The 57,671-nt window shown below is 70.8% G+C and carries 40 protein-coding genes and 1 pseudogene (1 of these 41 running past the window's edge); 25 read left to right on the forward strand and 16 right to left on the reverse strand.

Annotated elements, in window-relative coordinates; all coding sequences use genetic code 11:
* The 7 genes and pseudogenes from IU450_RS36325 to IU450_RS36355 form a co-directional block, all read left to right on the forward strand.
* Positions 1-688, forward strand: a pseudogene (locus IU450_RS36325) (lytic transglycosylase); the annotation flags it as partial.
* Between the two features lie 731 nt (positions 689-1,419).
* A complete protein-coding gene (locus IU450_RS36330; RefSeq protein ID WP_195154248.1) occupies positions 1,420-2,694 on the forward strand; it encodes a hypothetical protein in 1,275 nt (424 codons plus the stop codon).
* 212 nt (positions 2,695-2,906) lie between these two features.
* Positions 2,907-4,376 carry a serine/threonine-protein kinase gene (locus IU450_RS36335; RefSeq protein WP_324197956.1) on the forward strand — a complete coding sequence of 490 codons (1,470 nt, stop codon included), beginning with the start codon at positions 2,907-2,909 and terminating at the stop codon, positions 4,374-4,376.
* Positions 4,377-4,394: 18 nt separating this feature from the next.
* Positions 4,395-5,906: a serine/threonine-protein kinase gene (locus tag IU450_RS36340; protein ID WP_195154249.1), complete on the forward strand. Its 1,512-nt coding sequence runs from the start codon at positions 4,395-4,397 to the stop codon at positions 5,904-5,906.
* A gap of 41 nt (positions 5,907-5,947) precedes the next feature.
* The gene (locus IU450_RS36345) at positions 5,948-7,171 is read left to right on the forward strand and encodes a serine hydrolase (RefSeq protein WP_195154250.1); all 1,224 of its coding nucleotides are present in this window, start codon (positions 5,948-5,950) and stop codon (positions 7,169-7,171) included.
* 167 nt (positions 7,172-7,338) lie between these two features.
* Positions 7,339-8,580, forward strand: a complete 1,242-nt coding sequence (trpB, locus tag IU450_RS36350; protein ID WP_195154251.1) for a tryptophan synthase subunit beta — start codon at positions 7,339-7,341, stop codon at positions 8,578-8,580.
* A gap of 76 nt (positions 8,581-8,656) precedes the next feature.
* Positions 8,657-9,799: a metallophosphoesterase gene (locus IU450_RS36355; RefSeq protein ID WP_195154252.1), complete on the forward strand. Its 1,143-nt coding sequence runs from the start codon at positions 8,657-8,659 to the stop codon at positions 9,797-9,799.
* 36 nt (positions 9,800-9,835) lie between these two features.
* On the opposite strand, the gene IU450_RS36360 is transcribed toward IU450_RS36355, so the two are convergent.
* The gene (locus IU450_RS36360; RefSeq protein ID WP_195154253.1) at positions 9,836-11,491 is read right to left on the reverse strand and encodes an alkaline phosphatase D family protein; all 1,656 of its coding nucleotides are present in this window, start codon (positions 11,489-11,491) and stop codon (positions 9,836-9,838) included.
* Positions 11,492-11,547: 56 nt separating this feature from the next.
* On the reverse strand, positions 11,548-14,166 hold the full coding sequence (locus IU450_RS41140) for a LuxR C-terminal-related transcriptional regulator (RefSeq protein WP_195154254.1): 2,619 nt from the start codon (positions 14,164-14,166) through the stop codon (positions 11,548-11,550).
* Between the two features lie 221 nt (positions 14,167-14,387).
* Between IU450_RS41140 and IU450_RS36370 the strand changes: the two genes are divergently transcribed.
* The 3 genes from IU450_RS36370 to IU450_RS36380 all read left to right on the forward strand — a co-directional run bounded on the left by IU450_RS36370 (position 14,388) and on the right by IU450_RS36380 (position 16,187).
* Complete coding sequence (locus IU450_RS36370) at positions 14,388-14,801, forward strand: DUF7144 family membrane protein (protein WP_195154255.1); 414 nt, start codon at positions 14,388-14,390, stop codon at positions 14,799-14,801.
* A gap of 105 nt (positions 14,802-14,906) precedes the next feature.
* Complete coding sequence (locus IU450_RS36375; RefSeq protein ID WP_228835623.1) at positions 14,907-15,353, forward strand: TerD family protein; 447 nt, start codon at positions 14,907-14,909, stop codon at positions 15,351-15,353.
* A gap of 54 nt (positions 15,354-15,407) precedes the next feature.
* Positions 15,408-16,187, forward strand: a complete 780-nt coding sequence (locus IU450_RS36380; protein WP_195154256.1) for an alpha/beta fold hydrolase — start codon at positions 15,408-15,410, stop codon at positions 16,185-16,187.
* A 61-nt stretch (positions 16,188-16,248) separates the two neighbouring features.
* Here IU450_RS36380 and IU450_RS36385 read toward each other — a convergent pair whose 3' ends face one another.
* Complete coding sequence (locus tag IU450_RS36385; protein ID WP_195154257.1) at positions 16,249-18,039, reverse strand: hydroxysqualene dehydroxylase; 1,791 nt, start codon at positions 18,037-18,039, stop codon at positions 16,249-16,251.
* Complete coding sequence (locus tag IU450_RS36390; protein ID WP_195154258.1) at positions 18,032-19,444, reverse strand: NAD(P)/FAD-dependent oxidoreductase; 1,413 nt, start codon at positions 19,442-19,444, stop codon at positions 18,032-18,034. Before IU450_RS36390 ends, IU450_RS36385 begins: the two co-directional genes overlap by 8 nt.
* 169 nt (positions 19,445-19,613) lie before the next feature.
* Between IU450_RS36390 and IU450_RS36395 the strand changes: the two genes are divergently transcribed.
* Together IU450_RS36395 and IU450_RS36400 are read left to right on the forward strand one after the other, a co-directional pair.
* Complete coding sequence (locus IU450_RS36395; protein ID WP_195154259.1) at positions 19,614-20,258, forward strand: TetR/AcrR family transcriptional regulator; 645 nt, start codon at positions 19,614-19,616, stop codon at positions 20,256-20,258.
* 46 nt (positions 20,259-20,304) lie between these two features.
* Complete coding sequence (locus IU450_RS36400) at positions 20,305-21,303, forward strand: Gfo/Idh/MocA family protein (RefSeq protein WP_195154260.1); 999 nt, start codon at positions 20,305-20,307, stop codon at positions 21,301-21,303.
* Here IU450_RS36400 and IU450_RS36405 read toward each other — a convergent pair.
* From IU450_RS36405 to IU450_RS36425, 5 genes are all read right to left on the reverse strand, one after another.
* Positions 21,286-22,533 (reverse strand): glycosyltransferase, encoded by a 1,248-nt coding sequence (locus tag IU450_RS36405; RefSeq protein WP_324197953.1) that lies wholly within the window; start codon positions 22,531-22,533, stop codon positions 21,286-21,288. The two genes, IU450_RS36400 and IU450_RS36405, sit on opposite strands and share 18 nt — an antisense overlap.
* Entirely contained in the window at positions 22,530-23,627 is a 1,098-nt protein-coding gene (locus IU450_RS36410) for an alpha/beta fold hydrolase (RefSeq protein ID WP_195154261.1), read from the reverse strand. Before IU450_RS36410 ends, IU450_RS36405 begins: the two co-directional genes overlap by 4 nt.
* Positions 23,627-25,873 (reverse strand): thioester reductase domain-containing protein, encoded by a 2,247-nt coding sequence (locus IU450_RS36415; RefSeq protein ID WP_324197954.1) that lies wholly within the window; start codon positions 25,871-25,873, stop codon positions 23,627-23,629. Before IU450_RS36415 ends, IU450_RS36410 begins: the two co-directional genes overlap by 1 nt.
* Before the next feature lie 23 nt (positions 25,874-25,896).
* The gene (locus IU450_RS36420; RefSeq protein ID WP_195154262.1) at positions 25,897-35,895 is read right to left on the reverse strand and encodes a hybrid fatty acyl-AMP ligase/type I polyketide synthase; all 9,999 of its coding nucleotides are present in this window, start codon (positions 35,893-35,895) and stop codon (positions 25,897-25,899) included.
* 87 nt (positions 35,896-35,982) lie between these two features.
* Entirely contained in the window at positions 35,983-37,335 is a 1,353-nt protein-coding gene (locus tag IU450_RS36425; protein ID WP_228835625.1) for a glycosyltransferase, read from the reverse strand.
* A 694-nt stretch (positions 37,336-38,029) separates the two neighbouring features.
* Here IU450_RS36425 and IU450_RS36430 point away from each other — a divergent pair.
* The 4 genes from IU450_RS36430 (at position 38,030) to IU450_RS36445 (ending at position 40,361) form a co-directional block, all read left to right on the forward strand.
* Positions 38,030-38,365, forward strand: coding sequence for a histone-like nucleoid-structuring protein Lsr2 (locus IU450_RS36430; RefSeq protein ID WP_195154263.1), 336 nt, complete (start codon positions 38,030-38,032; stop codon positions 38,363-38,365).
* A 107-nt stretch (positions 38,366-38,472) separates the two neighbouring features.
* Entirely contained in the window at positions 38,473-39,489 is a 1,017-nt protein-coding gene (locus IU450_RS36435) for an iron-containing redox enzyme family protein (RefSeq protein WP_416382938.1), read from the forward strand.
* A gap of 31 nt (positions 39,490-39,520) precedes the next feature.
* The gene (locus IU450_RS36440) at positions 39,521-40,174 is read left to right on the forward strand and encodes a HemK2/MTQ2 family protein methyltransferase (RefSeq protein ID WP_195154265.1); all 654 of its coding nucleotides are present in this window, start codon (positions 39,521-39,523) and stop codon (positions 40,172-40,174) included.
* Positions 40,152-40,361 carry a CDGSH iron-sulfur domain-containing protein gene (locus IU450_RS36445; protein ID WP_324197955.1) on the forward strand — a complete coding sequence of 70 codons (210 nt, stop codon included), beginning with the start codon at positions 40,152-40,154 and terminating at the stop codon, positions 40,359-40,361. The genes IU450_RS36440 and IU450_RS36445 overlap by 23 nt, the downstream gene beginning before the upstream one ends.
* A 27-nt stretch (positions 40,362-40,388) precedes the next feature.
* On the opposite strand, the gene IU450_RS36450 is transcribed toward IU450_RS36445, so the two are convergent.
* Positions 40,389-40,877 carry a CinA family protein gene (locus IU450_RS36450; protein ID WP_195154266.1) on the reverse strand — a complete coding sequence of 163 codons (489 nt, stop codon included), beginning with the start codon at positions 40,875-40,877 and terminating at the stop codon, positions 40,389-40,391.
* 136 nt (positions 40,878-41,013) lie between these two features.
* On the opposite strand from IU450_RS36450, the gene IU450_RS36455 reads away from it, so the two are divergent.
* Positions 41,014-41,514: a hemerythrin domain-containing protein gene (locus IU450_RS36455; RefSeq protein WP_195154267.1), complete on the forward strand. Its 501-nt coding sequence runs from the start codon at positions 41,014-41,016 to the stop codon at positions 41,512-41,514.
* Between the two features lie 57 nt (positions 41,515-41,571).
* On the opposite strand, the gene IU450_RS36460 is transcribed toward IU450_RS36455, so the two are convergent.
* Both IU450_RS36460 and IU450_RS36465 read right to left on the reverse strand, forming a co-directional pair.
* A complete protein-coding gene (locus IU450_RS36460) occupies positions 41,572-42,183 on the reverse strand; it encodes a flavodoxin family protein (protein ID WP_195154268.1) in 612 nt (203 codons plus the stop codon).
* 34 nt (positions 42,184-42,217) lie between these two features.
* Complete coding sequence (locus IU450_RS36465) at positions 42,218-43,681, reverse strand: aminotransferase class I/II-fold pyridoxal phosphate-dependent enzyme (RefSeq protein WP_195154269.1); 1,464 nt, start codon at positions 43,679-43,681, stop codon at positions 42,218-42,220.
* A 186-nt stretch (positions 43,682-43,867) separates the two neighbouring features.
* Between IU450_RS36465 and IU450_RS36470 the strand changes: the two genes are divergently transcribed.
* The 5 genes from IU450_RS36470 (at position 43,868) to IU450_RS36490 (ending at position 53,085) form a co-directional block, all read left to right on the forward strand.
* A complete protein-coding gene (locus tag IU450_RS36470) occupies positions 43,868-45,061 on the forward strand; it encodes a zinc-dependent alcohol dehydrogenase (protein ID WP_195154270.1) in 1,194 nt (397 codons plus the stop codon).
* 94 nt (positions 45,062-45,155) lie between these two features.
* Complete coding sequence (locus IU450_RS36475) at positions 45,156-49,757, forward strand: cation-translocating P-type ATPase (RefSeq protein WP_195154271.1); 4,602 nt, start codon at positions 45,156-45,158, stop codon at positions 49,755-49,757.
* Positions 49,758-49,845: 88 nt separating this feature from the next.
* Positions 49,846-51,627 carry a thiamine pyrophosphate-requiring protein gene (locus IU450_RS36480; RefSeq protein ID WP_195154272.1) on the forward strand — a complete coding sequence of 594 codons (1,782 nt, stop codon included), beginning with the start codon at positions 49,846-49,848 and terminating at the stop codon, positions 51,625-51,627.
* 19 nt (positions 51,628-51,646) lie between these two features.
* Positions 51,647-52,207: a hemerythrin domain-containing protein gene (locus tag IU450_RS36485; RefSeq protein ID WP_195154273.1), complete on the forward strand. Its 561-nt coding sequence runs from the start codon at positions 51,647-51,649 to the stop codon at positions 52,205-52,207.
* 38 nt (positions 52,208-52,245) lie between these two features.
* Complete coding sequence (locus IU450_RS36490; protein ID WP_195154274.1) at positions 52,246-53,085, forward strand: SDR family oxidoreductase; 840 nt, start codon at positions 52,246-52,248, stop codon at positions 53,083-53,085.
* Positions 53,086-53,151: 66 nt separating this feature from the next.
* Here IU450_RS36490 and IU450_RS36495 read toward each other — a convergent pair whose 3' ends face one another.
* The 3 genes from IU450_RS36495 to IU450_RS36505 all read right to left on the reverse strand — a co-directional run bounded on the left by IU450_RS36495 (position 53,152) and on the right by IU450_RS36505 (position 54,806).
* Entirely contained in the window at positions 53,152-53,382 is a 231-nt protein-coding gene (locus IU450_RS36495; RefSeq protein WP_195154275.1) for a DUF6480 family protein, read from the reverse strand.
* A 186-nt stretch (positions 53,383-53,568) separates the two neighbouring features.
* Positions 53,569-53,949, reverse strand: a complete 381-nt coding sequence (locus tag IU450_RS36500; protein WP_195154276.1) for an inorganic diphosphatase — start codon at positions 53,947-53,949, stop codon at positions 53,569-53,571.
* Positions 53,950-54,008: 59 nt separating this feature from the next.
* Entirely contained in the window at positions 54,009-54,806 is a 798-nt protein-coding gene (locus IU450_RS36505) for an ABC transporter permease (protein WP_195154277.1), read from the reverse strand.
* A gap of 175 nt (positions 54,807-54,981) precedes the next feature.
* On the opposite strand from IU450_RS36505, the gene IU450_RS36510 reads away from it, so the two are divergent.
* The 3 genes from IU450_RS36510 to IU450_RS36520 all read left to right on the forward strand — a co-directional run bounded on the left by IU450_RS36510 (position 54,982) and on the right by IU450_RS36520 (position 57,391).
* Positions 54,982-55,605 (forward strand): hypothetical protein, encoded by a 624-nt coding sequence (locus tag IU450_RS36510; RefSeq protein ID WP_195154278.1) that lies wholly within the window; start codon positions 54,982-54,984, stop codon positions 55,603-55,605.
* Positions 55,606-55,745: 140 nt separating this feature from the next.
* Complete coding sequence (locus IU450_RS36515) at positions 55,746-56,525, forward strand: helix-turn-helix domain-containing protein (RefSeq protein ID WP_195154279.1); 780 nt, start codon at positions 55,746-55,748, stop codon at positions 56,523-56,525.
* Complete coding sequence (locus IU450_RS36520; protein ID WP_195154280.1) at positions 56,522-57,391, forward strand: fructosamine kinase family protein; 870 nt, start codon at positions 56,522-56,524, stop codon at positions 57,389-57,391. Before IU450_RS36515 ends, IU450_RS36520 begins: the two co-directional genes overlap by 4 nt.
* 13 nt (positions 57,392-57,404) lie before the next feature.
* Here the strand turns inward: IU450_RS36520 and IU450_RS36525 are convergent, their stop codons facing one another.
* On the reverse strand, positions 57,405-57,671 hold the end of the coding sequence (locus IU450_RS36525) for a TIGR03619 family F420-dependent LLM class oxidoreductase (RefSeq protein WP_195154281.1). It continues 609 nt past the right edge of the window; the window shows 267 of its 876 coding nt (coding positions 610-876); the start codon falls outside the window, past its right edge; it ends in the stop codon at positions 57,405-57,407.

A 57,671-nucleotide genomic window follows, 5' to 3' on the forward strand; every position in this document is an offset into this window, starting at 1 on the left:
TTCGCCGACGCAGGTGCGGATTTCGCCGGATCTGGTGCCGCCGGGGGTGTTGTCGCCGGGTTCGGATATGTCGGCGGTGCGTACCGGTGTGCCGGGCACTGATCCGGGCGAGCAGGCGCGGGCGGCGGGTCAGGCGCCGCGCCCGCGGCCGCGGCCGCTGCCGACGCAGGTGATGATCACGATTCCGGGTCTGCCGCCGATTCCGTGCGGGATCTTCTGCCCACCGCCACCGGTGCATCCGTGTGCGGCGCAACCGATCCCCGCACCCATGCCACAACCGGGACAGGCCGGCATCGGGCGTACGCCGCTCGCGCCTGGGCAACCCTTCGGCGCGGCCCCCGGGCGACTACCCGACCCTGACCCGAACAACCCCGCAGCGCAGGCGGACGCGGACGCCGCCGGGCAATCCGGCCTGGGCGAGGCCGGAGCGGCCGATTGCTCGCAACCAGGATCGGACGCCGCCACCGGCCCCGATCCAGGTGCGCCCGAGCCGCACGCCGCACCTGGTGCCCCTGAGCAGGACACCACGCCCGCTGACCCCGAACCGGCCACCGCCACACCGCCCGCACCGGAACCCGAACCGGCGCCCGCTCCCGAACCGGTTCCCACGCCGCCGCCCGGGATCACCCTTCCCTTCGGCATCGTGATTCCCCTGCCCGCACCGCCGCCGCCTCCACCGGCGGGCTGACCCGAGAGCTTCCACCGCGGGGCCGCCTCGTGGACGCCGTGATCGTCATGCACGGCCCGAGGGAGGGGGTGAACGAGTCCGCGCAGAAGTGTGCCGGACTTCCGGCTGGCATTCGTTGTGGTGCGTCGTGCTGGTCGTGGCGGTGCAGGCGGTCCGCTGCGGGGCGCTCCGGTCGTGGATGGCCGGTACCACCCGTCCACCTCCGGAGCTACAAGTCATCGAGCTGATTCGCGCGCACGCGGCCCGCCCCAGCCGACACCTCGGGGCGTCCGACGTTTTGCGATACGACCTTCCCGCAGCCTGCCCGGCGATCGGACCCCCAGGCGTCGGTGAGGCATATCGAAGCTTTCTCCGGACCGGACGAACTCATCTGGGCAACGGCCCATTGGCGCTTCGGTCACGGTGTCGAGCAAACATTCAGCGCTCAGCTCGTCGGTACCTGGACGCCGACGCAAGCGCCTCGAGCGCGGATGATCGCGGCAGAGGGTGGTCGTGCCGCGTCAACTCGTGTTCTTTGATGAAATGCCCTGGTAACGGGTGTAGTGTGCGATGTGTCGCAGACGCCGGACGGGACGTTGTACTGGCTGCGAGACAGATGCCTTCGTAGTTTTCGCGGCCCGTCATCAGGGGCGCTACGCGACCACGCATGGTTGGAAAAAGAACCTCGGCCAATCGTTGGCGACCGCGGTGACGAACCTCTTTCAAGACCGGTCTCGAGCAGAGGTGATCTCATGAGGGCCACAGTCGGTATTTCAGCGGAACAAACCGTGGTGCGTGGCGTGATGCTGTCGTCCACGGCGCCACAAGGTACCCGGCCCACGGTGCTGCGGGAGGTCGAACAGCCGGTCGAGCACTCGATCGCCGCGTCGGTCGCCGCCGCCATCGACGCGTTGACCGCCGACGCCGGATCCGACACCGACACCGACACCGAGATCGATGACGTGGCGGTGGCGTACCGGACGGTGGCCGAGCGGCGGTCGATCGTGTCGCAGCTGTCGTCGGCGGCGTGGCGATCGGCGTCGCTCGTGTCGATCAAGACGGCGCTGCTGGCGCTGCTCGAGGACCTTCCGGGTCTGGAGAAGTACGGCCCCCTGCTGGTCCTGGAGATCGTCGGCTACCACACGTCCTACCTGGTTGTGGGGCCGAATCGGGACCATATTCTCGCCTCGGACTCGTGGATGTCCGGTGTCGTCGACGCGAATGCCGCGGGGCTGGCGGTCGACCGGATCCAACCGAGCTTGGCGGCGGCCGGGTTGCGGCCCGACGCCGTGGTCCTGTGCGGCTGCTCGGCGGGAAATCCGGAGGTCGTCTCGGCGCTGCGACTCGGGCTCGGCCTACCCGTCATCGCCGCGCCCGACTACGCCAACGCTGCCGCGTACGGCGCCGCGCTGGTTGCCGCCGCTCCGTTCCGGAGCGCACCGGCGACGCCGGTCGCGTCCGATCGCCGGCGCACCGGCCGCGCGATCTTGATCGGGGCGGCCGCCGCCGCACTGCTGGGCGGCGGCGCGGTCGCGGTCGTGCAGGAGCGTGCGGAAAGCCCGGCGAACTCTGAGATCGGCCCCGCGCAGGCGCCTGTCTCCGCCGCGCAGCTCATCGATCCGAATCCCGCCGCCGTGCCACCGGCCCCCGCCGGCGAGCAGGTCCCGGTAGCCACGCCACCAGCCGCGGAGTACACCCCGCAGCCGTACCCCGAGCAGGCGGTGCCGCCGCCACCGGCGCCGCAGCCTGCGGAGGCCCAGGAGCAGTTTCCGGTCGTACCACCCGTTCCGCCTGCTCCCGGCCCACCGCCTGCGGACCAGCAACCACCTTCGGGCCATCATCGGCCGACCACGACGGAATCTCCCGTACCACCCGTGCAGCCGCCGTCCACCGCCGCGGCGCCGGACGACACCTTCCTCTTTCCTGGCGAGTCCCCGCCTCCGCCTTGGAACGCCGACCCCGCGGTCGTGCAGGCGTGGTGGGACAACCACTGGAAACTGAAGGAGAGCTGGCTGCACGGCCGCTGATCCCGACCTGGGGCCAGCCATATAACGCCGCAGCCCGTGCCCGGTGGCACGAGGTGTCGCCACGTCCAGCCGGATGAGCCGCTCGCGGCGCCATCAGATCATCTCTCGCTCCGTGGACAGTCGCGCCGGTGTGAGGTCTTCGCGGGCTCGGCCGGGCAGGCGACGTGACGGCCGGTATTCTGCTCGGTCAGGGAGGAGGGCGCGTCTTGTCTGTGCAGCCTGGCGATGTCTTCGCTGGTTATCGCATCATTCGCCGGATCGGGGCGGGCGGGATGGGTGCGGTGTATCTGGCCGAGCATCCGCGGCTGCCGCGCCTGGACGCGGTGAAGATTCTCGATCCGAATCTGGGGGCGGACGCGGAATATCGGGCTCGGTTCGAGCGCGAGGCCGAATTGGCGGCCCGGCTGGAGCATCCGAATGTCGTCTCCATCTACGACCGGGGCGCCGAAGGCGATCTCCTGTGGATCGGCATGCGGTACGTCGACGGCGTGGACGCCGCGGAGCTGGTGCGCCGCGGTCCGGCTGTGCTGCCCGCCCGGCGTGCGGTGCGGATCGTCGCCGCGGCAGCGCGCGGGCTGGACGCGGCGCATCGCAGCGGATTGCTGCACCGCGACGTGAAACCGGCGAACATTCTGGTGTCCACGGCCGACGACGGGTCGGACGCGATACGCATCACCGACTTCGGGATCGCCCGGCCGCTGGAGGCCACCGCGTCGCTGACCACGACGGGATCGGTACTGGCCAGCTTCGCCTACGCCGCGCCGGAACAGTTGACCGGCGGACCGCTCGACCATCGCGCCGACATCTACTCCCTCGGCTGCACCCTGTACGAAATGCTGACCGGCGCAGTGCCTTTCGGCACCCGCACGCCGGCGGCCAGTCTGCAGGCCCATCTGTACGAGCCGCCGCCGCGCCCGTCGATGGCGAACCCGGCGCTGCCCCCGGCCATGGACGAGGTGATCGTGCGGGCGATGGCGAAGAACCCGGCGGCCAGATATGCCAGCTGCGGGGAGTTGGCGGCCGCCGCGATCCATGCGCTCGAGCCCGCGCCGCTCCCGCCCGCACCCGCGGTCCCGCCGCCGGCTCCGCGTGCGGGTGCCGGACGGCCCGCGCTGATCGCCGGGGCGGTCGTGCTGGTCGTGATCGCGACGCTGGCCGTGGTTCTGTTGCGCACCGGCGAACGATCCGGTGGAACTGCGGTCGCCGCCCCGTCCTCGATCGTTTCGTCGGCCACGACCACTACCGCGGCCACCAGTACCCCGGCCACGTCCGCCTGGGGCCCGGCCGCTTACATCGTCGAGGCGTTCCCGAACCTGCTCCCCGCGGACCCCGAAGGGGTGGGTTACCAGGGCATGCGTTGCGCCCTCAACGACGATCGCGGCGCCTGGCTGCACTGCCCGGCGGCCACCGACGACGGGATCAACGTCAACATCCGCTGCGACCCGTCCCGCCGCCCGGTGACCTATACCTCCGATACCCTCGGCCGCGCCGACCTGCGCGAACAGCCGTGGACACGTCCGTCCGGCGCGGGCACGGTCCGCTGGGCCACCGACAGCCTCGCCGGCTTCGGCTTGCTGGACGTGGCGTTCACCGATCACCGCAGCTTCTGCACCGTCGGCGCTTCCGGCGGCAGCGGCGGCCAGGACGTGTACGACAGATGGTGGAGCGGTGCGCCGATCTGAACCGAGGACGGGAAGGACATGACGCTGCGCCCAGGCTCGGTGTTCGCCGGGTATCGCATCGAGCGCACGCTCGGCTCGGGTGGTATGGGGACGGTGTATCTGGCGCGTCATCCACGGCTGCCGCGGTCGGTCGCGCTGAAGGTCCTCGACCCGTCGGCGGGCACGGACCCCGAATTCCGCGCCCGGTTCCAGCGGGAAGCCGAATTGGCCGCGCGACTGGACCATCCGAACATCGTGGAGATCTACGACCGCGGCAGCGACGACGACCAGCTGTGGATGTCGATGCGGTATGTGGCGGGCTCGGACGTGGCACAGCTGATCGGGCAGCGGTCGGGCGCGCTGCCGCCGAGCCGGGTGATCGAGATCCTCGCCCAGGCGGCCGAGGGACTCGACGCCGCGCACCGGCGCGGCCTGCTGCACCGGGACGTCAAACCGGCCAACCTGCTGGTCGCCACCGGCGACGACGGGCGCGACCACGTCTTCGTCACCGATTTCGGCATCGCGCGCAGCCGTGACGACACCACCGGGCTGACCGCCGCGGGAGCGCTGATCGCGACGCTCGGTTACGTCGCTCCCGAGCAGATCCGGGGCGAGGCGCTCGACCATCGCTGCGACGTCTACGCCCTCGGCGCGACGCTCTATCAAATGCTCACCGGCGCCGTGCCGTTCGCGCGCACGACTCCTGCGGCGGTGCTGCGGGCGCATCTGGCCGAACCGCCGCCACGCCCCTCGACGGCCGATCCGATACTGCCCACTGCGCTGGACGCCGTCATCGCCACCGCTATGGCGAAGCGTCCCGAAGACCGCTACGACAGTTGCCGCGCGCTGGCCGTCGCTGCGGCGGCGGCATTCGCACCGCGCACCGCGCCACCCCGGCCGCACCCCGTTCCTTCGCCGAAACCCGCGCGGTCCGCGCGGATTTCGCCTCGCATACTGGTCACCGCGGCCGCCGTGCTGGTTCTGTCGCTCGCGGTCGCCGGTGCGCTGGTCCTGGGCCCGAACACGGTTCCGGGAATGGGGATTCCGGGTAGCGCTGCTCTGCCCACCACGCCCGGTACCACCACGCCGCCGCCGAGCGCGACCACGGCCGCGGTCTCGGCAGCGTGGGGGCGTAACGCCGAACTGGTCGCGCTGTTGCCCGGTCTGCTGCCGGCCACACCGGACGGGTCCGGCTATCAGGGCGCACGATGCGCCGACATCGACGTGGTCAACAACGGTGGCGCCCCCGCGGTCGAATGCCGTCAGGACAACGGCATCCATTGGTACGTGTGGTCTTTCCGCCGCGGTGACCCCCGGCGTGACTCGACGTTCGACACCAACATCGACAACGACACCACCCGACGGGACACCTGGCGCAGGCCGTCCGGTACCGGACGGGTGCGCTGGAGCCACTACCCGGGCGGCAATACCGGACTGCTCACCGTCGGCTTCGACGACCCGGCCCTGGCATGGGTCGTCATCGACGTGTCCTGGGATCACCACACCGGTCAGGACCTGTTCGACCAGTGGTGGCGGTCGGCGCCGCTGTGAGCAGCACGGCGGCACCGGCCGACGGTGGATAAGCTGGCCGGGTGAGCACAGCAACGGCTGGATCGGTGACGATCGTCGACGACTTGGACGCGGTGACGACCCGGGGTCCCGAGGACGATCCCGCGGCGGCCGGGCTCAGCCGCTCCGGCGTGGAATCCCTGTGGGAGTCGGTGCAGGCGTGGTATCGCCTGGGCAGCACCCCGGCGATTCAGGTCTGCCTACGCCGCGACGGCAGAATCGTGCTGAACCGGACCATCGGCCACGGCTGGGGCAACGCGCCGGGCGACGGGCCGGACGCGGTGAAGATCTTGGCCACCCCGGAGACGCCGTTCTGTGGTTTCTCGACCGCGAAGGGCGTGGCCGGTGCACTGATGTTCATGCTCGTCGAGCAGGGCGCGTTCGCTCTGGACGAGCCGGTATCCCGCTACATCCCGGAGTTCGCGGCGAACGGGAAGGCCGACATCACAATCGGTGACGTGCTCTCGCACTCCGCCGGGATTCCGTTCGTCACGCCGCCGTATCAGGGCGTCGATCTGGTCCTCGACGAGGAACTGGCGGTGCGCGCGCTGGCCGACCTCGTCCCGAGCTGGAAGCCGGGACGGTTCCGGGTGTACCACGCGCTGACCCTCGGATTGGTCCTGCGTCTGCTGGTGCAGCGCGCGACCGGCAAGCGTCTGCGCGAGCATCTGGCCGAGCGGGTGCTCGAGCCGTTCGACTTCCGCTGGACCAACTTCGGCGTGCGGCCCGAGGATCTCGACAAGGTCGTGCCCAGCGTGAAAACCGGTCCGGCTCCGTCACGAACCGCGAACTATCTGGCGCGCAAAGCGATCGGCGGACGAATGGACCGCGCCTCACGCGCGGCCACCGACGCCTTCCTCACCGCCGAGCTGCCCTCGGGCAATCTGATCACCACGGCGGCCGAATTGTCCCGGTTCTACGAGATACTCACGCGCGGCGCACCGGACGGCCGCCGGATCATCCGGCCGGAGACGTTGGCCGAGGCGGTGCGACCGGCTCGCTGGATACCCGGTGTGGCAGGACGGGTCAGCCGAGCCGGCTTCGAACTCGGCGGGCGCAGGTCGAAGTTCGGGCGCGACACCGGGTCGCATTTCGGCCGAAGTGGATTGACCACGCAGTACGGCTGGGCGGACCCGGCGCGTCGGCTGTCCGGTGCGATCCTCACCAGTGGCAAGGCCACGACCGACACCGAGCGGCCGTGGCGGCTGGTCGCGCAGATCTCCGCCACCGTGCCTGCCGGCCGATAGCCACGCGCGCCGCGCCCGGCCGCGCCGATGCCTCCACCAGTGAGAAGACCTTAGCCATCCGAACGATTTAGTCTGTTAACTCGCTTGTTGCCAACCTGTGGGGTTGTGCTAGCGCTAGCGGAACAGACTGACCCGTCGGCTCTTTGGCGGTGAAAGCGTTGGTGTTGATGAGGATTGACCACGACGTGGCGGTGAGCGGCTACCGGCACGAGATGTTCCCCGACGAACGCGGGCGGTTCGGCGTGTTCGGCGGCAGGTTCGTACCCGAGGGCCTGATGGCGGCGCTGTTGGCTCTGGAGGACGCCTACCGCCTCGCGCGCGCCGACTCCGTGTTCATGGCCGAGTACCGGGAGCTGTTGCGCGATCGGGTGGGCAGGCCCACGTTGCTGCATCAGGTACGGCGGTTCGGTGAGTTGCTGGGTGTGCCGGGCGCCCGGGTGTATCTCAAGCGCGAGGACATGGCCCACACGGGCGCTCACAAGATCAACAATGCGCTCGGGCAGGCGTTGCTGGCCAGGCGGATGGGCAAGAAGCGGATCGTCGCGGAGACCGGAGCGGGACAGCACGGCGTCGCGGTCGCGACGGTGTCGGCGATGCTCGGACTGACCTGCGTGGTCTACATGGGGACCGAGGACATGCGGCGGCAGGCGTCGAACGTGGTGCGGATGAAGCTGCTCGGCGCCGACGTGCGGCCGGTGGACATCGGTTCGCGGCGGCTGAAGGAGGCGATCACGGAGTCGGTCCGCGACTGGGTGGCCAACGTGGACACCACCCACTACCTGTTCGGCACCGCTGCGGGGCCCGCGCCGTATCCGCGGATCGTGCGGGATTTCCAGACGGTGATCGGCGCGGAGACCAGGAACCAGATCGTGCGCGCCGAAGGCAAGCTGCCCGATTACGTCCTGGCCTGCGTGGGCGGCGGCAGCAACGCCATCGGGGTCTTCCATCCGTTCGCGGGCGACCAGCGGGTGCGGCTGATCGGCGTCGAAGCCGCCGGGCTCGGGGTCGAGACCGGCGAGCACGCGGCGACCCTCTGCATGGGCAGCCCCGGGGAGATCGACGGGTCCTACAGCTATCTGCTGCAGGACGAGGACGGCCAGATCTCGCGCACCCACAGCATCGCGGCGGGGCTGGACTATCCGGGCGTCGGTCCGGAACTCAGCCACCTGAAGGACAGTGGCCGCGTGACCTATCGCGCCGCCACCGACGCCGTCGCCCTGCGCGGTATGCAGGCACTCAGTCATACCGAAGGCATCCTCGCCGCACTCGAATCCGCCCATGCCGTCGGCTACCTGATGGAGATGGCAGGCCGCGGCGAGGTTCCGGAGGACTCGGTGATCGTGCTGTGCCTGTCCGGCCGCGGTGACAAGGATCTCGCCGTCGCCGCCGACCGGCTCGGGGTGGCGTAGCCGCTGCTATGGTCGAGAGCGCCCATGGCGCCGGAGAGGGACCGCGCGCTACACCCGCGCACGAGGACGAGCCCTCTTGAAGTTTGTGCCCCGCCTGCTGTTGTTCCTGGCGATTCCCGCCGTGCTGTTCCTGCTGCCCTGGTGGACTCTGGTGGCGGCGCCGACCCAGGAATCCGGCCCGCTGTTCTGGTCGGGTTCCGCGCTGTTCCTGCTCGGGTTCGCCTGTTTGCCGGCGTCGATGTTCCTCGGTCACGGTCCCGCGCAGTCGGATGCCGCCGCGATCGTCGGCGACACCTTGCTCGGCGTGATGTGGGTGTTCTTCAGCTGGTCGGTGCTCGGGAATCTCGCGCGCGCCGGATTGACCGTCGCGGGCGTCGGTGATCCGGCTCGCTCCAGGATCGTCGCGGTGGGCGTGCTCGCGGCCGCGACGGCGCTGGTGGCGTGGGGTGTGTTCGAGGCGCGCCGGGTGCCGCGGGTGCGCACGGTGCAGGTGACCATTCCCGGTCTCGGACCGGCACTGGACGGTCTGCGCATGGTCGTCGTGACCGACACCCATTACGCCGCACTCGACCGGTTGCGCTGGTCGGAACGCGTGGTCGAGGTGGTCAACGCGCAGCACCCCGACATCGCCTGTCACGCGGGCGATCTCGCGGACGGGTCGGTGGCGAAGCGGCACGCGCAGGTGGATCCGCTCGGCAAGGTGGAGGCCGAACTCGGCCGGTTCTACATCACCGGCAACCACGAATACTTCGGTGACGCCCAGGGCTGGATCGATCACATGGCCTCGCTCGGCTGGCAGCCGTTGCACAACCAGCACGAGACGGTGCGCCGCGGCGACGATCAGCTGGTGATCGCCGGCATCGATGACCCCACCGGCATCGGCCTGACCGGTCACGGCCCCGACCTGCCCGCCGCGCTCGCGGGCGCGGACCCGGACGCGCCGGTCGTTCTGCTGGCCCATCAGCCCAGACAGGTCCGCGAGGCGGCGGCCGCGGGTGTGGCGCTGCAGATCTCCGGCCATACCCACGGCGGCCAGATCTGGCCCTTCCACTATCTCGTCCGGCTCGAACAGCCCGTTGTCGCGGGGCTGAGCCGCCACGGTGACCGCACCCAGCTCTACACCAGCCGGGGCACCGGGTTCTGGGGGCCTCAGCTGCGCGTGTTCGCGCCGAGCGAGATCACCGTGCTCGTCCTGCGTTCGGACTCCGCGGCGGGCTGAGCCCCGGCTCGAGGGGAGCCGGGGCCGCCCGCCTCGTCATCGGTGGCCGCGGTCGGCGTCGGCTCGACTGGCGGTGTCGGCGGAAGGCTCCGGTGGGGCAGGGGTGCCGGGGTCCCATGCCTGGACGACGCCCGGAATCCCGTTCTGGACGACATAACCGGCGCGCGTCTGGATGGGCGCGCCGGGACGGCGGACGAAGGGAACGACGCGAAAATCGTTGCGCCACAGCTGGTGGTCGAGTTCGACCCGGACATATCCGCGCTGGGCGTTGAAGAATTTGATGTCCGGGTTCGCGTCGAGCAGTGTGCGGCCCTTGTCGCTCAGATCGGTTCCGTCGCCGTTGCTGGTGATCGAGGTGCCGGTGAATTCCGCCGCAACGACCGGTGAGCCGGGATCGGTGTAGTCGCGCCGCAGATCGGCGGCTTGGTTCTCGTGCCGGTCGCCGGTGATCACCACCAGGTTGCCCGCGCCGCGCGCCGCGGCGGCGCCCAGCACGGCGTTGCGATCGGCGACGTAACCGTCCCACGAGTCGGTGGAGACGCTCAGTTCCGGGCCCGGGTCGGTGTCGTTCTGGCTCATGCCGACCTGGTTGCCGAGGACCTGCCAGCGGGCCGTCGACCGCGCCAGGCCGTCGATCAGCCAATCCCGCTGTGCCGCTCCGAGAATGGTTCGATCGGGCGCGAGCCGCTCAGCGCAGCCGTTGACCACGGCACCGTCACAGGCCTGCGGTGTGCGGTACTGGCGCGTGTCGAGCATCGTGATCTCCGCGAGGTCGCCGAACCGGAAGCGGCGATGCATCCGCATCCCCGCCGTGCTCGGCAGTTGCGCCAGCCGCAGCGGCTGGTGCTCGTACATGGCCTGGAAGGCGGCCGCGCGCCGGCGGCGGAACAGGGCCGGGACCCGCCAGATGTCCAGACCGATGCCGGGCGACCCCGCGGCCCAGTTGTTGTCGACCTCATGGTCGTCCATCGTCACCAGCCACGGGAACGTCGCGTGCGCGGCGCGCAGCGGCTGCTCCGATTTGTACAGCGCGTAGCGCAGGCGGTAGCCGGGCAGGTCGACGGCCTCGTCGCGGAAATTCGGCCCCATGTCGACGCCCGCCCGGCCACGCACCCAGGCCCGCTCGTAGATGTAGTCGCCCAGATGCACGACCAGATCCAGGTCTTCCTGGCTCATGTGCTCGTAGGCGGTGTAGTAGCCGGAGCTCCACGACTGGCAGGAGGCGAACGCGAAGCGCAACCGCGCCATGGCCTGCCCGGGAGCCGGGGCGGTGCGGGTCCGGCCGACCGGCGACACGGCCGAGCCTGCCCGAAACCGGTAGAAATACCACCGGTCCGGCTCCAATCCGTGCACCTCCGGATGCACGCTGTGGCCGAGTGCGCGCGTGGCCACCGCCGACCCGCGCGCCACCACTTGGCGGAAGTGCTCGTCGTGCGCGACTTCGTAGTCGACGGTGACCGGGTCGAGCGGCATGCCGCCGAGCCCGTCCGGCGCCAGCGGGTCGGGGGCCAGTCGCGTCCACAGCACCACCCCGTCGGGCGCGGGATCGCCGGACGCCACGCCCAAGGCGAACGGGTCGCCGAGCCGGCGTGGGGCGGGGAATCGGGCACTGCTCGCCGCCGCAGTTCCCACCAGCAACGCGGCCGAGCCCCCGGCGCCGACTCGCAACAATCTCCGACGTGAAAGGGCCATGATTCAGCGTAAGGCCGCACACGGCGGCGGGAAGGGGCCCTCGACCGGTCACAGCGTCAGAGCAGTCCGCCGCGGCGTGCGCGGTCGAGGGCGTCGACCCGGGAATTGGTGCCCAATTTGCCGTAGATCCCGCGCAGGTGGGTCTTCACGGTGTTGACCGAGACACCGAGGTCCTCGGCGATCTGCTGGGCGGTACGTCCGGACGGCAACTGCTTGAGCACGGTCATCTCGGTGTGGGTCAAGGCGGGATAGGCGGGCCTGCGGCGGGCGGCGGGATGACGCCGGATCGACTCCGCGAACGTCTCGGACCGGCCGAAACGGCCCGCGTAGCTGTCCAGCAATCCCATCGCGGCGGGCACGTCGAGGAACGGCCGTAACAGCCGGTGCGGCGCGGCGGAACCCAGCGCGTTCTCCAGCGCGGCCAGGGCCTTGGCCGGCGCGCGGGCCTCGTGTTGGGTCGCGGAGTACAACAGCCATCCGGTGATCGCACTGACCGGCCGCAGTTCGCCCGCCCGGTCGAGCAGTGGTTCGAGGATCGCGCAGGTCGCCTTGCGGCGATCGGCGGCGGCGTGCAGAGCCGCGTCGGCCAACCGGACCTCGGGCAGTTCGCCGACGATGCCGCGTGCGCGCTCGACCAGCAGCTGCGCGGTCCTGGCATCGTGTACCCGCAGCAGTGCCCAGACCACCGGCAGGATCAGGCTGCCCGTCGCGGCGGGTACCGCCTTGTGCTCCAGCAGGACCAGCAGGCTGCGGCGCAGCGCGTCGACCGCGGCGGACTGTTCCTCGGCCTGCTCGAGCTGGAGCAGGCGCCCCACGACGTGGCCGCGCCACCCCGCGACCGGACCGTAGGACCCGTCGTGATCGACGCGCTCGGTGAGTGCGGCGCAGATCTGCGCCGCATCGGGCGGCTCGCCTTGCAGGTAGGCGCCGTAGGCGGCCATCGCGGCCGCCTGCACGGCGTCCGATGCCTCCGACAGTCCGTGTTCGTCGGCGATCGCCAGCGCGCGCGCCGCCCGGTCGCGCATCGCGGTGGCCGCGTCGACGGTGTCGGCGGCGAATGCCAGCCGGGTCAGCGCGCGCAGCACCAAGCGGGGGCGGCCCGCGTGCTCGGCCACCGCGAGGCCGGAGTGCAGCAGTTGTTCGCCCCGCGCCACCGCGCCGTCCGCGACGAGGGCGGTGGCGACCTGGATCGCGGCATAGGCGTCGAGATCTGGGTCGCCGGTCGGCGCGACCTGCTCCGCGAAACGGGGGAGGACGGCCCCGGTGGTCGCCGCGACGTCGATCGTCGCGGCGAGGGTGAGCGCGTCCAGCCGTGCGGCGGAGGCGAACGAGAGCGTGGCGGCACGTCGCGCGGTCGCGGTGTCCAGGCACGCGACCGCGGCCGAGGTGCTACCCGCGACGAGCGCGTCCACCACGCGCACCAGCCACAGGAAGGGATCGTCGAGCAAGCCGGGCGCCGAGCGGGCCACCTGATCGAACAGCATCGCGCCCTCGCCGTCGAGCACGATGCGCAACGCACACGTGGACAAGAACTCGCACAGGTCTGCACGGTCCCCGACCGCGAGTTGGTGCGGCAGCGCGGCCGCCGGCAGTCCCGCGCGACGCAAATAGCCTGCCGACCGGCGATGCAGGTCCGCGCACAGTTGCGGTCCGAGCCTGCGGGCTTCGGCGAGAAAATGGGCGCGCACCAGCGGAGGACAGGCGAACCACATCTCGCCGTCGTGCACGACGGAATCGATCGGGAAGTCGATCCGATCGAGTTCGTAGAGATAATGGCTCGCGCCGCCGCCGACGAGTTCGTCGGCGAGTTGCTCGGTGAACGACACGGGAACGCTGGTGTAGGTGAGGAACTGGCGCAGCGCGGGGGGCAGCGCCTCCACGAGTTCGTCGCTCAGGAAATCGGCGACCGCCCGCGCCGGGCGCGCGAGCACGGTCAGCGCCGTGGCGCGGTCGCCGGTTCCGCCACTCAGGTGGGCGGCGGCGATGCGCACGAGCGCGGCCCAGCCGCGGGTCAGCGCGTAGAGCGCATCGAGTTCGGCGCCGGTGAGTTCGCAGCCGTGATCTCGGCACAGCGCGTCGACCTGATCCGGTGTGAAAGCCAGTTCGCTCATGCCCCAGCGGGTCAGCCGGGAATGCAGACCGAGGATGTGCCAGCGGATCGGCGGCGCGAAGCGCGCGCACAGCACTGTCGTGACCGACGGCGGGGCATGCTGCAGAAAATATTCGATACCGGCGAGGGCGAGCGGATGGGTGATCAGATGGGCGTCGTCGAGCACCAGGACGGTCGGCGTCGCCCGCGCGGCAAGTGTCTCGACGAGCGCGGCGGCCTGCGCGGTCGGCGGTCCCGACCGTTCGGTGGCCGCGACGCCGAAGCGTGCGTGCAGCACGGTCCACAGCGCCGCCGCGTCGTCGAGTTCCGCGGTGACGGTCAGCCACGCGACGTCGGATGCGCCGGTCGCGCGCCGGGCGGCCCAGTCCGCCATCAGCACCGATTTTCCGGTTCCGGCCGGTGCGCACAGCAGCAGCACGTGTCCGTCGCGGGTGTTGGTCACCTGGTCGGCGGCGGCCGACAGGTCCGGCCGGGGGATCGGAGTGAACGGCAACGCCGGTATTTCGGCAACGGATTCCGCCGCGGCGGGGATGCGGCGTAGAGCGGGGACGTGCGAGGTGGTCACCGTGCCTCCCGGGCCGTGTGCTGACAGATCACTACCGCGCCTCGGTAGCGGAACTTACCCGGTGGAAAGTCCGCTCGATCCCATCGTTGGTGGTCGTTATGGAATTTTCATCCCCCCGTGCCTCGAAGCGCCGGAGTCACCCGAAACGGGTGAAGTGCCGACCGGTGCGAGTGGTGGAGATTCGGAAGGCGTCCACAACTTCCCGAGAAAGGGGGCGACCGATGACGCACATGACCGAACCGGAGGCACACCCCGTCCGCCGTGGTATCGCGGCGGGCACGTCCATAGCGGCAGCGATCCTGCTGCTGACCGTCGGTGTGCTGTCGATCTTCGAAGGTATCTCCGCCGTCGCAGAGGACGAGCTGATCGTCGTCGGCACCGAATACGTCTACAAGTTCGACACCACGACCTGGGGCTGGATCCACATCGTGATCGGCATCCTCCTGGTCATCGCCGCGCTGGGCTTGATGACCGGCGCCACGTGGGCACGGGTGGTGGCGATCGGCCTGGCGGCCCTGTCGATCATCGCGAACTTCATGTGGCTGCCGTACTACCCGGCATGGTCCATCCTGGTGATCGCGCTGAACATCGTGGTGATCTGGGCGGTCGCCACCTGGCGTCCGGAAGAGGTCTGACCGGGCGGAAATGCGCGGCCGCGCGCCCGCGGACGGCACACTGGAGGGCGTGCCGAAGCTGAGCAAAGGCGCGAACGCGCCCGTCACCGTGCCGGCTGTGCGGGCTTGGAGTGGTCGACCGGACCCGGCGTGCCCGCGCTCGATGTGTCGGCGCTGTTGCTGACCGCGGGAGGCCGGGTCCGGTCGGATGCGGATTTCGTGTTCTACAACCAACCCGGCCATCCCGGCGGCGCCGTCCGATGTCTCGGCGGGCACGGCGGCGCCGACGCGGTCGATGTCGACTTGGCCCGAGTCGAGCCCGGCATCGACTGCGTCGTGGTGTGCGCGTCCGCCGACGGCGCGCCGTTGCCTCCCACGCCGAAGGCATTGTGGCTGTTGCCTGTTCCGCCAGGGCGAGCCGGAAGACTTCCGATGCGGGCCGATCGGCTCGATGCGGCGGCGGTGTCGAGCGGCGTGGCGATACGGTCGCGGCCGGTCGGCATCGCACCGGGCAAACGCCAGCGACAGTCGATGCGATCGCCCGGTGAAGTGGGGTTTCCGCTGGCACCGTAGGTGAGGTTGTGGTATCCACCTTCGAGATCGCACTACGAACTCGAAGGGACGCCAATGCCAAGCAAGCCCCCGCTCGTTCTTCTGCACGGTGTCACCATGTCCGAACGGGTGTGGGAGGACGTCACGCCCTTGCTCGCCGCGCGGCACGAGGTGATCACCCCGACCGCCGTCGGTCATCGGGGCGGTCCGGCTGCCCTGCGGCGGCCTGCGCGGGTCGAGCATCTGGTGGACGACATCGAGCGGCGGCTGGACGCGCTGGGGCTGCGCCGGGTGCACATCGCGGGCAATTCGCTGGGGGGATGGATGGCGATCGAATTGGCTCGCCGCGGGCGCGCCGAGACCGTCTGCGCCCTTTCGCCCGCGGGCTTCTGGGAATCCGGCGCAGGGAGCCAGAAGGCCGCGACCCGCCGCATCGCCCGCGAGGCGATCACCGGGCGGCTGCTGGGCTTCCTCGCCCCGCTGGGACTGCGCAGTGCGGTGGCCCGGCGAGTGGCGTTGCGCAACATCGCCGTCCACGGCGATCGCGTCAGCGCGGCGCAAGCCATGACCTTCTTACGCGACCTGCTGGGATGCACCGTTACCGCCGATCTGCTCGGCACCGATGAGCAAGTGGCACCGCTCGATCCGTTGCCGTGCCCGATCACGGTGGCGTGGGCGCAGCACGATCGTGTGCTTCCCGAGGAGATCCACGCGGCGATCGCCCGGGCCCGGCTGCCCGAAGCCGTGTTCACCGTTCTGCCGGACACCGGTCACGTGCCGATGATCGATGACCCGAGGCTGGTCGCCCAGACGATCCTGGCCACCACGAGCATCACTGCCGCCGAGGCGTCCTAGGCATGCTGGGGCGCGTTCCGGCGCCGCCGTAACCTGTCGCGGCACGACGTGGTGCGGCTGTTCATATGTCGAGCAGGTGCGGCAAACCGGCGCGGTACCGGTCGGCGTCGATGCGTTTCCACGGCTCGAAGATCGGCAGCGACACCAGCGGGTAGACCGGGACCCGTGGTGCGGGGTCGTCGGCGGCATCCAGGATCGCGTTGGCCGCCGCGCGCCCGGATTCGTTGGCCCCCTCCATCGTGGCGAGATCGATGTTGTTGCGCACGTGGTCGCCGCCGAAGAACAGGTTCGGCACAGCGCAGCGGGCCTCCGGTCGGTGGTCGTAGGAGCCGACCGTGTTGACCAGCAGCGGGGTTTCGTTGTGCACTCCGCTCGCGGTCCAGGTGACCCCGGGATCGAGATGCCAGGAGCGGATGTCCTCGGGGCGCAGCCACCCTGTCGCGGTGTTGAGCCATTCGGAGAGCTGAGCCCACACCTCTTCGGCGATCTCGGCGGCGGTGCACTGTTTGGCCGGTCGGCGGAAGCGGATGCCGGGGGAGTCCCAGTCGGAGATGTCCACCGACAGGCATTCCCGCACCGTTCCGTCGCCGTAGCGGGCAGCGAAGTCACCCACCCACATCGGTGCTTGGCGCAAGGCCGTGAGCGCCCACGGTGACCCGAGCGCGGCGATGTGGCCTTCCGGCAGGTCGGTGGATCGAGTGAGGTAGTACTGGATGCCGACCATCCAGTCCGTCCGCAGCTGCCGCATGCCCGCCAGGTGCGGGTCGGCGTCGAGGATTTCGTCACCGAGCAGCGTGACCGCCTTCTCCACCGGCATGGCGCACAGATACCAGTCCGCGATCACGGGGGTCGACCGGCCGTCGGCGTCGGTCACCGTCGCCGAAGCGATCCGGCCGTCGCGCAACTCCAGCCGCGTCGCCCGCTGCCCGGGAACGAATCGCACGCCCCGGGACCGCAGATACGTCACCCAGGGATCGATCCACGCTTCGTTGGTCGGGCGGTTGAGAATCCGATCGATTCCGGCGGAGTACTGCGGGATCGCCCCGGTCCCCGCCAGCACCAGCGCCTCACCGATGGTGCCGATCGTGCGGGCCGAACTCACCTGGGGCTTGGCCGCCACGGTGATCCGGGTGAGGGCGCTGACCAGATATTCGCGGTATGCCGCCGACTTCCCCTCGGCGCGCAGGATCTGCTCCCACGTCACGTATTCCCACTGCCCGAAGCGCCGTTCGGTACACGAGGTGAACCAGACGGCCATCTGTTTGGCGAAGAACGCGAGCTCGGCCGGTGGCAGTTCCGGAATGAAGCCGAAGGCGCCGATGAGGGTGTTCTGCAACCGGTGCGGAGTGAGCTGATCGAGGCCCGCGAGCTCGACCGGCGCGAAGATCGGTGGCTTGCCGCGGAAACCCGCCACGGTGCCCTCGACCCGGACGAGATTGCCCGCGACGCCATCGGGATTGCCGGGGAAGGGAATTCGGCGCATGGTTTCCGGAAGGTTCTGATAACAGCCGGGAAAGAACCGGAAGCCGTGCTCACCGGGCAGATCCGAGCGGCCGTCGGTGCCGGTGCCCGGCACGCCCATACTGCGTGCCTTGCCGCCGAGAAAGGCCGGTTCGTAGACGGTGACCTCGTATCCGCGCTCGATCAGTTCGTGGGCCGCCGACAACCCGGCTACCCCGCCGCCGAGCACCGCGACCGCTTTTCCTCCGGTGCGCAGCCCGGGCGTTCGGCGAGCTTCGGGTGATGCGGCGTGCGCGGGGGCGGCGGCGACGGCGGCTCCGGCCGCGAGTGCGCCGCGCAACAGGTCGCGGCGGGTGAGGTCGATGGTCGGCCGAAGGCGCGGGTCATGCATGTCGATCTCCTGAAGATGCCGCGAGGAAGCCCCGCGGCGGCCTGGACGGGATGACGGTGGCGGGATCGGTGCGCGCGAAGGCGCGGGCCTCCCGTCGTTCGGAGATCGTGTCGCGACACTCGTCCACCAGGTCCGCGAGCACAGGCCCCGGGGCGCGCCACGAATCGCGCAGCGCTCCTATCGCCAATGCCGCGCCGCGGGCGGGAGTGAAGACGTCTTCGGGATGCAGCGTGCGAGAGAAGACCGCGGTGACGGCATCGGCCAACGCCGGGTCGGCGGCGGCCCGCCGATAGAGTTCGATCTCCAGCGGACGCATCGCGGTGCCCCGGGCCAGCCGGTTGGTCCACTGATAGACGCCCAGGCATTCGCTGTCGCGCAGCCGTTCCCACGCGGCGAGGGCGGTATCGAGGTGCTCGACGTCGTCCAGTGCCGGGGCGGCGAGTTCGCCGAGCAAGCGCCCGTAGCGCAGCGCGTCTCGGATGCCTTGCGCGGTCACCGGATCCTTGAAGTGCCCGGCGTCACCGGGCAGCGCCCAGCCCGGCCCGGTCGCGCGCCGGAAGTAGGACGCCAGGCCGGTCGCCGACCGCACCCGCCCCACCCGGCGGCAATCGCGCAGCCGCAGTTGCAGTCCCGGCAACCGCTCGATCGCCTCCTGATACCGGCGCTCGGCGCGCCCGGCGCCCGGTGCGCCGAGCTGCGCGGGCGGCTGGACGAGGCTCAGCAGCAACCCGTCGTCGCAGGGAAACGCGGTGCCGAGATCGGGACCGCGACGCCACTGCGCCGCGACGTGCCGCTGGTCGGCCGCTGCGTCCTGCCAGTACGCGAAGTAGCAGTCCCGTCCGCTCGGAGCGCTCAGCCGGGGCCGCTCGGCGCCGACCAGCCGGGCCACCGTGCTGCGGCGGCCGTCCGCCCCGACCACCAGGCGGGCGCGGACCTCGCGCACGCCGCCGCGGTCGGTATAGCGGACGCCGGCACATCGATCGCCGGACCAGAGCAGATCGGTGACCCGCACGCCCTCGCGGACCCGTGCCCCGGCTTCGACGGCGGTCGCCACGAGCGCGGCGTCCAAGCCGGTTCGCCGCACGCACATCGCGTAGTCGATGCCGTCCACCGGCGTGAAGGACGACCGGACCCGGTAGCCGCCGCCGTCGGCGAAGGCGGTGGTCAGCGCGGGCGCCCCGAGTTGCCGGACACGCTCGAGGGCGCCCGCGCGGCCCAGTTCGGCCAGGCCGCCCGGCCACAGCAGATGCGTGGAGAGTGTGTCGGAGGGAAAGCGCGCCGCGTCCAGGGCGACGACGTCCCGGCCGGCGCGAGCGAACGCGATCGCGGCCGCCGAGCCCGCGCATCGCGCGCCGACGACCACCACGTCGGTGTGCTCGATTGCCGGGGCGGGGGATCCGTGCATGCCCGAACACCTCGGTCATATAGTCTCGGACACTGTGTCCGATCGATGGTGGACCGCGCCTGCCCGAATGTCAATATCGGTGCCGTGTCGGCAGAATGGAGGCCGTGGTGCGACGCACCCGACCGGCACAGCCGAACAACGCGGCCGTTTCGCCGCAGAGAGGAGCCGGATGCCCTCGCTGACCCGGATCCCAAGGAACGCGCGCAAACCCGTCGACGACCGGCGCGCCGAGTTCGAGCGACGAGTCCTCGCCGCGGTGGAGGAGCTGCTCGCCGACGGCACGCCCTACACCGAGATCGCCGTCCACCGGATCGCCGCCGCGTCCCAGTCGGCCAGATCGACGTTCTACCGGTACTTTCCGGACAAGAGTCAGCTGCTGATCCGGATGGCCGAACTGGCCACGGCGGATCTGTTCGAGGCCGCCGAGCGTTGGTGGATCGCCGAGCACACCGGTCGCCAGGCCGGTGTGGTGACGGCGGTGCGCACCATGATCGCCGGGTTTCGGGAGCACCGGTCGCTGCTGCTGGCGCTGAGCGAGGTGGCGGCCTACGACCGTGACGTCGGCGCCTACTGGCGCGGCCGGGTCGCCACGTTCGTGGAGGTGGTGCGGTCCCGGCTGGAGACCGACCGCGCCGCGGGCCGGATCAGCCCGGCGATCGATCCGCAGGCCACCGCCGTGGTGCTGACCTCGATGGTCGAACGCGCGATCGCCGTCAGCTTTTCCTCCGGTTCCGGGGTCGGCGACGACGCGCTGGCCGAGGCGCTGGGCCGGGCGATCTGGCTGACCGTGTACGGTGACGCGCCGTCTGCCTGACGGATCGCGCGGCGGCGCAATCGGATCCATTGCTACAGTCGCGCGCATGACACACTCCGGACCGCCCCTGCGGATCGGCATCCTGGGCGCCGCCCGCATCGCACCGGCCGCTCTGGTGCGTCCCGCCGGGGAGAACCCGGACGTGGTGGTGGCAGCCGTGGCGGCCCGCGATCAGGAACGTGGACATGCGTTCGCCCGCAAGCACGGCATCGCGCAGGTCTTCGACAGCTACGCCGCACTGGTGGCCGCGCCCGACATCGACGCCGTCTACAACCCGCTGCCCAACGGTCTGCACGGCCGGTGGACGAAAGAGGCGCTCGCCGCGGGAAAACACGTGCTGTGCGAGAAGCCGTTCACCGCCAACGCCGCCGAGGCCAGGGAGATCGCCGCGCTGGCCGCGACGTCCGACCGGGTGGTCATGGAGGCATTCCACTACCGCTACCACCCGATGACCCGGCGAGCGGAGCAGATCATCGCCTCCGGCGAACTCGGCAAGCTGGTGCGGGTGGACACCGACATGTGCTTCCCGCTGCCGCGATTCTCCGACATCCGCTACGACTACACGCTCGCCGGCGGGGCGTTGATGGACGCGGGCTGCTACGCGGTCCACATGTCCAGGGTGTTCGGCGGCGAGGAGCCGGAAGTCGTCGCGGCGACCGCGAAGTTGCGCGGCCCGCACATCGACCGCGCGATGAGCGCGCAGTTGCGTTTCCCCTCCGGTCACACCGGGCGGGTCCGCTGCTCGATGTGGTCGTCGGATGTGCTGCGCATCGGCGCGCGCGTGGTGGGCGAACGCGGCGAAATGCGCGTGGTCAACCCGGTGGCGCCGCAGCTGCCGCGCAGGCTGTCGGTGCGTTCGGAGCGCGGTAGCCGCACCGAGAAGACCTCGCGCCGCACGACGTACGCCTATCAGCTCGACGCCTTCGTCGCGGCGGTGCGCCACGGTGAGCCGGTCCCCACCTCGCCGGAGGACGCCGTGGCGACGATGAGCGTCATCGATGCGATCTACACGGCCGCGGGACTGCCGCTACGGCAACCGAGCTGACGCAGCGGCGATCGCCTCGGTGTAGACCGACACCAGTCGCGCGGTGAACCGCGATTGCAGGGGCTGCTCGGCATGGCGTGCCAGCACATCGCGCATGGCGTCGAGCCGGTCGGGATGATCCGCCAGCTCACGCAGCGCTTCGGCGAGCGCGTCGGTCGAGGCATCGCGGGCGCGGTATTCCCCGCCCGCGGGGACGGTTTCGGTGACGTCGGGGTCGCAGTGCAGCACCGGCAGGCCCGCCGCGACGGCCTCGAGCAACACCATGCCCTGCGTGTCGCATCCGGCGGACGGGAACAGCAGCACGTCGTGGGTGCGCATGGCCGCCAAGCACTCCGCCTGGCTCACCTCGCCGTGCAGCCGGACCCGCTCACGCAGCCCGAGGCGGTCGACAGCCGAGCGCACGCGAGGCTCCAGAGCCCCCGCGCCGTAGACGTCGAGCAGGCAGCCCTCGGCCCGATGCACCGCTTCGATGGCCTCCAGCGGCCGCTTCTCGGCGGAGAAACGGCCGCACCACAGAACGCGCAGCATCCGACCCCGGTCGCCGCAGCGCTGCGGGAGGGCGCGCACCAGATCGTCGTCGACTCCGTTGGACACCACGTGCGTCGGACGGTCCACGCCGTGCGCTGCCAACCGCGCAGCGAAATGCCGGGTCGGCACGACGACGTGGTCGGCGGCCTGTGCCTGGGCGACCAGCGGACGCCAAGCATGGCGCGCTGTACGGCTTTCGGGCAGCCGCGGCATCGTGCCGCGCAGACCGACGAACCCGCCGTGCAGGACGCGCATCGTGAGCGCGGCGAGGTAGGGGAACGGCGAATTGCGTTCGATGAAGGAGTCGTCGCGGCTGTGCATCGACTGGACGACGGGAAGGCCGTGGCGGCGCGCGGCGCGCAATCCGGCCACGCCCGCGCCGTAAGTGGTCTGCGCGTGCACGACGTCGAAGCCGCGCTCGGCGAACGCCGCATCGATGAGACGTGCGTTCCTGCGGGTCGGCAGGGCGACGGGGTAGCCGTTCACGGTCAATCCACCCGTGGTCGCCAGAACGACGATCCCCGGGTCCGGAGGCGTGAGTTCCGGTGGCGGGATGGTGAATACGGTGACGCGATGGCCGAGCCGTTCCAACGCCGTGCGTTGCGCGCGCATCGATGTCTGGATCCCACCGAGGGTGGCCGGGTGGAAATCCGCGAACATCGCGATGCGCAGCGAACGGCTGTCGCGGAGGTGTCCGCTCACGCCGTGCCGACCGATCGGGGCGCGCAACGCCCACAGCCGTCGAGGAATTCCAGGATGTGCCCGTACACGTCCAGCGCCGCGCCGCGACCGAGGAACGTGTCGAGGTGACCGTAGGAGGGGACTTCGACGTAGCGGACGTCCAGCTGGGGGTTGCGGCTGGTGAGCACGTCGTGGCAGAGCTTGTTCGAGTCGAGCCACACCTCGTTGCGGCTGCCCGACAGCAGCAGCAGCGGGCAGTCGATCCGGTCGGCGTGGTCCAGGGCGTTCTCCGGCAGCACGCGGTAGCGGTCGTCGTGGTCGTTCCATCGTTGGACGGCGTGCGCCAGTTCCATCCGCCGCAGCTGGGGCAGCACGTGCACCGGGATCGGGCCGAACAGCTCCGCCAGGCGGTCGTGGGTGCGCGGATCGAGGTGGTCGTGCACGAACAGCTCGGCGCCCATGCCCCAGCTGCCGTGGACCATCCGGCAGGTGGGGTCGGTGCATTCCCCTTTGCGCGTGAGCATGGCGTACAGCAGCGTTTTCCGCGACCACAGCCCGACTTTGCGGAAGTCGGATTCGAGGTGGTGCAGCCGGGAGCCGAGTAGTTCGCCGCCCACCAGCACCCGCATCCGCACCGCGTTGCTCACCTTCGGCGTGAGGAACACGCCCTGGGCGACGACCCCTGCCAGACCCGGCACCAGTCCCGCGGTCATGCTCATCGACAGCGCCAAGGCGCCGACGCAATGCGCGACCACGAACAACGGCTGGTCGCCGATGCGCTGCCGGATCTCGCCGACGGCCTCGGGCAGGTCGTAGAGCGCCACGTCGTCGAAGCTGAAGCGCGGCCCGGAGGCGTTGTAGGGCAGGCGGCAGCTGCCGCGCCAGTCCAGCAGCCACGGCTGGTATCCCGCGTCGACCAGCGCGTCGACGATCGTGCGGGTCTCGGGGAGCAGGAACATCTCCGAGGACACGCCGTGGCCGTGCACCAGCAGCACCGCGGGCCGGTCGGGATCGTCGACGACGACGCGGCGCAGGCCCAACCGGGTGCCGTCGGTGGTCCGGAACGGGATCTCCTCCACCGTCAGCGCGGTGCCCGGCCGGATCGGGGTGAGCATCAGCGGAACTCCTTCGCGTTTCGGCGCAGATCCAGCAGTTCGGTGCCCACGCGCAGCGCCGGTTCCAGCAGGCCCTTGCCGAGCTGGGACCCGAACCAGCTCAGCCACAACAATTTCGCGGTCCGCCGCTGGCGCTCGGACAACCGCGGATCCACGTGGATGCCGTCGATCTGATCGCGCAGGTAGGTGTCCAGCGGGACGGCGACCTCGCCCGCGAAGCCCGCCGGTTCGCCCTCGCGGCCGAGTTCGACGGTGAGCGTGCGCGCCTGCCGGATCAGGGTGCGCCGTGCCTCGGCGTATTTGTAGCCGGACAACCACCATGTTCCGCCGTCGGGGTCGTGCAGCGACAGCCGGTAGTGCATGAGCGGATGCTTCAGCCCGTGCCGGATCGGGATGCCGTCGTGCGGGCGGACCGACAGCGCACCGGTCACGGTGAGCGGTGCGTCGTGCAGCAGCGTGCACCGCAGTTCGCCGCTGACGTCGACGGTGCGGCCGGCCACCAGCTGGTGGGTGCTCGCGATGGACAGCCGCAGATTCAAGGTGCAGGACGTGCCGGCCGGTGCGCCTGCGGGCCCGAGCGTGCCCGTCAACGTCTCCGAGAACCACAGATAGGGTGCGTCTTCCGGCTGCGGCAGCCGCGCCAATCCGGTGTCGGCGAGCATTTCCAGCGTTTTGCGTTGCGACTGGGCGCCGTAGCGGATGGGCGCGGGCAGATCGTGCGCGCGCAGGAAAGCGCGGGTGCGCTCGTCGGTGGCGGCGGGAACGGAGGCCATCGTCTCCAGCGGGTGGCGTGCCACGGGGCTGCGCAATACCTGTGCCAGCGATTCCAGCTCCGGGACCGGCTCGGTGCGGATCCGTTCCACCACCTCGTCGCACCACGCGGCCCAGTGCTGCACCCGCATGTCCATGCCGATCGCGGAGGATTCGCCGAGCATCTGCTCGAGGGTGGTCGGCGTGCCGGTGAGGTGGTAGTTGTGGCCCCACGCCGTCGGCGCGCACACGATCGCCGCCGCGACCTTGCTCACCCAATCCACCGGCGCGACATGAAGATTGCGCAGCGCGGGGACGGTACCGAACCGCGACAGCGCCGCGATGATGCCGCTGTTGAGGTCGCGCGGATTGTGCGCGCCGGTCTCGCGGTGGCCGCCGATGCCGCCGGGCCGCAGCACCGTGACGACCAGGCCGTGTTCGCGCGCCCGCCGCATGACCGCCTCGGCCGCCCATTTCGTCCGGTCGTAGCCGATCACCAGCTTGCCGATGTTGGCCACCGGATCGTCCTCGCCCATGGCGGCGATGCCGAGCTCGTTGAACACCGCGATCGAGGAGACGTGGTGCAGCGGTTTGGGTCTCCCGGTCGCCGCCAACCGGGCCAGGGTCAGCGGACCGAGGACGTTCGCGCGGCGCAGTGACCGGTAGCCACGCAGGAAGTCCACCGCGGCGCCGACGTTGACGATGGCGTCGACCTCGTCGGCCAGCGCGGCCCAGCGTTGCTCGGACAGCCCGAGGTTCGGCTCACGCAGGTCGCCGGTCAGTACCGTCACCCGCCTGCGCACCTCCGGGGACCACGGCAGCAGGAACCGCGTCAGCGCGGCGGCGAGCCGGTCCAGGGCATCCGCGTCGTCTTGCGCGCGGACCAGGCAGACCACCTGCGCGTCGCTGCCGCGCAACAGGTCCAGCAGCAGATGGCTGCCCAGGAAACCGGTGGCGCCGGTGAGCAGGATGCGCCGCGGGACTACCCGGTCCGGCGGGTCGACCAAGGGGAGCCGGTCGGCCCCGGCGACATCGGACATCAGCTGCGCGAACTCCTCGTCGATCGCACCTGTCCGCGCCACGGGCTGATCGCGTTCGACGGATTCGGGGCGGGCGTGCAACCAGCGTTGCGCCAGCCTGCGCGGGCGCGCGTCGGCGAAGACGTCGTCCAGGTCCAGATGCACGTCCAGTTCCCCGGCCAGCGCCGCGACGAACTGAACGGCGGCCACGGATGTGCCGCCGCCGTCGAAGAAATCCGTCTCCGGCCCGATCGTCTCGGCGGTGAATCGGTTCGCCACCTCGGTCACCGCCGTCGTGAGCGACTCGACGCTCCACTCGCCGGGGCGCTCGATCGCCGCCCGGGTGGTCATGGGACCACCCGCGCGCGCCAGCAACGCGGACACGTCGAGACCGCCACCGCGTTCGATGGCCTGGGCGAGCTCGCGCCGATCGGCTCGCTCGGCATGCGGTGGGTGCTCGCCGTTCGGACTGCGCACGGAAAACTCCTTGTCGGCCATGGTCATTGCGCCCAGGATCGGAACGTCCGCAGGCGCTGCAGCGGTACGTCGACCTCGAGTCGCTCGGCATCGATGGCGCCGCCGCCGAGCGCGGCGGCCAAGCGGCGGGCGGGCACGTTGCGCGCGGTGCGGTGCACGGTCATCCGCACCGTCGCGCAGCCCAGCTCCGCCGCGCGCTCGGCCAGCCAGCCGAGCAGGCGTTCCTCGACCCCTCGGCCGAGGGCGCGGCAGCTGAGATGCCAACCGCGCAAATGCAGCGCGGCGCCGTCGGTGCGCAGCGCGAGCAGGGCGACGGTTCCGTAGTCGCCGAACCGATCTCGCGCCGATGCGGTCCACACCTCGCCTTCCTCCCGCCACCGGTCGATATCCTCCTCGGTGACGGCGCCCAGGACGAATTGGCTGGTCCGCCGGACGAGCTGGGCCGCGCGGGGCATGCTCTGCTCGGACAGCGGCTCCACGGTCACCACCAGCTCCAGGCCGTCGAGGAACTGCGCGAAGTCCGATTGCTCCCTGGCCAGGTCGCGTTCGCGTTCGCGCCGGTAGAACTCCGCGCGCTCGGCGTCCTCCGCGGTCACGGCCACCGGGGTCACCGGCCACAAGCGCGTGAGGAATGCCTCCAGTTCCCGGACCGGCGGACAGGTCACGGCGAGCACTTCCGGTGCCCGCGCTCGTATCTTCGCGATCTCGACCGGGTTGTCGTCGAGATAGACCACGCCGTCGAGGGCGAATCCCACTGTCCGCGCGGCCTCCTCCAGCCGCTCGGGCTTGCCGTCCCATCCGGTGGAGACGACGGTGAAGTCCGTGGCGCGCAGCGGGCTGTCCGGACGGTCGAGCACGGCTCGGACGGACGCCTCGTCGTTGTTGCTGATCAGCACCAGCAGGGTGCCCGCGGCGCGCCATTGCCGCAACCGCCGCGCCAGTGCGAGCCGTGGTGCGTCGAAGGCGACCGCCGTGGGGCCGATTTCGTCCACGACGCCGCTCCACAGTGTGTCGTCGCCGTCCACGGCGATGACCTTCGGCGCGGGCAGCAGAGCGACGCGTGCGACGGCGGCGAGGGTCAGCGCCACCACGGCCTGGAATTCCTCGGTGAACGGCAGATGAGCCAGTGCGTCGGTCTGCGCGTCGAAGCGGTGCGCCACCTGATGGTCCCGCGTCCAGTCGGGCTCGGTGAGGACCGCCACGCCGGGGATCTCCCGCAGCCGCCCCGCAATCCGTTGCTCCCAGTGGCGCAGGCGCTCGTCCGGATCGGGTGCGGGCAGGAAGCCGACGATGATCGGCACCCGGGCACGCTCGGAGGCTTCCCGGACGGCGGCGGGGTACTGCTCGGCCAGTTCGGCGAGTGCGTCGTCGGTGAGCGCACCGAATCGCTCCAGGTCCGCCGCCCGCAGCAAGACGATGCCCAGGGAGGTGGACGGCTGGGCGAAGACGCCGGAGGGGTCGCGCAATCCGGCCAGGACGTGGTGGTAGGGCGCCTCGAGCACGGTCGGTCCGTCCTCGCCGTGGGCGGGCGCCGACGCGGCGTGATACAGATCCGGCAGCTTGCCCAGCGCGAACGTGGCCGCGAACGCGACGCCGCCCGGTGCGGCGGGTGCGCGCGACCCCGGGCGAACCGGCAGCCCGGCGTGCTCGATCACCTCGGCGAGCAGCGTGAGGTAGTCCTGGCCGAGGCTGGTGCAGGTCGCGTCATCGATGATGTCCGCGTTGTAGGTGAACCAGACCTGGCCCACGTCGGCCAGCACGGCCACCATGAGGTCGAGATCGGAGTATCCGGTTCCCACCGGAACCAGTTCCGCGCGGTGGACGGCGGCGTTGGCCCGCAGATAGTTGAAGTACACCTCGACCAGCGGCGCGTTGTCCCGGTAGAGACCTTCCGCGGCGAGCGCACCGAGGGCGTCGGAGAACCCGGCTCCCGGCACGAGCAGGCGCCGCAGCTGGTCACCGGTGCGGCGCAGCAGGTCGTCGATCGACTCGCCCGGCTCCACGGTCGCCGGATAGGGCACCGGCACACCGAAATAGCCGACGCCGGTGGGCGCGTCGGCGTGGATGCGGGTGTCCACCGGGACGGCCAGCGCGAAACGATCGTTGTCCTGCCGCCGGGCCAGCAGCACGGTCAGCGTGCCGAGGAACAGTGCAGCGGGCGTGATGCCCAGCTCCCGGGCGCGCCGCGCCACACCGTCCTGCAGCCCGGCGGGCAGTTCCAGCAGCACCTCTCCCGCACGGTGACTGCGCTGCGCGGGTCTGGGGCGGGCGAGGGTGAGGTCGAGGCGGCGGCAACCGGCGAACTCCCTTCGCCACTCGGCGTCGGGCTCGGCCTGCGGCGCCTGCGCCGCGAGCAGATCATGGATGTCCTTGTTGGACAAGGTATCCGGGAAGGGCGTCCCGGACAGCTCGGCGTCGATCTCCCCGGCCACCAGCAACATCGACTGGACATCGCACATGCCGTGGTGCGCACCGAAGATCAGCGTCTGCTCGCCGGAACCGGACGCCAACAGCTCGAACCGCCACAGCGGCCCCTGCGCCAGGTCGAACGGCTCACTCATCAACTCGCGCAACCGTGCTCGCGCGACGGCGTGGTCGAGCCGATCGACGACCGTCCACCGCAGCAGCGGCCCGCCCGGCGCGGACCGCACCTGGAGCTGGGTGCCGTGCTCGTCGCTCGGCACGATCACCGTGCGCAGCGCCGCGTGCCGTCCGGCGAGGCGGGCGAGCATCGCTTCCAGTTCGGCGCGTTCGACCGCCGTGTGCAGCCGGATGGCCAGTCCGCCGGTCTGAGCGGCACTCGGCACGCCTTGCCGCTGCGTCCGCAGCAGCCGCATCAGGTCTCGGGTGACGGGCAGCGTGACGACATCGGGGACGTCCTCCTCGGCGCCGACGACCGCGGGCGCGCCGGTATCCGTGCGTGCCGCCTGTTCGACGAGGTAGGCGGCCAGCGCGGCCGGACTCTGGTGGGTGAAGATCTCGCCGAGCGGCACCAGGATGCCGGTGTCGTCGCGCAACCGGTTGCGCAGTTCCACCGCCATCAGCGAGTCCATGCCCAGGCTCTGGAACGACCGGTCCGGCGCGACGGCGTCCGCGCCGGTGTGACCGAGCACGTCGGCGGCCCAGCGCGCCACCACCTCCACCGCGACCGCGGTCGCCTCTTCGGGGGGCAATCCGCGCAGCCGCTCGGCGAACCGCGACCGCACCGACGGGTCGGTGGCATCGCGGTGGACGGCCGTGCGGCGTGTCGAGGGCCGGATCAGTCCGCGCAGCAACGGCGCGACGATCGGCGCGCGCCGCATCGCGTCGGCGTCGATCAGCATCGGCACCAGCACCGGTTCGCTCCGCCGCAGCGCCGCGTCGAACGCGGCCAAGCCGTCGAGCGCGGCGAGCGGGCGCACACCGGTGCGTTCCATGCGACGGATGTCCGCCGCCTCCATCACCTCGTGCATATCGAGGCTCCACGGACCCCAGGCCAGCGACTGCGCGGTGCGCCCTTGCGCAACCCGATGGGTGGCGAGGGCATCGAGGTAGGCGTTGGCGGCCGCGTAGTTCGCCTGACCGGGATTGCCGAGGACGCCCGCGACCGAAGAGAACAGGACGAAGCACGCCAGGTCCAGGTCCGAGGTCAGCTCGTGCAGGTGATACGCCGCGTCGACCTTCGGTCGCAGGACCGCTTCGAGCCGTTGCGGAGTCAGCGATCCCAGTGTGACGTCGTCGAGGACCATGGCCGCGTGGACGACGCCGCTGATCGCGCGTCCGCGCAGCACCTCGGCGAGCGCCGCTCGGTCGGTCACGTCGCAACGCGCGAAGACCACCTCCGCGCCGAGACCGGTGAGTTCGGCGCGCAAGGCGTCCGCACCGGGGCCCTCGGAGCCCCGGCGGCTGGCCAGCAACAGCTTGGTGACGCCGTGGGCGCGCACCAGATGCCCGGCCAGCAGCGAGCCGAGGCGTCCCGGCGCTCCGGTGACGAGCACGAAACCGTCCCCGAAGTCGGGTCCGCTCGGCGCGAGCCCGGCCATGGCGGGCCGCTCCAGCCGCGGTGCGAACAGAGCGCCGTCGCGCACCATGACTTGTGCCGCACCGGAGGCGAGGACCGCCGCGATGTCGACCTCGGCGTCGGCGCTGTCCAGCACCACGACGCGGTCCGGGTTCTCCGACTGCGCCGTGCGGGCCAGCCCCCAGACCGCGGCTCCCGCGGTGTTCGCGACCTCCTCCCCGGGCAGCGCCATCGCGCGCCGAGTGCGCACCACGATCGTCGCCGCGCCCAGTCGCGGGTCGTCGAGTGCGGCCTGCAAGGCTTCGAGGGTCTGCCGGACCGCGGTGTGCACGGCGTCGATCGAATCGCCCTCGGCGACTTCGATGACCACCGCGTCCGGCGCCGCGTCGTGCGGGCCGAGCCGCGCCCAGGGCACCGCGACGACCGGCCGGACGGTCGCGGGGGCGGGCACAGGTGTCCACTCCGGCCGGAACAAGGTGCGGTGCGCGGCGGACAGCGCCCCGTCGAGTACCTGCCCCGCGGGCGCGGGCCGCAGGACCAGTGATTCCACCGACACGACCGGCTGTCCGGTGTGATCGTTCGCCAGCACACGGACCCCGTCGTCGGCCTGTGTGATCCGGACCCGCAACGCCGTCGCGCCGGAAGCGTGCAGAGTCACGCCGGTCCACGCGAAAGGCATTAGCGCCGAATCGGTTTCGCCCGCGCCGAGCAGCAGCGCCGCGTGCAGTGCGGAGTCGAACAGGGCGGGGTGGATCTCGAACCGCGCGGCATCACCGTGAGCATGCTCCGGAAGCGCCACCTCGGCGAAGACCTCCGCGCCGCGCCGCCACGCCGCCCGCACCGACCGGAACAGCGGGCCGTACCGGTGCCCGCGCTCGGACAACCGCGCGTACATGTCCTCGACGTCGACCGCCGCCGCGTCCACCGGAGGCCACTGCGCGGTGTCGACGGCGCCCGCGTCGGTTCCGGCCGTCGCCGCCAGCACCCCGCGCGCGTGCAACGTCCACGAGGTGTCGAGATCCCGTTCCAGGCGGGAGTGGATCGAGACGGGCCTGCAGCCGGTGGCGTCGGCGTCGCCCACGACGACCTGGATCTGCACCGCCGCGTCCTGCGGGACGACCAGCGGAGCGTGCAGCACGAGTTCCCGCACAACGTCGGCGGCCACCTCGTCACCGGCGCGGATCGCGAGTTCGACCAGACCGGTGCCGGGCATGACGACCGCGGCGGGCGCGGCGTGCTCGGCCAGCCACGGGTGGGTCCGCAGCGAGAGGCGGCCGGTCAGCGTCACCCCGCCGGAATCCGGTTGCGGCACGACGGCGCCGACGAACGGATGGCCCGCGGCCTGCAACCCCAGCGCGGAAGCGTCCTGGGATACCGACTCGGTCCAGAATCGCCGCCGGTCGAAGGCGTAGGTGGGCAGATCGACGCTGCCCTGTGCGGGCACCAGCCGCGACCAGTCGAGGTCGTGGCCTGCCACCCACAGCGCGGCCTGAGCACGGGCCAGGCTGCGCGGCCCGTCGGCGTCGCGCACCAGCGACCCGACCGCGACGATCTCGCGGCCCGTCTCCTCCGCGACGGTCCGCACCGCCGTGGTCAGCAGCGGATGCACTCCGAGTTCGACGAAGTACCGGAACCCGTCGCCGATCATGCGCTCGATGGTGCTCGCGAAGCGGACCGGTTCGCGAGCGTTGCGATACCAGTAGGCGGCGTCCGCGGAGTCGTCGACCAACTGTTCGCCCAGCACGGTCGAGTACCACGGGACGGCCGGTGCGACGGCGCTGACCCCGGCGAGCTCGTCCAGCAGTTGCTCCCGGATCGGTTCCAGCAGAACGGAATGCCCCGCCAGCGCCGGTCCCGCGGCCAGGACCCGCACCTCGACCCGCTCGGCCTCCAGGTCACCCACCAGCGTCTCGACCGCATCGCGCGCCCCCGCCACGATCGTCGAGCGAGAGATGTTGATCGCCGCGATCGACACCGCCGGCTCCAGCGCCGCCAAGCGCTGTTCGAGCCGCTGCGCGGGCATGCCGACCATCGCCATCGCACCCTCCTCGGCGATCCCGGCCATCAGGCGGCTGCGGGCCACGACCACCTGGGCGGCCTCGTCCAGGGTCAGCGCACCCGATACGTAAGCCGCGGCGATCTCGCCTTGGCTGTGGCCGATCACGGCATCCGGTGTGACGCCCGCGTCCCGCCAGGTCGCCGCGAGCGCCGCCATCGTGGCGAACAGCAGCGGTTGCACCACGGTGAAGTCGCCGAGTTGCGCCGCGGTGAGCCCGAACAGCGCGGTCGCCAGCGACCATCCGGTGCGGTGCCGAAACGCTTCGTCGCATCGGGCGAATTCGGCGCGGAAGACCTCCGAGCGGGCCAGCATGTCACGCGCCATTCCGGCCCACTGCACGCCCTGCCCCGGGAAGACGAACGCCGTCTTCCCCGCGGTGAGCGCCGCGTCCGCGGCGACCACGACATCGGGCGCCGACCGTTCGCCGACGAGATCGTCCAGCGCCGAGCGCATCTCGGCATGGTCGGCCGCCACGACGACGGCCCGCCATTCGAACGGGGTGCGCTGCAAGGCGAGGGAGCGGGACACCAGGGCGGGCGGCGGCGTGTCGTCTCCGGTGACGTGCTCGAGCAAACGCCGTGCCTGACCGCGCAGCGAAGTCCGGTTCCGGGCCGAGATCGGCAGCAGCGCCAGTTGTCTGTAGTCCGGCTCGTCGTCGAAGTCGTCGGACGGGTCGTCGAGTGCGGGAGCTTCCTCGAGGATCAGGTGGGCGTTGGTGCCGCTGAGCCCGAACGCGCTGACTCCGGCGCGGCGCGGACGGGCGCCGCGGGGCCAGGGCGCCGGATCGGTGCGCACGACCAATCCGCTCCCGGCCCAGTCCAGCTGCGGTGTCGGCGGCCCGTCGTAGGCCATTCCCGGTATCCGCTCGTGCTGCAGACCGAGGACCAGCTTGATGACGCCGCCGATGCCGGCCGCCGCTTGCGTGTGCCCCAGATTGGATTTCAGCGACCCCACCCCGAGCGGGCGATCCGGCGCCCGGCCGGGACCGTAGACGCGGGCCAGGGCGCGTGCTTCGATGGGGTCGCCGAGCGCGGTGCCGGTGCCGTGCGCTTCCACGTAGTCCACGTCCTCGGGCGCCACGCCCGCGGCGTTCAACGCCGCCCGCAGGACCTGCTCCTGCGCGGATCCGCTGGGGGCGCTGATCCCTTGGCTGCGGCCGTCCTGGTTGACCGCGGAGCCGCGGATCACCGCCAGCACCCGGTCGCCGTCGCGCCGGGCGTCGTCGAGCCGCTTCAGCAGCACCAGACCGGCGCCTTCGGCCCACACCGTGCCGTCCGCGCCCGCCGAGAACGGCGCGCAGCGTCCCGACGGCGACAGCACACCGAGTTTGCACAGTTCCACGTGCGCGGTCGGGCCCATCAGCAGTGTCGCGCCGCCGGCCAGGGCGAGATCGCACTCGCCCGCGCGCAACGCCTGAGCCGCCAGGTGCATCGCCACGATCGCCGACGAACACGCCGTGTCGAGAGTGACGGCGGGTCCGTGCAAGCCGAGCGTGTACGCGACCCGGCCGGAGGCCACACTGGGGGAAAGGCCGGTGCCGACCTGCCCGTTCAACTGGTGCGGAGCGGGGTCGGCGAGATATCCGGTGCTGTACACCCCGAAATAGACACCGGTCATGCTGCCCTGCAACTGCCTCGGGTCGCGACCGGACCGTTCGATCGCCTCCCAGCTCAGTTCCAGCATGAGCCGTTGCTGCGGGTCCATCACCGCCGCCTCGCGCGGCCCGATACCGAAGAACGCGGCGTCGAACTCGTCCACCTGGCCGAGGTATCCGCCGCGGAAGGTGTACGCCTTGCCCTCGGCGGCCGGGTCCGGGTCGTAGAGCCCGTCGATGCTCCAGCGGCCCGGCGGCACGTCCGACAGCCCGTCGCGGCCGTCGTCGAGCAGGCGCCACAGCGATTCCGGATCGTCGGCGCCGCCCGGGAAACGACAGGCCATCGAGATGATCGCGATGGCGTCGTCGCCGGTGCGTCCCTGGTGCTGGACCGGCGCGGCCTCGGCTTCGGTGCGGTGCAGCGCCGCGACCACCTGCGCGATGGTGGGGTGCTCGAAGAACAGATTCGTGTCCAGCGCATGCCCGACGCGGTCGGACAGCTCCACGACGAGTTCGACGAGATCCGCGGAGCCGAGGCCGAATTCGACCAGTGGCCGGTGCACGTCGATCCGGGCGGGATCGAGATACGCCAAGCGGGCGATGATCTCCACCAGCCAGGTCTGCATCTCGTCGGCGGTCATCGCGGCCGCCGAGGGGGCGGCGACCGGCGCGTCCTCGAACTCGCCGCGTACGGGCAGCACCGGGGAGAACTCGTCATCGAGATACGCCGCGCGGCAGGCCTGCCGCTGCACCTTGCCGCTGCTGGTCTTCAGCAGCTCACCGGGACGGATCAGGACCACCGACCGCAGCGTCAGCCCGTGCTCCGCACCGACCGCGGCGCGGATCGCGTCTTCGGCGCCGGCCAGTTCGGCAGGGTCCTCGGTGCGCACCTCCGCGACCACGACGGGCAGTTCCCCGTCGATGCCCTCGTCCACCGAGAAGGCCGCCACGCACCCGGGCCGGACGGCGTCGTGCGCCGTTTCGACGGTCAGCTCCAGATCCTGCGGGTAATGGTTCTTGCCGTCGATGATCAGCAGGTCCTTGCGCCGCCCCGTGACGAACAGCTCACCGCCGGACAGGAAACCCAGATCGCCGGTGCGCAGGAACGCGCGGTCGTCGTCGCCGAGCCTGGCATGGAAGGTCTCGGCGGTGGCCTGCTCGTTGCCGAAATACCCGGCGGCGACACTAGTTCCGGACACCCAGATCTCGCCCTCGGCGCCTTCGGCGCACTCCGTGCGTCTTTCCGGATCCACGATGGCGATCGACAATCCCTCGGCGGGTCGCCCCACGCCGACCAGCTCGGAGCGGCCGGGTGGCAGGACCACCGTGGGTCGGGCGCCGATTTCGGCGGCGCTGACGATGAGCGTCGCCTCGGCCAAACCGTAGACCGGCTGGAAGGACTCCGCCCGGAAACCCGCGCTGCGGAAGGTGTCGGCGAAGCGGCGCACCGTGGCCGGGCGCACCGTCTCCGCGCCGTTGAAGGCCACTTTCCAGCCGCGCAGGTCGAGCCGGTCGATCTGCGCGGGCGACATCCGGCGCAGGCACAGCTCGTACCCGAAGTTGGGACCCCCGCTGGTGTGCGCGCCGAACGCGGACACCGCCTGCGGCCAGCGCTCGGGGCGCTGCAGAAAATGCTGGGGAGACAACAGCACCGCGTTCGCGCCGACGAACATCGTCTGCAACACGGGCGCGATGAGCCCCATATCGTGGTACATCGGCAGCCAGCTGACGAACAGCGCGTCGGTGAGCGAGTCCACCAGATCCGGCGTATGGCCCAGGGCCGCGGCGATGGCGCGCTCGTTGTGCAGCAGGTTCGCATGGGTGACCACGACGCCGCGCGGCGCGCTCGTCGAACCCGAGGTGTACTGCAGGAAGGCCACCGAGTCGGGGCCGACGGCGGGCTGCCGCCACGACGCGGCGGCGTCGTCGGCGATCTCGTCGGTCGCCAGCCAGGTCAGCGCGGCCAGTTCCGGGAGTTGCTCGATCGCCGCGCTCGCGTCGGCGCGGACCTGCGCGGTGGTGAGCACCGCGTCGACGCCCGCATCGGTGACCATGTGCCGCAGCCGCCGCAGCGACCGGGCATCCAGCTGCGGCAGCGGTGCGGGCACGGCGACCACACCGGCGGCCAGGCAGCCGAAAAACCCTGCGATGAAATCCAATCCGGACGGATACAGCAGCAGCGCCCGGCGCACGCCACCGTCCTGCAGCGCGGCGCCGATGGCCCGCGCGCGGACCGACACGGCGGCATAGCTGATGTCGTCGACGACGCCGTCCGCGTCACCGGTCCGCAGAAATCGGTAGGCGATCCCGGCGTCCAACGTCTCACCACGGGTGAGCAGCACATCGACGAACGAACGGTATTCGGTCATGCGGTACAACCTTCGGAACTCGACTGTCACGGGGGTCGTGCGCTCAGCGGACGGCGCCGCGATTCCCCACGGGCGCCGTCCGCCATCTCATGGTCGGGTGGTCGCGGCGGCGAGTTTCTCGACGGCGTCGACCGCTGCGAGCACACCGTTCTCCGCCGCCACCGTGCGCCCGATCTCCTCGGCTCGCTGCCGCGCCTGCGGCGTGAGGGCTTGGGCCAGCGCCTGATACAGGCGATCCGCGGTGATCCGGCGATACGGGAAAGTGGCCCCGATACCGAGCGCGGCGATGCGCCACCCGTAGAAGAATTGATCGCTGTGCACCGGGATCACCACGGCCGGAATCCCCGCGCGCACCACGTCGTGGGTGTTTCCGCTGCCGCCGTGGTGCACCACAGCGCGGCAGCGCGGCAGCACACGGTCGTAGTCGAACGAATCGATGACCAGCAGAGCGCGATCGGCGCTGAACCCCTTCGGGAATCCCTCGCCTCTCACCGTGACCAGGGCCCGCGCGCCCAGTCGCGCGCAGACCGTGGCGATCATCCGGTGGCACTCCGCCGGATCGACGATGGGCATTCCGGTCATGCAGAAATAGATCGGTGGTTCGCCTTCGTCGAGCCAGGCGTCGAGCTCCGGGTCGATGACCGCTTCCCCCCACGCGTCGCGCAGCCGCTGCGGCAGAATGGGAGCGCCGACGACCGTCGCGCGCTCCGGCCAATCGTGCGGCTTCGGCAACAGCACCGGGCTCACCATGTGAACCAGCGGTATCCGCTCGTCGCGGAGTCGCCGAAAAGGATTGCGCGGCTTGCCCGGCAGCCCCATCTGCTGACGCAATTGGCGATCGACCTTGCGATACAGGAACGTATAGGACCTTTCGAAAAGGCTGTAGGTCACGCGCGACAGAATCCGGGACGACGTCATGTTCTTCGCCATGAACGACGACGGGAACTCGCCGGTGCGTTCGAGCGGGTAGGGCAGGCCGCCGATCACCGGCGTACCGGTCTTCTCCCGGAACTCCATCGCCCAGGGCAATGTCGACGCGCAGGCGACGACGACATCCGCGTCCGCGCAGGCTTTCGCGAGCACCTCGTGCATCGCCACCCCGCGCCCGCCCTCGATGATCTTCACCGTGTCGAGCATGATGCGAATGAACGGCAGTGTCCTGCCGGAGGCCAATGCCTGTCTGGCCGCGGGCGTCTCGAGTAATTCCGCGGCGTCGAAGGGAATCACATGGGGTTCGAAGTCCGCGTTGCGCACGATGTGCGCCTGATTGCGGGTGGCGGTGATTTCCACGTCGTGCCCGCGGGCGCGGAACTCGTCCGCCAACGCGAGATACGGTTGATGATCGCCCCTGGTACCTGCGGGCAACAAGGCCACACGCATACTATCGACTTCCGCTCGTGCACTGGCTCGTCTGGCCGAATTCCGCGAATCGGCCGACATCTGATTCGTTGCTGGGATCCGCGTCGCGCGGATGCCCCACTCGCTCGACAGAGTTCGGAACGGTACTCGGCCCCCCGCCGTCCTCAACGGGCCGACTGCCTGTCTGCAGAATCGGGAGATGGTCCTTTCTTCCGAACGGTGAGCCGACCGAATGCGCCACACCCGGGATGGTCGACTCCGGCGAAACCGGCGCACGCCAGTATTCCGGCTGTACCGGGCGTCGTCCAGACTAAAGCGGCGGCCGCGTCGTAGCCTTCTCAGCTGTGGGGAGGTGGCGGCGTCTCCGCCGCGCACGCGGAATGCGGCGGCCGGCTTGCGATTACGCCATCGTGGTGCGAGGCGGGAGGCGCTCGGCGCCGACTCATTCGGCGTCCGTGCGCCGGATTTACCGAACGCGCCGGGCCGCCGCCGTGGAAGCGTCGAGATCCGGGTGCGCCTGCGCCGCGCCGAGCGCCACGAAACGCCGCCATCGGAGTACCGCAGGGGCGTTCCGGCAGGTGTCGTTTGCTGGTTGGCCTGGTGCGCGTGCAATATGTGAAGGCTCCACGGTCGCCGGCGGTGCACTGTTCGGCGCACGCGTCTCGTGCCGCGGCAGGGGACCCCGCTGTTCCCGTGGTGGAACCGATCTGTTATCTACTGGCTACGATTGTTTTTTCGACTGCACGCGCTCGGTAACCGTGAAGGGATTATCTCTATGGCACGCAAGGTCGTCGTGACTCTGGTCGATGACTACGACGGCAAGTCTCAGGCCGAGGAAACCGTGTCTTTCGCCGTGGACGGCGTGGCCTACGAGATGGACTTGTCGACGGACAATGCCGGTCAGTTGCGCGGATTCTTCGATCAGTGGGTTCCGTACGCCCGCAAAGTCGGTCGCACGCGGCGCGGGCGCGGCGGTGTCCTGCGTTCGGCGAACGATCGGGAGCAGGCCACGGTTATCCGGGAATGGGCGCGCAAAAACGGTATCGACGTCTCGGCGCGCGGCCGGATCTCGGCCGAGGTCGTCGAGGCGTACAAAAAGGCGAACGGGTAGTTCCGGGCGAGTTCCGCGCCGCCGCAGCGGCGGCGCGGGGGCGCGCGGGCGGATTCTTTTCCGTGCCGGGCCGCGATAACGGCGGCGGACCGGGGTAAGCGACCACTATGACGGTCATGACAGGCGCCCAGACGCTCGAACTGCCCCAGCCCCGCGGCGAGCTGTCCGAGGCGGTAGTGGAGTTGCTGCGCGGCGAACCGGGCGGCTCGGTCCCGGAGCCGGGTCCGGCGGACCCGTACGGCGAGGATCTGCATCTGGCCCTGCACACCTGCTACGAGCTGCACTATCACGGCTTCGCGGCGGTGGACGCGGGTTGGGAGTGGAACCCGGGCCTGCTCGGTCTGCGCGCCGCGCTGGAGCAGCGGTTCCTGCAAGCGTTGCGCGAGGACGTGCCCGGCGGAGCCGATCTCGACGCCGATCTCGACCAGTTGCTGGTCACTCCGGCCGACCCGGTCGGACCCAGCCGGTTCCTGCGCGACGAGGGCGACTGGTGGCAGATGCGCGAGTACTTCGTGCATCGTTCGATCTACCACCACAAGGAGGCCGACCCCTACGCCTGGGTGATTCCGCGTTTGCGCGGACAGGCCAAGGCGTCGCTGGTGGCGGTGGAGTTCGACGAGTTCGGGGGTGGACGCGGCGAACGCGTGCACGCGCAGCTGTACGCCGATCTGCTGGCCGGGGCGGGGCTGGATCCGGCGTACCTGCACTATCTGGACGTGGTTCCCGCGCCGATGCTGGCGCTGGTGAACATGATGTCGCTGTTCGGTCTGCACCGGTCGTGGCGCGGGGCGCTGGTGGGCCATTTCGCGACGGTGGAGATCACTTCGCCGCCCGGAGCCCAGCGCATGGTGGAGGCGTTGCGGCGGTTGGACGCCGATCCGGCGTGTGTGCTGTTCTACCGCGAGCACGTCGAAGCCGACGCCGTGCACGAGCAGGTGATGCGTACCGGCGTGATCGGTGACCTGCTCCGGCAGGAACCCGGGCTCACCGAATCGGTGGCGTTCGGCATCCAGGTCACGAACTTGCTCGAGGACCGATTCGCCGATCATGTGCTGGAAGCCTGGCGCGCGGATCGCAGCTCGTTGCGCGAATCCTGGAGCGGACCGGTCGGCGCGGACGATTAAGCGTCCTCCAGCGGGCTATCCGCGAGAAGTGATGTTGATTCGACCCCCCGGCGTCTATCCGCCGCAGCTGGACACCTGGTTGCTCGTGCGCGCCCTTTCCGAGGCGGGTGTCCCGCGCGGCGGACACGCGCTGGATGTCTGCACCGGCACCGGCGCCTTGGCGGTGGCCGCCGCGCGCACCGGAGCGACGCGGGTGACCGCGGTGGACGTGTCCCGGTCCGCGGTGGTGTCCGCCTGGTTGAACTGCCGGCTGCGCGGCATCGACGCCGAGGTACTGCGCGGGGATTTCGGCGCGGTTCTCGGCGGGCGCAGCTTCGACCTCGTGCTGGCCAACCCGCCCTACGTCCCCGCCCCCGAAGGCACCGACACCCGTGGGATCGCCCGTGCGTGGGACGCCGGGACCAGCGGCAGGGCGATACTCGACCAGTTGTGCGCGGCGCTGCCCACCCTGCTGAAACCACGGGGGGTCGCGTTGATCGTGCATTCGGCGCTGTGCGATCCCGATACGACCCTGGACCAGTTGCGCGCGCTCGAGTTGAAGGCCGCCATCGTGGCACGGGCGACCGTGCCGTTCGGGCCGGTGCTGCGCCGCCGCGCGCAATGGCTGGAGTCGGCCGGGCTGATCGAGCCCGGCCAGCGTATGGAAGATCTGGTGGTGATTCGTGTCGACCGCATCCGGCAATGAGCAGTGGCGTCGCGTGACGCTCACCGCCGATGGACCCGCGCTGATCGAGGGCCCGGTGGAAGTGGTCACCGCGGACGGCCGCACGATCCGCTCGGACCGGTTCATGGTGGCGCTGTGCCTGTGCCGGCGCTCGAAGAACTACCCGTTCTGCGACACCAGCCACCGCAAGCATCGCCGTTCGTCCTGAGCGCAGCTCACGCGTCCTGACCGCAGCTCACGCGGGCGAATGATCCGAACGCAGGGCGCGCGCGGTGTCCAGCAGCGACTCGGTGGCGCAGGCGACGGTCTGCGCGACCACGTCCGCCGGGTCGCCGTCGAACCGGCGGTGCCAGGCGCGGACCTCGTGCTCGGTGGCGATGGCGAACCACACCGAGCCCGGCGGTTCGCCGTCTTGCGGATCCGGGCCGCCCGCACCGGTGACCGCTACGGCGACAACCGCTTTCAGCATCTCTCGCACGCCGGTGGCCATTGTTTCGGCCGCGGTCTGCGACACCACCGGCACATCGGGCACCCCGAGGACGGTGTGCTTGACCTCCGAGCTGTAGGCCACCAGGCCGCCGCGGAACCATTCGGACGAGTTCGGCGCCGCCCCCAGCGTGGCCGACAGACGGCCCGAGGTCAGCGATTCGGCCACCGCGACGGTGATCTGCGAGTCCCGCGCCAGTTCGGCCAGCTCGTGTGCGTGCTCGTCCGCCTGTGGCATCTGCGTCCTTCCTGCGCTGTCTGCTGCCCACCTTACGGCCCCGTACCGGTCCGGCCGCACGGCAGGCCGTGGTGTTTCGGCGCGGCGGCGCCGGGAATGTCGGCAACAGACCGGCATCCGATGCAAGGAGAAAGCGATGACGACCGACGCGATCGTACTGCTGCGCGAGGATCACAAGGCGATCCGGAAGCTGTTCCGCGAGTTCGAGAAGGCGGGTGAGGACGCCGTCAAGACGAAGGGGGAGGTGGTGAACAAGATCATCGAGGCGCTCACCGTGCACACCTATCTGGAGAACGAGTGCATGTATCCGGAGGTGCGCAAACTCGTTCCCGAGCTCGAGGACGACATCCTGGAGTCCTACGAGGAGCATCACGTCGCCGATGTGCTGGTGACCGAGCTGGCGATGATGAAGCCCGATGACGAGCACTTCACCGCCAAGGCCACCGTGCTGATCGAGAACGTCGACCACCACATCGATGAGGAAGAGAACGACTGGTTCCCCAAGGTGCGAGAGCGGCTGGGGCGCAAACAACTCCAGGACATCGGGGCCCGGCTGCAAGAACTCAGGAAGAAGGCGCCGACCTCGCCCGCCCAGCCTTCGGCGCTGAAGAAGACGGTCGACGCGGTCCTGGCCTGAACCCTGCGACCTCCCGCCGGTCACCGGCGGGAGGTCGCAGGGCCGGTCGCCGCGCAGTCACCCCGCGGGCGGGTACTGCTGGGTGTCGAGCACCTCGGCCAGGTGGGCGGCGTTCCTGGCCAGCGCCGCGGTGGCCGAGGCCACCGCCTTGGGCACCGAGTCGAGATCCTGATAGTCGGTACCGCCCATGGCTTGGTCGTTCCAGTACGTGCACCCCTGCGCGGGGATGGTGAATCCGATGTCGTTGAGCCCTTGGTACAGGTCGGCGACGATCTTGTGCGCGCCGTCCTCGTTGCCGACCACCGCGACGGTGGCCACCTTCCCGACCATCGCGGGCCTGCCCTCGTCGTCGGTTTCGGACAGTTCGGCGTCCAATCGCTCCAGCACCCGCTGCGCCACCGAGGACATGTGCCCTACCCACGTGGGTGTCGAGACCAGCAGGATGTCGGCCGCCGCGATCCGTTCGCGGATCGACGGCCACTGGTCGCCGGGTCCCTCGTCGGCGGTGACCCCGGGCAGCACCTCGTAGTCGACCACGCGCAGGACCGAGCCCTGCACGCCGTGCTGGGCCAGCTCGTCGAGCACCTGGCGGGCGATGAGGTCGCTGCTGGATTCGGCGGGTGACTTCTTCAACGTGCACACGAGGGCGACGGCGGTCGGTCCGGCCATAGGAAAACCTCCTGGTTCACAGCGTGGTTCGCGTTCATGCTCGGGCCACGACACGGATCGTGCGCAGCTGCGGATCGGCGGCGTCCGGCACGTTCATTCCCGCGTCGAGCCCGGTGCGCAAGTAGTCCACGACCGCCGCGTCGATCCGCTCACCGGGCACGACCACCGGAATGCCCGGCGGGTAAGGCGTGAGCTGCTCGGCGGCGACGCGGCCGACGGCGTCGCGCGCGTCCACCCTCTCGACCGGGCCGAAGAACGCGTCGCGAGGCAGCATCACCGTGTCCAACTGCAGGTCCTGTGGCGAGGGCAGGTGGATGCGGGGCGGCTGCGGATCGGTCAGCTGCTCGCGCCACGCCGCGACGCCGTCGACCAAGGCGTCGACGGTGTCCTTGTCGTCGGCGAGCGACAGTGTGGCGAGCACGCGGCGGTGGTCGCTGAGTCCCACGTCGAGGCGCCGGTGCTCACGCAACCAGTCCGCGGCTTGATAGCCGCCGGCCCCGGTGCCGGACACGTCCATGAGCACCTGCAGCCGATCGAGGTCGTGCGAGGCTTCGACGCCGAGCAGCTCGTCGTCGAGCACTCGGATGCCGGGGATCTCGCCCAGCCGGCGCCTGGCCTGTTCGGCGACTCGCAGCGCCGCCTCGAGCAGGTCGTGTCCCTGCTCGACCATCTGCCTGCGCCAGCCGTCGAGCGCGGCGTAGACCAGGACATTCGGGCTGGTGGTCATCAGCAGGTCGGCGCATTCGCTGAGCCGGATCGGATCGATGAGATCGCCTTGCAGGTGGAACACCGAGCCCTGTTCGAAGCCCGCGCCCATCTTGTGCACGCTGACCACGCAGACGTCCGCGCCCGCGTCCATCGCCCAGGTCGGCAGGTCTTCGTGGAACGGCAGGTGCGCGCCCCACGCCTCGTCGACGATGAGGGGCTTGCCGCGTTCGTGGCACACGTCGGCGATGGCGCGGATGTCCGCGCAGGTGCCGTAGGGGCTCGGGCTCACGATCAGCGCGCCCGCGGCGTCGGGATGCTCGTCCCACGCCTCGCGCACCTGCTGGGGTGAGGGCGGATGCGACAGATGGTGCTCGGCGTCCCATCGAGGGGTGATCCAGTGCGGCTGGACGCCGGAGAAGATGAGCCCGGCCACGATCGACTTGTGGCTGTCGCGCGGGACGAGCAGGCCGCCGTCGTGGCCACCCGCGACCGCCATCATGGCGGCCTTGACCGACAGCGAACTGCCGCAGGTGGAGAAGAACGCGGATTCGGCGCGCACCGCGTCGGCCATCAGCGCCTCGGCGCGGGCGAGGTAACCGCTGCGCGCGAGCCGGTCGTCCAGACCGGCGATCGCCAGCACGTCCGAGGCGAACGCGTCCCGGCCGATCACGTCCAGGACGCGTTCGTCGGCCCCACGTCCTTGCCGGTGGCCGGGGGGAGTGAAGCCGTACCGGCCCAGCCGGTGATGGTCGGCAAGCGCTTCCAGCAGAGGAGCTCGTGTATGGTCCACGGCTTCCGCCTACCCGGAATCGATGGCGGCACACGTCCGGCGTGCAGTGCGGTTACGGCCTGCGGCGAATGCGGGACGTACGGTCCGTGCCCACTCTGCCGCGGGTCGGGCGACTCGGACGAAGTTTTGGGCGGGGGCGCCCGGGTAGGACGGGGGAGTATCGACCCCGACCCGGAGGAGCGCCGGATGAAGGCAGTGACCTGGCAAGGACGACGCAAAATCGCCGTGGAGACGGTGCCCGACCCGCGGATCGAGGCGCCGACGGACGCGATCATCGAGGTCACCTCCACCGGTATCTGCGGATCCGACCTGCATCTGTACGAGGTGCTCGGCGCGTACATGAGCAGCGGCGACGTACTCGGCCACGAACCGATGGGACGGGTGGTCGAGACCGGTTCGGCCGTGACCGACCTGGCCCGCGGCGACCGCGTCGTGATCCCGTTCCAGATCAGCTGCGGCGCCTGCTACATGTGCCGGACCGGTCTGCCCACCCAGTGCGAGACCACCCAGGTCCGCAAATACGGCTGCGGGGCGGCGCTGTTCGGCTATTCCAAGCTCTACGGGCAGGTGCCCGGCGGCCAAGCCGAGTACCTGCGGGTGCCGCATGCGGACTTCACTCATGTCAAGGTGCCGGACGGACCGCCCGATTCGCGGTTCTTGTACCTGTCCGACGTGCTGCCCACCGCCTGGCAGGCGGTGGAATACGCCGCGGTGCCCGAAGGCGGATCGGTGACCGTGCTCGGCCTCGGCCCGATCGGGGACATGGCCTGCCGGGTGGCGGCACATCGCGGCTATCGCGTGATCGGCGTCGACCGGGTGCCCGAGCGGCTGGCGCGCGCGGCCGGGCGCGGCGTCGAGGTGATCGACCTGGAGTCCGTCGACGAGCCGGTCGGCGACATCATCCGCGGCTGGACCGACGGCCGGGGCACCGACTCGGTCATCGACGCGGTCGGGATGGAGGCCCACGGCTCGCCGATCGCCTCGGTGGCGCAGCGCTCGGCGGCGTTCCTGCCGGACATGGTGGCACAGAAGCTGATGGACACCGCGGGCATCGATCGGCTCGCGGCGCTGAACTCCGCGATCGACATCGTGCGCCGCGGTGGCACGATCTCGCTGATCGGCGTCTACGGCGGCATGCTCGACCCGCTGCCGATGCGGGTGCTGTTCGACAAGCAGATCCAGGTGCGGATGGGGCAGGCGAACGTCAAACGGTGGGTCGAGGACATCATGCCGCTGCTGCGCGACGGCGATCCGCTGGGCGTGGAGACCTTCGCGACCCACCGCCTGCCGCTGGCCGATGCCGCGCGGGCCTACGCCATGTTCCAGCAGAAAACCGACGGTGCGGTGAAGATCGTCCTCGACCCGACCGCCACGAACTGACCGGCGCGGCGGGTCCGCACCGGACCCAGCCGCGGTCGTCGGCGACCGCGGACGGTCCGGTTTGCTCTGTCCGCGCCTGGGTAGCTCGCCGGGTATGAGCTTTTTACTACGCGGAGTCGTCTCACCGTGGTGGCTCGAAGCGCCGACCTCCGTCGCGGCGGAGATGGCCCGCGCGGGTGTGGAGAAGGCCGTCGATCTGGGGACCAAAGCGGCGCAGGCGCCGGTGCAGGTGGTGGCGGCGGGCGCGCGAGCGGGCGCGGCGCTGCTGAATCTGCGCCGCGACGAGGAATTGCGCGACGAACTGGCGGCACTGGTCGATCCGCACGCACTGCGTTCCCGCCGCCGAGTCGCGCTCTACGAGGACCGCGCCACGGTCGAGGTCCGGGGCCTGGACTCCGGCAAGAGCGGCGATGTGACGCAGGCGCTGCACCGCACTCTGGACAAGCGCCGCGACGTGCGCTGGTGGCGGGTCAACGCGGTGACCGGCCGGGTCGTGGCGGCGCTCGCGCACGGCGCGGCCGACCTGCCCGCCCTGGTCGCGGCCATCGAGTCCGTCGAGGCCGACACCGCGGTGGGCGACCTGGACTGGAGCCGCGGCTGCGAGCATCCCGGGGATCGGGAACCGCTGCTGGCGGCCGGAATCCAGGTCGCGGGCGACGTGTGCGCGATCGGACTGTCCACGGTGAGTGCGGTGCTGCCGCTGCGCGCGCCCGCCCGGGTCTTGCGCGCGGCGGCCGCCTTCGTCGACACCCAGCCCCGACTGCGTAAACGGCTCGAGGAACAGCTCGGCCGTCCACGGACCGACCTGGTGCTGACCACCGCCAACGCCATCGGCAACGCCCTGGGCAACAGCGCCGCAGCGGGGACAGCGAACCTGCTGGTCGACGCGGTGCATCGCGGTTTCACCCTGACCGAGTCGCTGACCAGATACGCGCAGTGGCGCAACTGGGAGGCCGAGATCGACCGCCGCCCCCCGGAAGTGTGCGAACCGCTGACGCCGCCCACCCGCATCGTGGAGATGCCGCAGGGGCCGATCGAACGGGTCGCCGACGAAACGGCCGCGGGCGCGCTCGCGGGCGCGGTCACCTCGGTGCTCGGCGGCCGTGGCCTGCTGGGCGCGGCCGACGCGTTGGAGCTCGGCGCGCCCAAGGCGGCGCGGGCGAGCCGGGAGGCCTACGGCGCCATCGTCTCGACGGTGCTGGGCCGGGCGGGAGTGCTGACGATCCACCCGCGGGTCTGGCGGCGACTGGATCGATTGTCGGCGCTGATCATCGACGGAGAAGCGCTGCTGACCTCGCGCCGGGTGGTGCTGAAAGCCGAAACGACCGACGAGAGATGGTCGGTCGCCGAGGTGTGGAGCGCGAGCCAGCGCCTGCTGTGGGATCAGGAAACCGCCGAAGGCACAGACGGCGACTCGCGGCCCAACGGCCTGGCCCGGTCGTCCGACGGCCACCGGCGGCTGGCGCATCCCGCGACCGGCAAGGTCGATCAGGGCGTGACCCGCCGCCCGGTATGGCGGGAACTGCACGACGACGGGACACCGGTCGGGCGGGTGCTGGTCGGACGCGAACTCGACCGGCGAGCACACGCCGTCCTGGGCCGGGCCCGCAGCGCAGGACTGCGCATCACCCTCGTCGCGGGCGAGGACGCCGCCGAGTTGCGGTCGCTGGCGGACGAATGCGTCTCCCCGTCGCGGTCGCTGAGCAAACTGGTGCGCACCTTGCAGCAGGACGGTCACGTCGTCGCCGTGCTGAGTCCGCGCGCGCACAAGGCACTGGCGTTCGCCGATGTGGCCATCGGGCTCGCCATCCGGGAGGACAACGCACTCCAGATGCCGTGGACCGCCGACGCGGTCTGCCGCGACCTCGGGCAGGCGCACCGCGTACTGGCCGCCGTGGCCCCGGCGCGTCAGGTGAGCGAACGCGGCCGCTCGCTGGCCCTGTCGGCGGCCGCGCTGGGCGGGCTGCTGCTGGCCGTCGCGCCGGGCAGCGCGGGCAGGTCCTCACCCATGACCGCGGCCCACTACACCGGTCTGCTCAGCGGCGCCTACACCGGATGGCGTTCGGCACGGACGCCGCCACCGGCCACGCTCGCCCCGCTGCTGCCCTGGCACGCCCTCGAACCCGACGAGGTGCTGGGCCGGTTGCCCGAGCCCGTCGCGCTGGACGAGCGAGACCAGCCCAGCGCCGCTGCCCGCATTCCCGGGGCGAACGTCATCGCCTCGGCGGTGTCGTTCGCGGGCCAACTGCGCCGCGAACTGGCCGATCCGCTGACCCCGATCCTGGGGGTCGGCGCGGTCGCCACCGCCGTGCTCGGCGCGCCGTCGGACGCGGTGCTGCTGTCGTCGGTGCTCGCGGTCAACGCGCTGGTCTCCGCCTGGCAGCGCCAGCGCGCCGAGGACGCGCTGCACCGTCTGTTCGAGCGCGAACAGCTCACCGCCCGGGTGATCGATCGCGCCGAACTCGACGCGGGCGAACCGGACGAGCGCCAGGTGCCGGCGAATCTGCTGACGCTCGGCGACGTGATCGTGCTGCGCGCCGGGGACGTGGTCCCCGCCGACGCGCGGCTGCTGCGCGCCGACGACCTCGAGATGGACGAATCCGGGCTCACCGGTGAGTCGATCACCGTCGAGAAGGAGGTTCCCGCCACTCCGGGCGCGTCGGTGGCCGACCGCTCCTGCATGGTCTTCGACGGCAGCACCGTGGTCAACGGCACCGGCCGGGCCATCGTCGTGGCCGTCGGCTCCGACACCCAGGCAGGCCGCGCCGCCGCCGGGGCCATCCCGCCGGAGAAAGGCGGGGTGCAAGCGCAATTGCGCCGCTTGACCGACCGCGCCCTGCCGCTGACCCTGTCCGGCGGCGGTGTCGTGACCGGGCTGGGCATGCTGCGTGGCAGGCCGCTGCGGACCGCGATCGCCGACGGTGTGGCGGTCGCGGTGGCCGCGGTGCCCGAAGGGCTGCCGCTGGTGGCCACCGTGGCTCAGCTCGCCGCCGCCCGCAGGCTCTCCCGCCACGGTGTACTGGTGCGCGCCAGCCGCACCGTCGAGGCGCTGGGCCGGGTGGACACCCTGTGCTTCGACAAGACCGGCACCCTCACCGAGGGGCGGCTGCGCCTGACCACGCTGGCCGGCCTGGACGAGCAGTGGTCCCCGGACGCGGACTCCGAGGACGCTCACCGGCTCCTGCGGGCCGCGGCCCGCGCCTGCCCCGATCCCGCCGAGGGACCGGTCGTGCACGCCACCGACCGCGCGGTGCTGGAGGCCGCGGACGAGGAGCTCGGTGACGACGTCCGCCACTGGGACCCCATCGAGGAGATCCCCTTCGAATCCAACCGCGGCTACGCCGCCACGCTCGGGCACACCGCCAACAAGCTGCGGCTGATCGTGAAGGGAGCGCCCGAGGTCGTGCTGTCGCGCTGCACGAAGGTGCGGTCGAACGACACCGACCATCCTCTGGACGACCGGGTGCGCGAGCGCGCCGAAAAGGCGGTCCGCGACCTCGCCCAGCAGGGACTGCGGGTGCTGGTGGTGGCCCGCCGCGACCTGCGCACCGAACCCGACGATGTCGAGGCGGCGGTCGTCGAACTCACCCTGCTCGGCTTCCTCGGACTCGCCGACGCTCCCCGCCCGCAGACGTTGCCGCTGGTCACCGCGTTGCAGCGCAACGGGATCAGCGTGCGCATGATCACCGGCGACCACCCGGTGACCGCGGCGGCGGTGGCCCGCCAGCTCGGCATCGAGGCGGGGGAGGTGGTGACCGGCGCGGATCTGGACGGCCTCGACGAGACCGCTCAGGCGGAGCTGATCGAACACGGCACGGTCTTCGCCCGCGTCGATCCGGAACAGAAGGTGCGCATCGTCGCGGCGCTGCGCCGCGCCGGTCACGTCGTCGGCATGACCGGCGACGGCAGCAACGACGCGGCCGCGATCCGCACCGCCGACGTCGGAATCGGTTTGGCCGCACAGGGTTCGATCGCCGCCCGCAACGCCGCCGACATGGTGCTCACCCGCCCCGACCCCCTGGTGCTGCTGCACGCCCTCGTCGAAGGGCGCGGTATGTGGCAACGGGTCACCGACGCCGTCGGCGTGCTGGTCGGCGGCAACGCGGGCGAAGTGGCGTTCACCCTGTACGGCACCGCCGTCAGCGGCCAGGCGCCGCTGGGCACCAGGCAGTTCCTGCTGGTGAACATGCTCACCGACATGTTCCCGGCGATGGCGCTGGCACTGTCGCGGGACGGGGACGCGGTCGATCCCGACGACACCGACGATCCGCAGTCCCAGGCGCAGCGGGCGGCCGAACGGCTCGCCGAACTCCCGCGGGCGCATCTGGGCACGGACCTGCTGCACACCCTCGGCGTCCGCGGCGTGGCCACCGCCACCAGCGCGTCGGTCGCGTGGACCCTCGGTCGCATGACCGGCACGCAGCGCCGCGCGGCCACCATCGGCTTGGTCGCGCTCATCGGTACGCAACTCGGCCAGACGCTGGTCTCCGGCTACCGCAGCCCGCTGGTGTGGATCACCACGGCCGCGAGCGGCGCGGTGCTCGGCGCGGTGGTGATGACGCCGGGGCTGTGCACCTATTTCGGTTGCCGCCCGCTGGATCCGATCGGGTGGGGGATCGCGACCACATGCTCGGTGACCGCCACCGCGGCCGCGGCGCTGCTTCCCGGGTTGCTGTCCCAGCCGACCACCGCCTAGGCGCGGCGGACCGCTGATTGGGGTCCGACCGCCCGGGTACCCGCCTGGCGACGGACCCTGCCACCGGCACACGGACAGGAGGAACCCGATGGCCCAACAGGTCGGCGACTATGTGGTGCAGCGTCTGCGGGAATGGGGTGTCGAGCAGGTCTTCGGCTATCCCGGTGACGGGATCAACGGCCTGATCGCCGCTTTCGGCCGCGCGGACGACAAGCCGGCGTTCATCCAAGCCCGCCACGAGGAGATGTCGGCGTTCCAGGCCACCGGATACGCCAAGTTCAGCGGCAAGGTGGGCGTGTGCACCGCGACCTCGGGACCGGGGGCGATCCATCTGCTCAACGGTTTGTACGACGCGAAGCTCGACCACGTTCCGGTGGTGGCGATCGTCGGGCAGACCGCGCGCAGCGCGATGGGCGGCAGCTACCAGCAGGAAGTCGATCTGCAGAGCCTGTTCAAGGACGTCGCGTCCGACTACCTGGTCGAGGTGAACGTGGCGGACCAGTTGCCCAACGCCCTGGACCGCGCCTTCCGGATCGCGGCGGCGCGCCGGGCCCCGACCGCGGTGATCCTGCCGTCGGATCTGCAGGAGGAGCAGTACCGGCCACCGCAGCACGCCTTCAAGCAGGTGCCGTCGAGCCCGCCCGGATCGTCCTGGGCGCGAGTGATTCCCGCGCACGAGGACATCCGGCGCGCGGCGGAGGTGCTCGACGCCGGATCGAAGGTCGCGATCCTGATCGGGCAGGGCGCCCGCTCGGCCGCCGACGAAGTCGTCGAACTCGCCGAGCGCACCGGCGCGGGCGTGGCGAAGGCGCTGCTGGGCAAGGACGTCCTGTCCGACGATCTGCCTTTCGTCACCGGCGCGATCGGATTGCTCGGCAGCAGGCCCAGTTACGAGCTCATGCGCGACTGCGACACCTTGCTGATCGTCGGATCGAACTTCCCCTACAGCCAGTTCCTGCCCGAGTTCGGGCAGGCGCGCGCGGTGCAGATCGATATCGACGGCACCATGATCGGCATGCGGTACCCGACCGAGGTGAACCTGGTCGGCGACGCGAGATCCACCTTGGCCGAACTGATTCCGCTGGTACGGCGCAAAGACGACCGCGCATGGCGGGAACGCATCGAGAAGAACGTCGCCCGCTGGTGGCAGACCGTCGAACGCCAATGCCTGCTGGACGCCGAACCGGTCAACCCCATGCGGGTGGTCTGGGAGCTGTCCGAGCGCATCCCCGACGACGCCATCGTCACCGCGGATTCCGGGTCCTCCACCAACTGGTATGCCCGCTGTCTGCGCATGCGCGGCCGGATGCGCGGGTCGCTGTCGGGCACACTGGCCACCATGGGCCCCGGCGTGCCCTACGCCATCGGAGCGAAGTTCGCCCACCCGGACCGTCCGGTGATCGCGCTGGTCGGCGACGGTGCCATGCAGATGAACGGCCTGGCCGAACTGCTCACCATCGCCCGGTACCGCCCGCGCTGGAGCGACCCGCGCCTGGTCGTGTGCGTCTTCCACAACAACGATCTCAACCAGGTCACCTGGGAGCTGCGCGCCATGGGCGGCGCCCCGAAATTCGAGGAATCGCAATCCCTGCCCGACGTCTCCTACGCCGAGTTCGCGCGTACCGCGGGCCTGACGGGGATCACCGTGCGGACACCCGAGGAGCTCGGACCGGCCTGGGACCGCGCCCTGCACGCCGACGGCCCGGTGGTGCTGGACGTGCACTGCGACCCCGACGTGCCGCCCATTCCGCCGCACGCGACCTGGGACCAGATGAAGGACACCGCCGAAGCCGTGTTGCGCGGCGACCCGGACGCGTGGCACCTCATCGCGCAGGGCGCGAAAACCAAAGTCCAAGAGTTCATTCCGTAGCGACAGAAACGAGTGTGCGATGACCGATCAGGATGTCGTCGAACTGCTGACCGCCCAGCACGAGGAGATCTTCGCGCTGCTGGCGCAACTGAAGGCGGGCAACGGCACGAAACAGGAGTTGTTCACCGAGCTGGTGCGGTTGCTGGCCGTGCACGAAAGCGCCGAGGAGGAGGTCGTGCATCCGGTCGCCGGGCGCGCCCGCTTCGGCGCCGACGCCGAGATCGTGCAACCGCGGCTGGAGGAGGAGAACGCCGCCAAACGCGCCCTGGCCGACCTGTACGACCTCGGGGTGGATCATCCCGATTTCGACGCCGAACTCGCGAAGTTCGCCGACGCGGTGGCCGAGCACGCCGCGCACGAAGAGACCGAAGAGTTCACTCTGCTGCGCGCGCAGTTCTCGACCAATCAGTTGCGGCGGATGGCGGGTTCGGTGCGCGCCGCCGAGGCCGTGGCGCCCACCCGCCCGCACCCGCACGCGGGGGAGTCCGCGGCCGCGAACCTCCTGGCCGGACCGCCGTTGGCGCTGTTCGACCGGGCCCGCGACGCGGTGCGCGACTGGCGGCAGAAACAGGACACGTGAACCCACGTAACCCCGAAGCGGAGAAGGAGGAGCCCGACATGGGGTTTCCCGAGCAGCAGCAGAAAGTTCCCGGTATCCAGGCCAGGATGACCCCGGTGCCGGACTGTGGCGAGGACAGCTACCGCGGGTCCGGCAAATTGACCGGCAAGGCAGCGGTCGTCACCGGCGCCGACAGCGGCATCGGCCGGGCGGTGGCGATCGCCTACGCGCGCGAAGGCGCGGACGTGCTGATCTCCTACCTCGACGAGGACGAGGACGCGAAGGAAGTCGCCGACCTGGTGACGGCGGCGGGCCGCAAAGCGGTACTCGTGCCCGGCGACCTGTCCGAGGCCGCCCACTGCCGCGCCGTGATCGATCGGGCGGTGCGGGAATTCGGCAAAGTCGACGTCCTGGTGAGCAACGCGGCCTTCCAGATGACGCACGAGACTCTGGAGGAGATCAGCGACGAGGAATTCGAGCACACCGTCAAACTGAACATCAACGCCTACTTCTACCTGGTGAAGGCGGCGCTGCCGCACATGCCACCCGGGTCGTCGATCATCGGCAGCTCCTCGGTGAACTCCGACATGCCCTCGCCCACCCTGGCGCCGTACGCGGCGACCAAAGCCGCCATCGCCAACTTCTCCGCCAGCCTGGCGCAATTGCTGGGTGAGCGGGGAATCCGGGTCAACAGCGTCGCGCCGGGGCCGATCTGGACGCCCTTGATCCCCTCCACCATGCCCGTCGAGAAGGTCACCCACTTCGGTGACGACACACCGCTGGGCCGTGCCGGCCAGCCCGCCGAACTGGCCTCCACCTACGTCCTGCTGGCCTCCGACGACGGCAGCTACATCTCCGGCGCCCGCATCGCAGTCACCGGCGGCCGGCCGATTCTGTGACCTTCCGGGCACGATCGCCCGCGCGGTCGGCCGTTGTCCGATCGGCCGACCGTCAGCGGGGGCGGGTCACAGCATCGACACCACGATGCCGACCGCCGCGGCGACGAACAGCAGGATCACCACCGCCACGACGAGCATCGCCATGATCCCGGTGACCGGGAAATGGTGTCTGGTGCTCGGCTCCGGCGCCGACAGCCCAGAGGTCTGGGGCGTGTCCGGCGGGGTAGCGCCCGGCGGCACCCCGCCGCCCGGTTCCAGGTCAGGGGTTTTCGCCGGATCGGGATCCATCGCGCTCATAGCCGCTCCCTACTCGCCGTCGTTTCCCGGTACCTCGGGTGCGCCGGGCCGCTTGCCGGTCCTCTTGCGATACAGGATCACCGCGCCGACCAGCACCGCGAGTGCGAGAATCACCAACAGTTCCATGGCAGGGGCCTACCCGGTATCCGCGAGCCCAATCGGCGTGGCGTCCCCGGAGGGCTGCCCTCACTTCCGGGCGATGATGTAGTGACCGACGGTCTCCTGAAACGCGACCGCGTCGGCGATCGCCGCGTCGTCCGGGACGGGGCTGCCGGTCGGGACGACGATCAGCTTGTCGTCATCGTCGTAGCGGCGGTGGATGATCCCGACGCACAGTCCGCGCGCCCAGGGCATCGGTTCGGGCGGTCCGAGATAGTAGCCGTCGAGTTCCTCGCCATCGGGGGCGCGGGTGAGCGGAACGTAGCCGTAGTTGAGCAGGTACCGGAATCCGCACCGCGGGTGACGGCTGCCGTAGGGACGGTCGACGACGAGATGCACTGTCCGGCCGAGGAACAGGCGCGCCAGGCGCAGCGACTCGGAGTCCTCTGGCTCCACCAGGTCGGGCATCGTCCCAGGCTACGGCGTCGTCGATCGCGCAGGCACCGGCGCGACGGATTGGACCGGGATCACCGGGGCGATCCGTGCGTGCGACTCGGGGACGAGCGATCGGGCCGCGCTCCGGTGGCGAGGCGATGCACTTTTCTGCGGGCGACGAGTTCGATGGTGACCGCCACAGCGCAGGACTGTGCCAGCAGCAACCCGGTCAGCACCATGACCTGGACCGCGGCGGCCTGTGCCGCCGAACCGGTCGCGAGCAGAACGCCGACGAAGGCCCCCGGCAGGGTCACCAGCCCCACCGTGCGGGTCTGGTCGACACCCGGTAGCAGCGCGTCGGCGGCCGTGGGCCGGATGATCTCCAGGCGCGCGTCGCGCTCGCTGAATCCGAGACCCAGCGCGGCTTCGACTTCGCCCCACCGCTGCTCGATCGTGTCCAGGGCGCGCCGCGCCGCGAGCGAGGTCGCCGTCATGGTGCCACCGAGAACGATGCCGCCGATCGGCACCAGCGCCACACCGGTGCGCGGCACGACGCCGCTGAGCAGCAGCAGCGGCAGCACCACACCGGGGCCCGCGCCCAGCGCCGAGGTCAGCCAGAGCGCCGAGCGCCCCGCGCGGGCGCGCCGCGCCGCGGTCGCCGCCGCCGCGCCGAACATCACCGCCAGCACCAGGAAAGACGACCACAGCTGCGCCAGCGCGGCGGTCAGGATCAATGCCACCGCCGCGAGCTGAGCCGCGCCCCGCGCGGCCGCACGCGGCGCCACCGACACCCGCCCCAGCCCGGCAATCCGGTACACCGCCGCCGCGCCCAACACCATGACCGTGCACAGCACCACCAACCCCGCCCCGGGCGTTATGGCCGTCGTCATCCGAGCACTCTCTCACGCCCGCACACGTGCCCGTGCTGGCTGCGCAAGGGGAGTTCCATCGGCCGGTCGATTCGCGCAAGCCGGGGGCATTGCGTGCGGGCGCGGGCTGGAGGAAGGTGAGTTATGTCCGGTGGCGCCACCGGGGCGCCACCCTGAGCAGGGCGGGAGGTGGCCCGTGTACGCACGTTCCAGCACAATTGCGGCCCAGGCGTCGTCGATCGATGACGGGACCGCATACCTCCGTGATGAAGTGATGCCGAATCTGCCCGAGATCCAGGGGTGGGTCGGAATGTCCTTGATGACCGATCGGTCGACCGGACGCTGCATCGCCACGACGTCGTGGGAGTCCGAGCAGGCACTGCACGCCAGCAGAGGCCGGGTTCAGCAGCTGCGCGAGGGCCTGGCCAGGCAGCTCGGCGGCCGGGTGGAACGGGTCGAGGAATGGGAGATCGCGGTGATGCACCGGGATCATCCCTCGGGTGAGAATGCCTGCGCCCGGTGCTCGTGGGTGCAGGTCGATCCGAGCCAGCTCGACCGGCTGGCCGAGACGTTCAAGTCGGAAGTGCTGCCCCAGACGGAGATGCTCGACGGATTCTGCAGCGCGAGCCTGTTGATCGACCGGGAAAGCGGCCGCGCGGTAGGCGCGACCGTATGGGAATCCCGGGCGGCGATGGACGGCAGCCGCGAACAGACCAATCGGATCAGGGCACAGGCGACCCAGCGGGTGGGTGCCAACGTGCTCGAAGTAGGAGAGTTCGACCTGTCGTTCGCGCACCTGCGCGTTCCCGAGATGGCGTGAGATCACGCGACATCCGGCCGGAAGACGGGCTTCCGGCCGGATGCCTCGCTGCCACGACCCGAGCGGTTCGGCCCGGGTACGGATGTCGATTACCCGAGAGGTAATCGCCCTGCCGTACGTGCTGTTCGTAGGATCGGGGCGTGACTACCCCAACGGCCGGTGACCTGCTGCGGCACTGGCGTCTGGAACGCAGACTGAGCCAACTGGAGCTGGCCGGGCGGGCCGATACCTCGGCGCGGCACCTGAGTTTCATCGAGACCGGACGAGCCACACCGAGCCGGACCATGATCGTGCACCTGTCCGAGCATTTGGAGATCCCGTTGCGCGAACGCAACCGCGTGCTGCTGGCCGCGGGCTATGCCCCCGCCTACGCGCAACCCGGACTGGACACCCCCGCCATGGACGCCGTCCGCGGGGCCATGCGCCAGATCCTCGCCGGGCACGAGCCCTACCCGGCGCTGGCCATCGACCAGAACTGGACGATGATCGACGCCAACAGCGGTGTGGCCGTGCTCATCGCGGGCATCGACCCGGCGCTGACCAGGCCGCCGGTGAACGCGCTGCGGCTGAGTCTGCACCCCGACGGCATGGCCGGCCGCATCCGCAACCTCGCCGAGTGGCGCGGCCACATCTTCGCCCGCCTGGCGCGCCAGGCCGAGGTGACCGGATCCCGGGATCTGGCCGACCTGCTCGAGGAGCTGCGGTCCTACCCGGGAGGCGAGGTGGAGCTCGCGGTTCCCGAACCCGACCAGGCGGTGGTCCCGCTGCGGATCGAACACGACGGCGACGAGCTGTCGTTGCTCAGCGTCACGACGGTATTCGGCACCCCGATGAACGTCACCGTCGCCGAACTGGCCATCGAGTCGTTCTTCCCCGCCGACGAGGACACCATGAAGCGGCTCACCGCGGGCGCCCGGTGAGCCGCGCCGCCCAGCTGTCCGCACTGCTGGACCTGCCCGTGCGCGCGGTCACCGATCTGGGCGCGCGCCATGCGTGGACGCTGCACCGCGCCGAATTGGCCGACGCCCGAACCGTCTTCGTGAAGGCCTCGGCCACGCCGACGTCCGTCTTCACGGCCGAAGCGGCGGGTCTGACCTGGCTGCGAAGCACGGAGACCGGCCCGCGCGGTGACGGTGTCGGCACGCTGCTGCCGCAGGTGCTCGCCGCAGACGATCGGATGCTGGTGCTGCCGTGGCTGGAGGAAACCGCACCCACCCCCGCTGCCGCCGAGCGACTCGGCCGCGAACTCGCCGCGCTGCACGCCGGTGGCTGCGCCCGGTTCGGTGCGCCGTGGGAAGGCTGGATCGCGAGCCTGCCGCTGCCCAACACCCCGACGGACGGACCGTGGTCGCAGTGGTACGCCGAATATCGTCTCGCGCCCTATCTTCCCTCCGCCGCCGCGCATCTCGGCGCCGACGGAACCCGCCTGGTCGAGCGCGTCATCGACCGCATCGATGACCTGGCCGGGCCCGCCGAACCCCCGGCGCGCATCCACGGCGACCTGTGGTCGGGCAACATCCTGTGGACCGCGCAGCGGGCGATGCTCATCGACCCCGCCGCGCACGCGGGCCACCGCGAGACCGACCTGGCCATGCTCGCTCTCTTCGGCGCCCCGCACCTGGACCGCATCCGCGCGGCCTACCACGAGACCCATCCGCTCGCCGAGGGCTGGCGCATCCGCACGCCGCTGCACCAGTTGCATCCGCTGCTGGTGCACGTCGTGCTGTTCGGCTCGGGCTACCGCGCGCAGACCCTCGCCGCGGCCGGTGCGGCGCTGACGTCCTGACCGGACCCGCCTGTCACCCGTCGACCCGCGCGATGACCTTCTCCGCGAAACGGGACAGGTTGGCGATCTTCGTCTCCAGCGGCTCGGTGTCCTGCTCGGTGGTGTAGGGCAGCCGGAACCCGACGATCACGTCGGTGACGCCTTTGTCCTCGAGGCGCTTGACGCCGTCCACGGTGAAGCCGTCCAGCGAGATGACATGCACCTCGAAGTCCTTGCGGGTGCCGTACTCCGCGCGCAGTGCGTCCAGTTCGGCCAGCAGCCGGTCGAGTTCGGCGCCGTC

This window comes from Nocardia abscessus (assembly GCF_015477775.1).
Taxonomy (GTDB): Bacteria; Actinomycetota; Actinomycetes; order Mycobacteriales; family Mycobacteriaceae; genus Nocardia; species Nocardia abscessus_A.

Bases quoted from the DNA above. Each gene is read 5' to 3' on its own strand.
- IU450_RS36440 (WP_195154265.1), top strand. From the start codon at position 39,521: ATGTTGATTCGACCCCCCGGCGTCTATCCGCCGCAGCTGGACACCTGG.
- IU450_RS36455 (WP_195154267.1), top strand. From the start codon at position 41,014: ATGACGACCGACGCGATCGTACTGCTGCGCGAGGATCACAAGGCGATC.
- IU450_RS36495 (WP_195154275.1), bottom strand. From the start codon at position 53,382: ATGAGCGCGATGGATCCCGATCCGGCGAAAACCCCTGACCTGGAACCG.
- IU450_RS36420 (WP_195154262.1), bottom strand. From the start codon at position 35,895: ATGACCGAATACCGTTCGTTCGTCGATGTGCTGCTCACCCGTGGTGAG.
- IU450_RS36340 (WP_195154249.1), top strand. From the start codon at position 4,395: ATGACGCTGCGCCCAGGCTCGGTGTTCGCCGGGTATCGCATCGAGCGC.
- IU450_RS36485 (WP_195154273.1), top strand. From the start codon at position 51,647: ATGACCGATCAGGATGTCGTCGAACTGCTGACCGCCCAGCACGAGGAG.
- IU450_RS36425 (WP_228835625.1), bottom strand. From the start codon at position 37,335: ATGTCGGCCGATTCGCGGAATTCGGCCAGACGAGCCAGTGCACGAGCG.
- IU450_RS36330 (WP_195154248.1), top strand. From the start codon at position 1,420: ATGAGGGCCACAGTCGGTATTTCAGCGGAACAAACCGTGGTGCGTGGC.
- IU450_RS36410 (WP_195154261.1), bottom strand. From the start codon at position 23,627: ATGCTCACCCCGATCCGGCCGGGCACCGCGCTGACGGTGGAGGAGATC.
- IU450_RS36395 (WP_195154259.1), top strand. From the start codon at position 19,614: ATGCCCTCGCTGACCCGGATCCCAAGGAACGCGCGCAAACCCGTCGAC.
- IU450_RS36390 (WP_195154258.1), bottom strand. From the start codon at position 19,444: ATGCACGGATCCCCCGCCCCGGCAATCGAGCACACCGACGTGGTGGTC.
- IU450_RS36470 (WP_195154270.1), top strand. From the start codon at position 43,868: ATGAAGGCAGTGACCTGGCAAGGACGACGCAAAATCGCCGTGGAGACG.
- IU450_RS36400 (WP_195154260.1), top strand. From the start codon at position 20,305: ATGACACACTCCGGACCGCCCCTGCGGATCGGCATCCTGGGCGCCGCC.
- IU450_RS36360 (WP_195154253.1), bottom strand. From the start codon at position 11,491: ATGGCCCTTTCACGTCGGAGATTGTTGCGAGTCGGCGCCGGGGGCTCG.
- IU450_RS36370 (WP_195154255.1), top strand. From the start codon at position 14,388: ATGACGCACATGACCGAACCGGAGGCACACCCCGTCCGCCGTGGTATC.
- IU450_RS36450 (WP_195154266.1), bottom strand. From the start codon at position 40,877: ATGCCACAGGCGGACGAGCACGCACACGAGCTGGCCGAACTGGCGCGG.
- IU450_RS36435 (WP_416382938.1), top strand. From the start codon at position 38,473: ATGACGGTCATGACAGGCGCCCAGACGCTCGAACTGCCCCAGCCCCGC.
- IU450_RS36480 (WP_195154272.1), top strand. From the start codon at position 49,846: ATGGCCCAACAGGTCGGCGACTATGTGGTGCAGCGTCTGCGGGAATGG.
- IU450_RS36490 (WP_195154274.1), top strand. From the start codon at position 52,246: ATGGGGTTTCCCGAGCAGCAGCAGAAAGTTCCCGGTATCCAGGCCAGG.
- IU450_RS36500 (WP_195154276.1), bottom strand. From the start codon at position 53,949: ATGCCCGACCTGGTGGAGCCAGAGGACTCCGAGTCGCTGCGCCTGGCG.
- IU450_RS36385 (WP_195154257.1), bottom strand. From the start codon at position 18,039: ATGCATGACCCGCGCCTTCGGCCGACCATCGACCTCACCCGCCGCGAC.
- IU450_RS36430 (WP_195154263.1), top strand. From the start codon at position 38,030: ATGGCACGCAAGGTCGTCGTGACTCTGGTCGATGACTACGACGGCAAG.
- IU450_RS36460 (WP_195154268.1), bottom strand. From the start codon at position 42,183: ATGGCCGGACCGACCGCCGTCGCCCTCGTGTGCACGTTGAAGAAGTCA.
- IU450_RS36475 (WP_195154271.1), top strand. From the start codon at position 45,156: ATGAGCTTTTTACTACGCGGAGTCGTCTCACCGTGGTGGCTCGAAGCG.
- IU450_RS36380 (WP_195154256.1), top strand. From the start codon at position 15,408: ATGCCAAGCAAGCCCCCGCTCGTTCTTCTGCACGGTGTCACCATGTCC.
- trpB (WP_195154251.1), top strand. From the start codon at position 7,339: ATGAGGATTGACCACGACGTGGCGGTGAGCGGCTACCGGCACGAGATG.
- IU450_RS36505 (WP_195154277.1), bottom strand. From the start codon at position 54,806: ATGACGACGGCCATAACGCCCGGGGCGGGGTTGGTGGTGCTGTGCACG.